General features: G+C 39.7%; 55 protein-coding genes and 7 pseudogenes (1 of these 62 running past the window's edge). 53 read left to right on the top strand and 9 right to left on the bottom strand.

Annotated features, from left to right (window positions below):
- Positions 1-190, bottom strand: the 5' portion of a protein-coding gene (locus tag KW850_RS22200; RefSeq protein ID WP_218349934.1) for an SDR family oxidoreductase. 674 nt of this gene lie to the left of the window's left edge; 190 of the gene's 864 nt are visible here — the first part of the coding sequence; the start codon lies at positions 188-190; its stop codon lies off the left edge, out of view.
- A 233-nt stretch (positions 191-423) separates the two neighbouring features.
- Here KW850_RS22200 and KW850_RS22195 point away from each other — a divergent pair, with 233 nt between their 5' ends.
- The 13 genes from KW850_RS22195 to KW850_RS22140 all read left to right on the top strand — a co-directional run bounded on the left by KW850_RS22195 (position 424) and on the right by KW850_RS22140 (position 17,017).
- Positions 424-864: an Rrf2 family transcriptional regulator gene (locus tag KW850_RS22195; RefSeq protein WP_218349933.1), complete on the top strand. Its 441-nt coding sequence runs from the start codon at positions 424-426 to the stop codon at positions 862-864.
- Positions 865-1,035: 171 nt separating this feature from the next.
- Positions 1,036-1,488, top strand: coding sequence for a C40 family peptidase (locus KW850_RS22190; RefSeq protein ID WP_218349932.1), 453 nt, complete (start codon positions 1,036-1,038; stop codon positions 1,486-1,488).
- A 427-nt stretch (positions 1,489-1,915) separates the two neighbouring features.
- The gene (locus KW850_RS22185; protein WP_218349931.1) at positions 1,916-2,767 is read left to right on the top strand and encodes a MurR/RpiR family transcriptional regulator; all 852 of its coding nucleotides are present in this window, start codon (positions 1,916-1,918) and stop codon (positions 2,765-2,767) included.
- 21 nt (positions 2,768-2,788) lie between these two features.
- Positions 2,789-3,937: an amidohydrolase gene (locus KW850_RS22180; protein ID WP_218349930.1), complete on the top strand. Its 1,149-nt coding sequence runs from the start codon at positions 2,789-2,791 to the stop codon at positions 3,935-3,937.
- A 28-nt stretch (positions 3,938-3,965) separates the two neighbouring features.
- Positions 3,966-4,787 (top strand): GNAT family N-acetyltransferase, encoded by an 822-nt coding sequence (locus tag KW850_RS22175; RefSeq protein ID WP_218349929.1) that lies wholly within the window; start codon positions 3,966-3,968, stop codon positions 4,785-4,787.
- A gap of 20 nt (positions 4,788-4,807) precedes the next feature.
- Complete coding sequence (gene menC, locus KW850_RS22170; RefSeq protein WP_218349928.1) at positions 4,808-5,917, top strand: o-succinylbenzoate synthase; 1,110 nt, start codon at positions 4,808-4,810, stop codon at positions 5,915-5,917.
- A gap of 211 nt (positions 5,918-6,128) precedes the next feature.
- Entirely contained in the window at positions 6,129-8,867 is a 2,739-nt protein-coding gene (locus KW850_RS22165; protein ID WP_218349927.1) for a hybrid sensor histidine kinase/response regulator, read from the top strand.
- 5 nt (positions 8,868-8,872) lie between these two features.
- The gene (locus tag KW850_RS22160; protein WP_256358382.1) at positions 8,873-9,718 is read left to right on the top strand and encodes a CheR family methyltransferase; all 846 of its coding nucleotides are present in this window, start codon (positions 8,873-8,875) and stop codon (positions 9,716-9,718) included.
- Positions 9,660-11,729 carry a PAS domain S-box protein gene (locus KW850_RS22155; RefSeq protein ID WP_218349926.1) on the top strand — a complete coding sequence of 690 codons (2,070 nt, stop codon included), beginning with the start codon at positions 9,660-9,662 and terminating at the stop codon, positions 11,727-11,729. The genes KW850_RS22160 and KW850_RS22155 overlap by 59 nt, the downstream gene beginning before the upstream one ends.
- Before the next feature lie 23 nt (positions 11,730-11,752).
- Complete coding sequence (locus tag KW850_RS22150) at positions 11,753-12,703, top strand: sugar ABC transporter substrate-binding protein (RefSeq protein WP_218349925.1); 951 nt, start codon at positions 11,753-11,755, stop codon at positions 12,701-12,703.
- A 274-nt stretch (positions 12,704-12,977) separates the two neighbouring features.
- Positions 12,978-13,061, top strand: coding sequence for a putative holin-like toxin (locus KW850_RS34315; RefSeq protein ID WP_374226380.1), 84 nt, complete (start codon positions 12,978-12,980; stop codon positions 13,059-13,061).
- A gap of 791 nt (positions 13,062-13,852) precedes the next feature.
- Positions 13,853-16,162: an RNA polymerase recycling motor HelD gene (gene helD, locus KW850_RS22145; RefSeq protein WP_218349924.1), complete on the top strand. Its 2,310-nt coding sequence runs from the start codon at positions 13,853-13,855 to the stop codon at positions 16,160-16,162.
- Between the two features lie 78 nt (positions 16,163-16,240).
- On the top strand, positions 16,241-17,017 hold the full coding sequence (locus KW850_RS22140; RefSeq protein WP_218349923.1) for an arylamine N-acetyltransferase family protein: 777 nt from the start codon (positions 16,241-16,243) through the stop codon (positions 17,015-17,017).
- 93 nt (positions 17,018-17,110) lie between these two features.
- On the opposite strand, the gene KW850_RS22135 is transcribed toward KW850_RS22140, so the two are convergent.
- Entirely contained in the window at positions 17,111-17,353 is a 243-nt protein-coding gene (locus KW850_RS22135) for a glutaredoxin family protein (protein ID WP_218349922.1), read from the bottom strand.
- Between the two features lie 691 nt (positions 17,354-18,044).
- Between KW850_RS22135 and KW850_RS22130 the strand changes: the two genes are divergently transcribed.
- From KW850_RS22130 to KW850_RS22060, 15 genes and pseudogenes are all read left to right on the top strand, one after another.
- On the top strand, positions 18,045-19,040 hold the full coding sequence (locus KW850_RS22130; RefSeq protein WP_256358381.1) for a DnaD domain protein: 996 nt from the start codon (positions 18,045-18,047) through the stop codon (positions 19,038-19,040).
- On the top strand, positions 19,040-19,183 hold the full coding sequence (locus tag KW850_RS22125; protein WP_218349921.1) for a hypothetical protein: 144 nt from the start codon (positions 19,040-19,042) through the stop codon (positions 19,181-19,183). Before KW850_RS22130 ends, KW850_RS22125 begins: the two co-directional genes overlap by 1 nt.
- Positions 19,184-19,190: 7 nt before the next feature.
- Positions 19,191-19,421: pseudogene (locus tag KW850_RS22120) on the top strand (adenine nucleotide alpha hydrolase family protein); the annotation flags it as partial.
- 545 nt (positions 19,422-19,966) lie between these two features.
- Positions 19,967-21,226, top strand: coding sequence for an Nramp family divalent metal transporter (locus tag KW850_RS22115; protein ID WP_256358380.1), 1,260 nt, complete (start codon positions 19,967-19,969; stop codon positions 21,224-21,226).
- Positions 21,227-22,206: 980 nt separating this feature from the next.
- Positions 22,207-22,791, top strand: coding sequence for a TetR/AcrR family transcriptional regulator (locus tag KW850_RS22110; RefSeq protein WP_218349919.1), 585 nt, complete (start codon positions 22,207-22,209; stop codon positions 22,789-22,791).
- Positions 22,792-23,117: 326 nt separating this feature from the next.
- Positions 23,118-23,930 carry an SDR family NAD(P)-dependent oxidoreductase gene (locus tag KW850_RS22105; protein WP_218349918.1) on the top strand — a complete coding sequence of 271 codons (813 nt, stop codon included), beginning with the start codon at positions 23,118-23,120 and terminating at the stop codon, positions 23,928-23,930.
- A 138-nt stretch (positions 23,931-24,068) separates the two neighbouring features.
- On the top strand, positions 24,069-24,878 hold the full coding sequence (locus KW850_RS22100) for an SDR family NAD(P)-dependent oxidoreductase (RefSeq protein ID WP_218349917.1): 810 nt from the start codon (positions 24,069-24,071) through the stop codon (positions 24,876-24,878).
- Positions 24,879-25,059: 181 nt separating this feature from the next.
- Positions 25,060-26,019, top strand: a complete 960-nt coding sequence (locus KW850_RS22095) for a sugar kinase (RefSeq protein ID WP_218349916.1) — start codon at positions 25,060-25,062, stop codon at positions 26,017-26,019.
- A 1-nt stretch (position 26,020) separates the two neighbouring features.
- Complete coding sequence (locus KW850_RS22090) at positions 26,021-27,301, top strand: MFS transporter (protein WP_218349915.1); 1,281 nt, start codon at positions 26,021-26,023, stop codon at positions 27,299-27,301.
- Between the two features lie 59 nt (positions 27,302-27,360).
- On the top strand, positions 27,361-28,014 hold the full coding sequence (locus KW850_RS22085; RefSeq protein WP_218349914.1) for a bifunctional 4-hydroxy-2-oxoglutarate aldolase/2-dehydro-3-deoxy-phosphogluconate aldolase: 654 nt from the start codon (positions 27,361-27,363) through the stop codon (positions 28,012-28,014).
- A 65-nt stretch (positions 28,015-28,079) separates the two neighbouring features.
- Positions 28,080-29,057, top strand: a complete 978-nt coding sequence (locus KW850_RS22080) for a LacI family DNA-binding transcriptional regulator (protein ID WP_218349913.1) — start codon at positions 28,080-28,082, stop codon at positions 29,055-29,057.
- A 135-nt stretch (positions 29,058-29,192) separates the two neighbouring features.
- Positions 29,193-29,828, top strand: coding sequence for a 3-hexulose-6-phosphate synthase (hxlA, locus tag KW850_RS22075; protein ID WP_218349912.1), 636 nt, complete (start codon positions 29,193-29,195; stop codon positions 29,826-29,828).
- A 3-nt stretch (positions 29,829-29,831) separates the two neighbouring features.
- The gene (gene hxlB, locus KW850_RS22070; RefSeq protein WP_218349911.1) at positions 29,832-30,380 is read left to right on the top strand and encodes a 6-phospho-3-hexuloisomerase; all 549 of its coding nucleotides are present in this window, start codon (positions 29,832-29,834) and stop codon (positions 30,378-30,380) included.
- 293 nt (positions 30,381-30,673) lie between these two features.
- Positions 30,674-30,921: pseudogene (locus tag KW850_RS22065) on the top strand (alpha/beta-type small acid-soluble spore protein).
- Positions 30,922-31,083: 162 nt separating this feature from the next.
- Complete coding sequence (locus tag KW850_RS22060; protein ID WP_218349910.1) at positions 31,084-31,803, top strand: hypothetical protein; 720 nt, start codon at positions 31,084-31,086, stop codon at positions 31,801-31,803.
- A 364-nt stretch (positions 31,804-32,167) separates the two neighbouring features.
- Here KW850_RS22060 and KW850_RS22055 read toward each other — a convergent pair whose 3' ends face one another.
- On the bottom strand, positions 32,168-32,479 hold the full coding sequence (locus KW850_RS22055; RefSeq protein ID WP_374226379.1) for a thioredoxin family protein: 312 nt from the start codon (positions 32,477-32,479) through the stop codon (positions 32,168-32,170).
- 578 nt (positions 32,480-33,057) lie between these two features.
- Between KW850_RS22055 and KW850_RS34310 the strand changes: the two are divergent.
- From KW850_RS34310 to wrbA, 5 genes and pseudogenes are all read left to right on the top strand, one after another.
- Positions 33,058-33,444, top strand: a pseudogene (locus KW850_RS34310) (DUF3231 family protein); the annotation flags it as partial.
- Positions 33,395-33,670, top strand: coding sequence for a hypothetical protein (locus tag KW850_RS22045; RefSeq protein ID WP_218349907.1), 276 nt, complete (start codon positions 33,395-33,397; stop codon positions 33,668-33,670). The pseudogene KW850_RS34310 and the gene KW850_RS22045, both read left to right, overlap by 50 nt.
- A 33-nt stretch (positions 33,671-33,703) precedes the next feature.
- Positions 33,704-33,838: a BA3454 family stress response protein gene (locus KW850_RS22040; RefSeq protein WP_218349906.1), complete on the top strand. Its 135-nt coding sequence runs from the start codon at positions 33,704-33,706 to the stop codon at positions 33,836-33,838.
- 50 nt (positions 33,839-33,888) lie between these two features.
- Positions 33,889-34,596, top strand: a complete 708-nt coding sequence (locus KW850_RS22035; protein WP_218349905.1) for a pirin family protein — start codon at positions 33,889-33,891, stop codon at positions 34,594-34,596.
- Positions 34,597-34,642: 46 nt separating this feature from the next.
- Positions 34,643-35,308 carry an NAD(P)H:quinone oxidoreductase gene (gene wrbA, locus KW850_RS22030; protein WP_218349904.1) on the top strand — a complete coding sequence of 222 codons (666 nt, stop codon included), beginning with the start codon at positions 34,643-34,645 and terminating at the stop codon, positions 35,306-35,308.
- A 1,145-nt stretch (positions 35,309-36,453) separates the two neighbouring features.
- On the opposite strand, the gene KW850_RS22025 is transcribed toward wrbA, so the two are convergent.
- Positions 36,454-37,353, bottom strand: coding sequence for a VanW family protein (locus KW850_RS22025; RefSeq protein ID WP_218349903.1), 900 nt, complete (start codon positions 37,351-37,353; stop codon positions 36,454-36,456).
- Positions 37,354-37,445: 92 nt separating this feature from the next.
- On the opposite strand from KW850_RS22025, the pseudogene KW850_RS22020 reads away from it, so the two are divergent.
- The 10 genes and pseudogenes from KW850_RS22020 to KW850_RS21975 all read left to right on the top strand — a co-directional run.
- Positions 37,446-37,787: pseudogene (locus KW850_RS22020) on the top strand (Tn3 family transposase); the annotation flags it as partial.
- A complete protein-coding gene (locus KW850_RS22015) occupies positions 37,753-38,136 on the top strand; it encodes an SIS domain-containing protein (RefSeq protein WP_218349902.1) in 384 nt (127 codons plus the stop codon). The pseudogene KW850_RS22020 and the gene KW850_RS22015, both read left to right, overlap by 35 nt.
- A gap of 657 nt (positions 38,137-38,793) precedes the next feature.
- Positions 38,794-39,633, top strand: a complete 840-nt coding sequence (locus KW850_RS22010) for an MBL fold metallo-hydrolase (RefSeq protein ID WP_218349901.1) — start codon at positions 38,794-38,796, stop codon at positions 39,631-39,633.
- A gap of 541 nt (positions 39,634-40,174) precedes the next feature.
- Complete coding sequence (locus KW850_RS22005; protein WP_218349900.1) at positions 40,175-40,891, top strand: flavin reductase family protein; 717 nt, start codon at positions 40,175-40,177, stop codon at positions 40,889-40,891.
- A gap of 455 nt (positions 40,892-41,346) precedes the next feature.
- Entirely contained in the window at positions 41,347-42,129 is a 783-nt protein-coding gene (locus tag KW850_RS22000; protein WP_218349899.1) for an alpha/beta fold hydrolase, read from the top strand.
- A gap of 5 nt (positions 42,130-42,134) precedes the next feature.
- Positions 42,135-42,554 carry a nuclear transport factor 2-like protein gene (locus KW850_RS21995; protein ID WP_218349898.1) on the top strand — a complete coding sequence of 140 codons (420 nt, stop codon included), beginning with the start codon at positions 42,135-42,137 and terminating at the stop codon, positions 42,552-42,554.
- 4 nt (positions 42,555-42,558) lie between these two features.
- On the top strand, positions 42,559-43,347 hold the full coding sequence (locus KW850_RS21990; RefSeq protein ID WP_218349897.1) for an enoyl-CoA hydratase/isomerase family protein: 789 nt from the start codon (positions 42,559-42,561) through the stop codon (positions 43,345-43,347).
- A 213-nt stretch (positions 43,348-43,560) separates the two neighbouring features.
- A complete protein-coding gene (locus KW850_RS21985; protein ID WP_218349896.1) occupies positions 43,561-44,475 on the top strand; it encodes an alpha/beta hydrolase in 915 nt (304 codons plus the stop codon).
- Positions 44,476-44,561: 86 nt separating this feature from the next.
- The gene (gene ystJ / locus KW850_RS21980) at positions 44,562-45,740 is read left to right on the top strand and encodes an NADP-dependent malic enzyme (RefSeq protein WP_218349895.1); all 1,179 of its coding nucleotides are present in this window, start codon (positions 44,562-44,564) and stop codon (positions 45,738-45,740) included.
- 439 nt (positions 45,741-46,179) lie between these two features.
- On the top strand, positions 46,180-46,899 hold the full coding sequence (locus KW850_RS21975) for a hypothetical protein (RefSeq protein ID WP_218349894.1): 720 nt from the start codon (positions 46,180-46,182) through the stop codon (positions 46,897-46,899).
- Positions 46,900-47,153: 254 nt separating this feature from the next.
- Here KW850_RS21975 and KW850_RS21970 read toward each other — a convergent pair whose 3' ends face one another.
- Together KW850_RS21970 and KW850_RS21965 are read right to left on the bottom strand one after the other, a co-directional pair.
- Positions 47,154-47,450: a spore germination protein gene (locus KW850_RS21970; RefSeq protein ID WP_218349893.1), complete on the bottom strand. Its 297-nt coding sequence runs from the start codon at positions 47,448-47,450 to the stop codon at positions 47,154-47,156.
- 107 nt (positions 47,451-47,557) lie between these two features.
- The gene (locus KW850_RS21965; protein WP_218349892.1) at positions 47,558-47,698 is read right to left on the bottom strand and encodes a hypothetical protein; all 141 of its coding nucleotides are present in this window, start codon (positions 47,696-47,698) and stop codon (positions 47,558-47,560) included.
- Positions 47,699-47,851: 153 nt separating this feature from the next.
- Here KW850_RS21965 and KW850_RS21960 point away from each other — a divergent pair, with 153 nt between their 5' ends.
- From KW850_RS21960 to KW850_RS21950, 3 genes are all read left to right on the top strand, one after another.
- Entirely contained in the window at positions 47,852-48,286 is a 435-nt protein-coding gene (locus tag KW850_RS21960) for a MarR family winged helix-turn-helix transcriptional regulator (protein ID WP_218349891.1), read from the top strand.
- A 261-nt stretch (positions 48,287-48,547) separates the two neighbouring features.
- Positions 48,548-48,769 carry a transposase zinc-binding domain-containing protein gene (locus KW850_RS21955; RefSeq protein ID WP_218349890.1) on the top strand — a complete coding sequence of 74 codons (222 nt, stop codon included), beginning with the start codon at positions 48,548-48,550 and terminating at the stop codon, positions 48,767-48,769.
- Positions 48,770-48,804: 35 nt separating this feature from the next.
- The gene (locus KW850_RS21950; protein WP_218349889.1) at positions 48,805-48,981 is read left to right on the top strand and encodes a hypothetical protein; all 177 of its coding nucleotides are present in this window, start codon (positions 48,805-48,807) and stop codon (positions 48,979-48,981) included.
- Positions 48,982-49,155: 174 nt separating this feature from the next.
- On the opposite strand, the gene KW850_RS21945 is transcribed toward KW850_RS21950, so the two are convergent.
- Positions 49,156-49,578: a Ger(x)C family spore germination C-terminal domain-containing protein gene (locus KW850_RS21945; protein ID WP_218349888.1), complete on the bottom strand. Its 423-nt coding sequence runs from the start codon at positions 49,576-49,578 to the stop codon at positions 49,156-49,158.
- 200 nt (positions 49,579-49,778) lie between these two features.
- On the bottom strand, positions 49,779-50,123 hold the full coding sequence (locus KW850_RS21940) for a Ger(x)C family spore germination protein (RefSeq protein WP_483862188.1): 345 nt from the start codon (positions 50,121-50,123) through the stop codon (positions 49,779-49,781).
- A gap of 420 nt (positions 50,124-50,543) precedes the next feature.
- Between KW850_RS21940 and KW850_RS21935 the strand changes: the two genes are divergently transcribed.
- The gene (locus tag KW850_RS21935) at positions 50,544-51,452 is read left to right on the top strand and encodes a R2-like ligand-binding oxidase (protein ID WP_218349886.1); all 909 of its coding nucleotides are present in this window, start codon (positions 50,544-50,546) and stop codon (positions 51,450-51,452) included.
- A 353-nt stretch (positions 51,453-51,805) separates the two neighbouring features.
- Here the strand turns inward: KW850_RS21935 and KW850_RS21930 are convergent.
- Positions 51,806-52,746: pseudogene (locus tag KW850_RS21930) on the bottom strand (IS3 family transposase); the annotation flags it as partial.
- On the opposite strand from KW850_RS21930, the gene KW850_RS34305 reads away from it, so the two are divergent.
- The 6 genes and pseudogenes from KW850_RS34305 to KW850_RS21900 form a co-directional block, all read left to right on the top strand.
- On the top strand, positions 52,724-52,867 hold the full coding sequence (locus tag KW850_RS34305) for an RNA-binding protein (RefSeq protein WP_218349979.1): 144 nt from the start codon (positions 52,724-52,726) through the stop codon (positions 52,865-52,867). The pseudogene KW850_RS21930 and the gene KW850_RS34305 overlap by 23 nt on opposite strands.
- A gap of 75 nt (positions 52,868-52,942) precedes the next feature.
- On the top strand, positions 52,943-54,574 hold the full coding sequence (pruA, locus tag KW850_RS21920; protein ID WP_218349885.1) for an L-glutamate gamma-semialdehyde dehydrogenase: 1,632 nt from the start codon (positions 52,943-52,945) through the stop codon (positions 54,572-54,574).
- Between the two features lie 502 nt (positions 54,575-55,076).
- Positions 55,077-55,292, top strand: coding sequence for a helix-turn-helix domain-containing protein (locus tag KW850_RS21915; protein WP_218349884.1), 216 nt, complete (start codon positions 55,077-55,079; stop codon positions 55,290-55,292).
- A gap of 75 nt (positions 55,293-55,367) precedes the next feature.
- Positions 55,368-56,141 carry an HNH endonuclease gene (locus KW850_RS34070; protein ID WP_218349883.1) on the top strand — a complete coding sequence of 258 codons (774 nt, stop codon included), beginning with the start codon at positions 55,368-55,370 and terminating at the stop codon, positions 56,139-56,141.
- A 200-nt stretch (positions 56,142-56,341) separates the two neighbouring features.
- Positions 56,342-56,829: pseudogene (locus tag KW850_RS21905) on the top strand (tyrosine-type recombinase/integrase); the annotation flags it as partial.
- Positions 56,830-57,182: 353 nt separating this feature from the next.
- Positions 57,183-57,562 (top strand): annotated as a pseudogene (locus KW850_RS21900) (acetyl-CoA C-acyltransferase); the annotation flags it as partial.
- Between the last annotated feature and the right edge of the window lie 109 nt (positions 57,563-57,671).

Here is a 57,671-nt window from a genome sequence, read left to right as displayed (position 1 = left end):
AAGCAGAATCTAGTGTATCTGGACGGTCAAAATTTCCTTCGCGAACTTCTACACCACGAGCGCGTAATCCTTCAGCTTTCTCTGGATTACGAACACTCACAGCAAGTTGATTTGCTGGAATAGTTTTCAATAATGTTTCTACAACTTTTGTCCCCAATTTTCCTGTTGCTCCAGTTACTAACACTTTCATTTTCTATACCTCCAATTATATTTTTTAATATCATCCTAATAGAACGTTCAAATTTAACTTGTATTCATATTGAATACCTGTATTCATAATAGATACTTCTTGGTTATTTGTCAATTGATATAATAAAGCTTTTTTATTTTTAACGAGTATTAAGGTATAATACGTTGTAATCAAATTAAATACATGTCGGTCCTGTGTTATCATTTTAATAAATATTAAGTAGGTGAATGAATATGTCCATCAGCAGCAGATTTTCCGTTGGTATTCATATATTAGCTCTTATTGAATTAAATAAAGAGGGGATCAGCTCATCGGAGTTCTTAGCAGGCAGCGTAAACACGAACCCAACCTTGATAAGAAAAATTATGGGTATGCTAAAAAAAGCAGGGTTAATCGCAGTACAACCTGGTATTGCAGGAGCAAAATTAGCAAAGGAACCATCTTGTATAACATTTCTTGACGTTTATAAGGCGGTCGATGTTGTGCAGGAAAAAGAATTATTTAGTGTGCATGAAAATACGCACCCTAATTGCCTCGTAGGCAGGAATATTCAAGATTCTATCACACCTGTATTGTCAGCAGCCCAGTTAGCAATGGAAAAGGTACTAGGAAATGTAACCATTGAAGACATTGTTAAGGATATTGTTGAAAAAGATAAATTTAAAATACAATAAAAAATTACGTACTGTTTATGAATGCTGTTGATTTTCTTATTGAACCACAGTGGACAAGTCTGAAATTATTTTAAAATAATTTTTGTAATGGAATTGTAATTTTGCTGAGATGTCACTGTTACACCTTTCTAGTATATTTAAACAATCAAATCACACTAGGAGGTAACAATCATGCTAAAGAAATTCATCGTAGCATTTGTTCTTATCGTTTCTTCTGGCTCTTTGTTTGCTAACATGGGTGATAAAGCGGAAGCAGCTTATTATAATACAAAAGCAGTTACGGTTGCTAAGTCTAATTTAGGCGTACCTTATCGTTGGGGCGGAATGTCAACAAGTGGCTTTGACTGTTCAGGGCTTGTTAAATACTCATATGCAAAAGCTGGAAGAACGCTTAACCGCACAGCCGCTCAAATGTTCTATGGAAATGGATATCGTATCTATTCTTATATACAACCAGGTGATTTAATGTTCTTTGCTCCAACAAAGGCAAGTAGACCGACACACGTTGCGATGTATATCGGGAATGGTAAAATGATTATGGCTTCTTCATCAAAAGGAGTTATGATTACAACTACAAATAACCCATACTGGCATCCAAGATACGTTGGAACAAAACGCGTTTAAAGACCATCTTTTCAAGATGGTCTTTTTCTTATCCATATAAACAGTTTCTTCCTGAAAAATAAAAAATAACTGAAACAATAGGCTATTTCAGTAGAAAAAATGGAGAACTTATTGGGGCGATTAGCAGGCCAAACGTTGTGATTGTCGTTTCTTTAAATAGATGAATGGAAGTATGAAAGCTTTGGTAAATATAAGAAGAGATTATCACCCTTTGATTATAGAGGGGTTAATATGAAAAAATGGTGAAAGTTATTTTGATCGTGTCAGGTACCACCCAATTACTGGAGGATGCCTGAGACTTTTTTGAGTTTTTTAATAAAAAAAGATTTCTAAATATTCAACAAATAAAGTATAATAAAAAACAATAAAGAAGTTACTGCAACAAATTTAAAATATGAAGCATTTCCTGCATAAATAGGAGGAACGTATGAAAAGCTTTGAAACGATGATTAAGGAAAAATATGAAACTTTGTCTCCAGGGCAAAAAAAAGTAGCAAAACATCTAATTGAGAAACTGGATGAAGCGGCTTTTAACACAGCTACGATGATAGGACGAAAGGTAGAAGTCAGTGAAACCACCGTCATCCGTCTTTCATATGCGTTGGGATTTAATGGTTTTAGCGATATGCAGCATTACATTCAACAGCAAATTGTAAACAAAAGTTTGCATCCATTTAGTTCAGATCCGAAAATCGAAAATCGAGTAGAAGAGCACAACTCTCTATTCACAGAAATCTTGGAAAAGGATATCCTCTCCCAACGACAAACAAATCATCAACTCAATGAAACAGAACTATGGAAAGTCGTTGATGAATTAATCAAAGCAGATCGAATCTTCATTTTGGGTATGGGTGCATCCTATGCACCAGCCCACTGGTTTTCTTTTCAACTTCATTCTCTACGCGATCAAGTCACGCTTTGCCCCTCAACGGGAGAGATTTATGAGCGGTTAGGCGATTTAAGTGATCACTCTGTTCTATTTGTAATCTCGTTCCCTCGTTATTCGAAGGAAACCCTTCATATTGCAGAATGTGCAAAAAAACAGGGGGTTCCATTAATTTGCGTTACAGATCGTTTATTGTCTCCAATCGGTCGAATCGCTGATTATACATTGACAACGGAGGAAGATTCCGAATCGGCCGCCCATTCGATCACACCAGCAATCATTTTGTTGGATTTTATCATTGCCGGGATGAAAGTGAAAGATTCGGATCAGATCCAAGCGCGACAGCAGAAATTAGAAGAGCTTTACTCGAAATATGGTGTTTTTGTTGAATGACCAAAGGAGAGGAGCTATTTTATGAGCCAGCTTATTGATTTTATTAACGGCCAGGAACAAGCGATTCTAAAAACATATGTTGACCTACACCAATTGGCTGAGCCAAGTTGGCAGGAACATAAGACCTCACACTTTATTAAGGCAGTATTAACCGAAGCGGAGATACCTTTTAAAACATACGAAGGGCATTTTGGTATTGTTGCCGATATTCCAGGAGAAGGCAACGAGATAGTCGCTTTACGTGCCGATATGGATGCCCTATTACAAGAAGTGAAAGGAAAGGTTCAACCCAATCATTCCTGTGGGCATGATGCCCACAGCACCATGGTACTACATACTGCCTTGGCTTTTGCGGCTTGTAAACCTTATCGATCGAAGCCAGTTCGTTTCATTTTTCAACCAGCAGAGGAGAAAGGTGAGGGTGCACTACAAATGATGCAAGAAGGAGCTTTGGATGGTGTCCATTACTTATTTGGTGTTCATCTTCGTCCATGGGATGAAGTTCCAATGGGAAAAGTAGCTCCTGCGATTGTTCATAGCTCCTGTGCCACCATTTACGGGGTAATTAAGGGGAAGCAAGCACATGCATCCCGTCCACAAGATGGCAACAATCCGATCGAAGCTGCATCTTACTTAATCCAAGCCTTGCAAAACATTCGCTTAAAAAACCAGGATTCTTTTTCTATTAAAATGACAGGCTTACATGCTGGCGGAGGTTCCTCCAATGTCATTCCCGAAACCGCAAATTATATTTTGGACTTACGGGCAACAACAAATGAAGCAATGGATGAACTGCAGTCCCGAGCATTGGACTTGCTAGAGAAGGTAGGTGCTTTGACTGGGACAAGTATAAGCGGAACGGTGAAAGAATTTGTACCAGCCGCAAGATTAAATAAAGAAGCTATTAAGTTAGCAATGGATGCAGTTGCCGTTGTCATGGGTGAAGAAAATGTAGACGACAACTGTATCTCACAAGGGGGCGAAGATTTTCACTTCTATACCCTTCAAAATCCGAAGCTAAAGGCGACCATGCTTGGATTAGGCTGTGACTTGCGTCCTGGACTTCACCACCCAGACATGCAGTTTAATCAGAAGGCGCTCCTTTATGGAACGAAAATATTAACTAGTCTACTTTATAATGCTGCTTCAATAAATAAAAGTGTCATCTAATTAAGTAACAGGAGGAAGGTTACTCAAAATGGATTTACAAGAACCGATTATATTACGCATGTTACATACGGCAGAAGAATTGACTGCCGTTAGAGACTTAGAAAGTTTGGTATGGGCTGACGAGGATCCGGTCCCAGTTAACCATAGTATCGCTGTTGTTAAAAATGGCGGAATGGTGATTGGAGCTTTTTCGGGAGCTCGTTTAATTGGATTCCAGTATAGCTTTCCTGGATTTGATGGTAAAACTGTTTATCTATGTTCGCATAGCATGGGGATTCACCCAGATTTTCGGAAAATAGGGATTGGAGAAAAATTAAAGCTAAGGCAGCGTGAAGAAGCACTTAACATGGGCTATCAACTAATCACATGGACGTATGATCCACTGGAAACAGTCAATGGCTATCTTAATTTAAGCAAATTAGGTGGAGTATGTACGCAATATATTGAGAATTGCTACGGTAAAATGCCTGATATCCTTAATGCAGGCTTGCCTTCTGATCGCTTTTTAGTGGAATGGAACGTAGCTGGTGAAACGTCGAAGCGGAGAGAAGATTCTGCTGATCTCCATGAAGTGCCGCTTTTAATTGATGTGGAAATGGATGCCCAGGGCTTCCCGGTTCCGAAGTCTGTCTTTCTTGATTACGAGGAGGATGCCGAGGTCCTGTATGTACCCGTCCCAAATCAATTCCAATCCATTAAATCGAATAATTTGAAGGCTGCATTGGAATGGCGAATGAAAACCCGCGAGGTTTTTACCCAATATCTGAGTAAAGGGTGGATGGTTACTGCATTACGGAAGAGTGATCATTCTTACCTTCATCACTATGTAATATCTAAGAAACGTACTTAACGGAATGAGGGATATATAGAATGGAAATACAACGAATTGTGTTAAGACATATGAAAATGGATCTTTTACACCCCTTCACGACAGCTGTAGGGACCGAATATGATAAAGATTTTATCTTGGTCGAAGTCAAAACAAAGGATGGTATAACAGGATGGGCTGAATCCGTGGCTGCGATTGATGCCACTTATAAGGAAGAGACTGTCAAAACCAATTGGCATATGATGGAGGATTTTCTGATTCCACTTCTTCTAAAAGAGCCGATATCTCATCCTGATGAGGTCTCCAAACGGTTTCATCATGTTCGTGGGAATTATATGGCAAAGGCTGCCCTTGAAGGTGCGATTTGGGACGCTTATGCTAAACAGCAAGGAGTAAGTCTTGCGAGTGCCCTTGGGGGAACATTAGAAAAGATTGAAGTCGGCGTCAGCATCGGGATTCAGGATACTGTCGAAGAATTATTAGCTTTGATTGAGAGTCATTTACAAGAAGGATATAAACGTATCAAGGTGAAAATTCAACCGGGTTGGGATATAAATATTTTAGCAGAGATTCGAAAACATTACCCTGATATTCCATTAATGGCTGACGCAAATACTGCCTATACCTTAGATGATATCGATACCCTTAAGGCAATGGATCAATTTAATTTAATGATGATCGAGCAGCCATTGGGCTTCGATGATATTGTCGATCATGCACAGCTTCAAGCACAAATAGAGACACCCATTTGTCTGGATGAGAGTATTCATAGTGTGGAAGATGTGAGAAAGGCAATTCATCTAGGAAGTTGTAAAATTATTAATATTAAAATCGGCCGTGTTGGCGGCTTAACAGAATCTAAAAAAATCCATGATTTATGTGCGGCGAATGGGCTTCCGGTTTGGTGTGGAGGTATGCTTGAAGCTGGAGTTGGAAGGGCACATAATATCGCGATAACCAGCCTGTCTAATTTTACACTTCCAGGTGATACCGCTGCTTCTGCATGTTACTGGAAGGAAGATATTATTGATCCAGAGGTAATAGTCGAAGATGGGATGATTACGATTCCAAAACAACCTGGTATTGGATATGAACCGAATCGTGAGCAGATTGAAAAGTATACCTTGTATAGTCGTACATTTCATTCATAATTTAGAGATAGTAACCGGACTAACTAATCGCAGTTAGTCTTTTTTTTGAATAAATATTATATAGACGATAATAATGACTTAAAGTAAAATAAGAAAATATGTAGTTTAAATAGGAAGATTCAGCGTTTTGAATTTTCTATTTTTTCGGATAACGATAATTTGAGTTTAATATATTAAACAGTTTGAAAACGGTAGGAATTAGGGAGGTCTTATGAAATTTAAAACAAAACTTTATACAAGTATTGGGTCCTTGCTGCTGCTATTTTTTATTATCGCTATCATTTTAATGAACATGCTCAAACAAACGACAGTTAATATGAACGTTGTTGTAAATGATTTAAATGAAAGAATCGAAATGGCTTCCGAGATTAAATACGAGACTTCTAGAATCGGTCTAGAGATTACATCGATGTTAACAGTCCATGGGAATGATATCCAATTAGATGCAACGAATTCTTGGGAAGATTCCCATACCAATTTACAATCTGCAATTGATTCACTAGAAAAAATGGACAAGCAAGAAAAATCAAAAGAACTAATCGCAAAATATAAAACATTGCATGACCAGTATTTAACTATGGGTCAACAAGCTATAGCAACAAAAAAACTAAATCCGGCAATGGAAATTCCGGCTGTCTTTTGGACTGATTCAGAACTGATTAGGCAAAGAATGAATCAAATTGCTGATCTTCTCTATGGATTGCAAGAACAAAAGATGAAAGATGAACTATTAAGATCTAAAGATACATACAACTGGGCTGTCACCATCATATACATTTATCTTGCCATTGCCTTATGTATTGGCATTGTTTTCACGATTTGGATTATTAGAGGTATCACAAATAACCTTAACAACATAACAGAAGTGATGAAAAGTGCTATCACAAGTGATTTTAGTTCATTACCCCGAATTCAGATTTCAACTAAGGGTGAATTAGGTGAAATCGCTGTTTCCTTTAATAAAATGGCACATGCACTCGAGGAACAAAGTAAGCTAGAGAAACAATTAAAAGAAGAAGCAGAAGATCAAAGTTGGCTTCATGCAAAAATTGCTGAAATAGCCACCATCTATCCTGAAGTTGAAAATGTTTCTATGTTAGCACAATTGTTAATTACAAAGCTTGTCCCAATGGTAGGAGCAAGTTACGGAGTTTTCTATGTTAAGGAAGTGGAAGAGAGAGAGCAGTATTTAAGAAAGATATCTGCCTATGCTTCACTAGATAATAATAAAGATTATATGCGGTTTCGTTTTGGAGAGGGTCTTATCGGCCAATGTGCACTTGAAAAACGTTCTATCTTACTAACCAATGTTCCAGATCATTACGTTAAAATAGGATCAGGAACGGGAGTTGGTTCACCCAAAAATATTATTATTTTACCGATTCAATTTGAAAATGATGTACTAGCTGTCATTGAAATTGCATCATTTGAGTCCTTTTGTCCCCTCCAGGTTAAGTTATTGGAAGCAGTAACTAATAATATAGGTATCAAGATAAACAGTATTGTTAGTCATATGAAAGCAGAAAGATTATTGCAAGAATCACAAGCATTGACAGAAGAACTCCAATCTCAATCAGAAGAACTGCAGTTACAACAAGAGGAATTAAGGACGACGAATGAAAAACTTGAGGAGCAGTATATAGCCTCTGAACAAAAGAACAAGGAAATTGAAAAGGTGAGAGAGGCACTTGAAGAAAAAGCGCAACAATTAGAACTTAGCTCTCAATATAAATCCGAGTTTCTAGCCAATATGTCACACGAGTTAAGAACTCCACTTAATAGTTTACTAATTTTAGCTCAAATACTTGCTGAAAACGGGGATGGTAATCTTACCGTTGAGCAGGTTGAGTATATTCGTACGATCTACTCATCTGGTAATGATTTACTTCATTTAATCAATGATGTCTTAGATTTGGCGAAAGTGGAGTCAGGAAAATTAGATGTCAATCCTAAAGAGGTAGATCTTCATGATGTCCAAGATTTTATCGAAAGACAATTTTCCCCTCTTGCGATTCAAAAAAATGTACAGTTTTCAATTAAGATGGAAGGAAGTTTAGCAGGGACATTCTATACGGATGAACAACGCTTACAGCAAATTTTAAAAAATCTCCTTTCAAATGCGTTTAAGTTTACTGAACGTGGCAGTGTATCATTAGATATTCGGAAGGAAATAAAAGAAGTCAGTGGGCAGCTTTTTGAGGGAGAAACTCGAGAGCAATCGATGCTTGCTTTCTCCGTGATCGATACAGGAATAGGCATTGATAAGGATAAACAAGAAACAATATTTGATGCCTTTAAACAAGCAGATGGAACGACAAGTCGTCAATATGGAGGCACTGGATTAGGACTGTCCATTAGTCGCGAAATGGCCCAGTTATTAGGTGGATATATAGAGGTCTCTAGTACGAAGGGAAATGGAAGCACCTTCACTTTATATTTGCCATACTTTCAAACAAACAGCAAAATAGTAGAAAATACCGCTTTGGAAGAAGCGGCCATAAGTCTTTATGAAGATGATTCACTCAAAGATTTAGAAGGTCCAATAAAACCAGATGGCATTTCTTCTTTGAAAAACAAGAAAATTCTCATTGTAGATGATGATATACGAAATGTGTATGCCTTAACCATTGCTCTTGAGAAGTTTGAAATGGATATAATTGTAGCAGAAAATGGCCGTGAAGGGATTGAGGTATTAAAGGAAAATCCAGAAACAGACCTCATTTTAATGGACATTATGATGCCTGAGATGGATGGGTTTGAAGCAATGCGGCGCATTCGTCATCTAACTGAATTCCAAACGATCCCAATCATCGCCCTTACAGCTAAGGCAATGAAACGCAGCAGAGAAGAATGTTTAAATGCGGGAGCAACGGATTATATCAGTAAGCCAATTAACTTAGACCAGTTATTTTCCTTAATGCAAGTATGGCTGTATAGTAAGGAGGGGTAGAGAATTTGATAATAAAACCTAATATTCTACAGACAGATGAGATAGAAAGAATAGAAATCGATTTACTGCTAGAGGCCGTTTTTCGATTTTATGGTTATGATTTTCGAAACTATGCCTTTCCTTTCATCCAAAGGAGAATTATCCATCGTGTTCGTAAGGAAAATCTACCAAGTATATCTGCTCTCCAGGAAAAGATACTTCGTGACCCAGCTGTCATGGGGGAATTGCTTTCTGATTTCTCGATTAATGTAACAGAGATGTTTCGGGATCCTTCATTTTTTAAGACATTCCGAACAAAGATCATCCCTTTAGTAAAAGATTATCCTGAAATTCGAATTTGGCATGTTGGCTGTTCATCAGGAGAAGAGGTCTATTCTATGTCTATTCTCTTGCATGAAGAAGGGATTTACGAAAAAACGAGAATATTTGCTACTGATATAAACAAAAATGTTTTAGAAAAGGCGAAGCAAGGGACCTTTCCATTAGACAGGATGCAGCTCTACACTAAAAACTATATCGAGGCAGACGGGAAAAGGGCCTTTTCGGAATATTATAAGGCAGTGGATGATAAAGTATTTTTCCATTCCTTTTTGCAAAAAAATGTGGTGTTTGCCCAGCATAATTTAGTAACAGACCAATCGTTTAACGAGTTTGATATTATTATATGCCGAAATGTCTTAATCTATTTTAATAAGGTTCTTCAAAATCATGTCCACACGTTATTATATAAGAGCCTAAGCCCAGCAGGGTTTCTTGGGTTGGGTATAAGAGAGGGGATAAAATTTACAAGTTATGAACACTGTTACAGAGAATTTGACGCATCAGAAAAACTCTATCGAAAAGTTAACTAGTCCCCATTCTAATAAGGTAAATATATTAATGGTGGATGATCATCCTGAAAATCTATTAGCATTGAAAGCTGTACTTACATCTCCCAATTATCACTTGGTTAGCGCAAATTCAGGTAAAGAAGCGTTAAAATGTATGCTAAAACAAGATTTTGCTGTTATTTTACTGGATGTACAGATGCCTGGGTTAAATGGTTTTGAAACAGCGAAGCTTATTAAGGCTAGAGAAAAAACTAGACATATTCCAATCATTTTTATAACAGCGATTAGTCTAGATATGGAACATGTGTATGAAGGGTATTCAGTTGGGGCCATTGATTATATTATGAAACCCTTTAATCCAAAAACATTGAAGTATAAAATTGAACAATTTGTTAAAATACACCAAAATCATCAAGAAAATATCATTCAAACTGATCGAGAACGTAAAGTTGAACTGAATGAGATGAATAAAAAGTTAGATAGGACCACCTTAAATTTACGTCGTACAGAGGCATTATCTAAAGTTATTGGTGAAACCATCGTTGACACGATCCTTACGTTTGACGATCAGGGATCTATATTATCGGTGAATCCAGCAATAAAAAGCATGTTTGGATACAGAGCTGAGGAATTAATCGGCGGCAATGTTTTGAGGCTTTTTCTAACTTGGATGGGAGATCATGTCCAAGATTCTTCGTTTTCTTTCTTATCCTCTATAAAAGAATCCGCAGGAAAGGTGATAGAATCGGTAGCTGTTCGGAAAGATGAAAGTCACTTTCATGCTGATATTCTAATTGGTGAAACCACCATTGAAAAGCATAACCTCTTTGTATGTAGCATTCGGGATGTCACAGAAAGAAAGCAGATAGAGGAGATTAAGAAACTTCAATACAATAATATGGAACAAATAGTAGAAAAACGAACGCAAGAACTGATAAGGGCTAATGAGAGACTACAAAATGAGATAGAGGAACGAGAAAGGATCGCCAGCCATCTGTACCGTTCCCAAGAAAGATTTCGTAAAATCTTTGAATCTAGTCCCTGTTTAATGGCGATTTTTTCTCAGAAGAATTTAACCTTTATTGAAGTAAATACTAGTTGGTTAAATTTTACTGGTTATAGCATGACAGAGTTGGAAAAACACAAAATAAATGTAAAGAATTTTATCGATGAATCCACAGGAAAACCAATTAATCTGGATCTGAAAATTCGTAATAAGAAAATTAGTTATAAGACGAAAGACGGCGATATTCGCGATGGATTATTATCGACTGAAATGATTGATATCCATCCTGAACCATGTACGCTCATGGTTTTAACAGATATTACGGAAACCGTTCACTTAGAGAAAGAGATGTCTCGCTTAGATCGTTTGAATTTAATCGGTGAGATGGCTGCAGGAATCGCCCATGAAATCAGAAATCCCATGACTACTGTTCAAGGGTTTTTACAATTATCAAGGAATGACAGCGCTAATTTATCAGCAGAGATCATTGATTTGATGTTAGACGAATTAACAAGAGCAAACTCTATTATCACGGAATTTCTTAATCTAGCCAAAAACAAGGTCAGTGTGAAGAAAAAGCAAAACTTAAATACGATACTTGAAGCATTATCTCCATTAATTCAAGCAGAAGCTTTTCGGTCAAGCAAACATGTTAAGCTGGAGTTAAATCAGTGTCCGGATATATTCATAGATCAGAAAGAAATCCGTCAACTTATTTTAAATATTGCTCTAAATGGGCTAGATGCCATGTCGTCTAACGGAAAACTTACCATTAAGACTTATACGGAAAAACAGGCCGTCATTTTAGAAATAAAAGATCAGGGTCATGGCATTAGCCCGGAAGTACTACAAAAATTAGGAACACCTTTCTTTACAACGAAAGAGACGGGAACCGGATTAGGTTTGGCTATCTGCTACAGTGTTGCAAAACGACATCATGCCGAAATTGATATATCAACGGGCGATGAGGGTTCCACTTTCTCCATTCGATTTAATATAAATCCTAGTCCTACCGACTATTCTTAAACTAAAAGAGAGGGGAGGATATAGTGTTCAAAAATGGAAAACTAGTTATTCTTGGTGGAGCAGTTATTTCTGTTATCATTATAAGTTTTATTTCTAAATCATTTGCAGACGAAAGACCGAAAGTGGTTATTGTTTTAAAGAATATGGACACACAATATTGGGAAATTGTTAAAGCAGGTGCTGAAAAAGCGTTCAGTGACTTTGGTATGGAAGGGAAAGTTATCGCACCACTTGATGGTTCTACTAGAGAACAAAGGAGATTATTAGAGAAGACTTATCAAGAAAATCCAGATGTATTAATTGTCGCACCTATTGATTCAACGGTTATACCTTTATTGGATAGGTATACGAAACAAAAAAAAATTCCTGTATTGTTAGTAGATCAAGATGATCCTTGGCAAAATAAAACTTCTTATATCGGTACCGATAACGTTGATCTAGGAAAGAAGGCAGGCTCGCTTTTAGCCTCGCAACTTCAACCTGGAAATAAAGTTGCCATTATCGGTGGACATTTATCAGTCTCAGTATTTAGAGAACGGATAAATGGAGCTAAAATGGCTTTAAAAGATGCAGGAATCATATTAGCGGCAGAAACAGTATGGAATTCGGATGATGCAGAGACAGTAAAAAAAGAAATGACAAAGATATTGCGTGAGCATCCGGATATTAAGGGTGTCTTTGCCACACATGACATCTCCGCATTACTTGTGATAAAGGCATTGAAGGATCAAGGTGTTGCTATCCCTGTCATTGGAGCAGACGGGATTCCTGATATGCTGAATTTAATAAAGAATGGAACGATAAGTAGTACAGTGGCACAAAATCCGTATGATATGGGATATTTAAGCGTTGAAACAGCATTGAAAATTACAAAGGGTAAAAATGTTGAAAAAGTCGTTGATACGGGTGTAGATATAATCATTAAAGAGAATGCAAAGCAGAGATTAGACTTCCTGAATAAATTGTTAAAATGAGTAAATGAGTGTCGGGCACCTTCCAGATTCTTGGAGGGTGCCTGATACTTGAAAAAAAGCCAAAAACTAAGTAGAAGCTGTTCTAAACTTACCTAGGTACTTCTAACCAAACTCAATGTAGAACAAAGAATAATTTCGTACGTATGGACCTATTTTATTTCAAAAACAAAACATATGTTCCTAATTTTAGAATTACATGATAAAATAGAAGAGCAATAGAATAGGTTCTCTCAAGGGTGGTCGGCACATTCCCTCGGAAAGGGGGTGATGCTGATTGACAGTATTTGAAACATTCATGATTATGATTGGATTTGCAAGCCTGATTGTAGCTGTTCTGTCATTTAACCAAAAAAAATAATCCACCCTTGAGTATAGCAGCCCTTGGTGGATTACTTCCGCTTTATGCTGATTCCCTTGCAGGGAACCTGCTATTGCATTGACCGTTTGGTGTTACCTGCACCAGCGGTCTTTGTTATTTTATGCGATTATATAGATATATTATAACCAAAATATCGAAAAAAGAAAATAGAGTAGGAGTATTAATTAGGTTATTGGACCGTGTAATCAAGGAGATCATGGGAACGATTCTTATGGTGCGCTCACTCATTTAATGCCTGAGCACCGCTCTTAGGAATGCATAATTCAAGCTAAAGGAAAATATTTATAAAAAGTATGGTACATTTAGTGTCCTTGTAGAGCTTCTAGAAGGGAGCCAATTCTTTGAATCGAAATCGAAATAAAAATGTACAGTTAACCATTTTATTGCTTTTTTGCTTACTGGTCATTCTTATTGTCCATGCTTTACTTCATATTAGAATTTACTTTGTATACAGTACAGGTCTTGGTCCTATTTTTTTAATAGGCTTGATTATTTTCCTAATTGCTTTACTATATTTCAAAGGGTAAAAACACAGTGAGATAAGGTCTGAAAGAGCTTTAACTCGAAGCAACAATATATGTGACCATGATGTGGGGAAAAATCGACTACTATTTTTACGTATTAACAGAAAGTATATTGTATTAACACTTGTCAAATGGTAAAATATAGCTCAATTGTTAAGGAAAGCATCTACAAAAAAATGTAGATGTTTCTTTTTGTGCCTGTTCCATCGTTCTAAAACTCATAATGAGAGGTGACGGATTAAGAGAATGAGCTCGAAAAAACAAAAATCAGTTCGTGAACACAAAGATTATCAAGCAGAAGTTGAGCGCTTAGAGTTTACAAAGGAATATATTAAAAGCGTATTGGAAATGTCGAAGGGAAATAAAGAACAGTTCGTTGAGAATTTGAAAGAAGCCTTTGCTGAACTGGATACATCAGATAGTAGTTTAAGCTACATGACCCTACTGACGAATGCTCAATTTTTAGAATTGGCCGAGAGTGAATTGGAAAGGTTAGCAAGCGTCATCGGCAAACCGTACTTTTCTAGAATAAATTTTACAAACAGTGGTGACTCCGAAGAAGAGATTTTATATATCGGAAAAGCCTCACTGTTTGACCGTGTGAATCAGATCCCCATTATTGTCGATTGGCGCTCTCCGATTGCAAATGTTTACTATGATGGCCGTCTTGGGAATGTTACATATGACGCCTACGGGGAAACGCAAAGTGGTTATTTATCGCTAAAGCGACAGTATGAAATCGAGAATGGATTATTAAAAGAAATTAGAGATATCGATTTAACCACACATGATGAACTATTGCAGAAATCCTTATCAGGAAAAGCAGATAATCGACTAACCGAGATTGTAGCGACCATCCAAAATGAGCAAAATGAAGTGATTCGAGCTTCTCTTAAACACCCCATAATCGTTCAGGGAGCTGCTGGAAGTGGAAAAACAACCATTGCACTCCATAGAATTTCCTACTTTCTCTACTCTTCTGGATATCGATTTCCTCCAGAAAAATTAATGATTCTTGCACCTAATAAATTATTTATCGATTATATTTCCGCCGTTCTGCCTGATTTAGGTGTAAATAAAATAAACCAAACTACCTTTATTGAATTTATGAGAAGGTGTTTAGGCAAGAAAATAAAATTATTATCTCCGAATTCGAAATTAATGGCCCTTATTAAAGGGAATGAAAAATCAAAATCGATCCAATGGGTTTCTAGTTATAAAGGATCTCTGGAATTTAAGGAGTTAATCGACCACTATTTAAAAGAAATTGAGTTTAATTTGGCACCTTGCGAGGATTTTATCATTGAAAAATCACGGTTAATGAGAGGGGGAAAACTCAAAAAACTATTTATACAAGAATTTCAATACTTACCTATTTATAAGAGATTGGATAAAATTAAAAATCTATTAGCAAATGATTTAAGAATAAAAAAATCGGTGATTCTTTCTAAAATTAATAGCAAATATGACGATGCTTTAGAAAAGCTCCTTTTTAGCAGCAGATTAAATTCAGAAAAGAGAAGGGAAAAAGTAGTCTTTCTCATGGATTCAAAAGAAAAAAGAATCAGTACGGTGGAGCAGGAGTCAAAGGTTGCCATAAAAAATTATATGAATTCTTTTGTTAAAAAAGATATTTTTACATTATACAAAGAACTAATGACGTCACCTGAACTTTTACAAAAGTATTCCCCTACACTTTCAGAGAGTGAATGCAAGAGGTTAAGTAACTATTGTCAAAGGATTTTTAATAAAAAGGCGCTTGAACTTGAGGATTTAGCTCCGTTATTTTATATGAAGGCGAAATTAGAAGGTATAGAAGAACAATATAAAATGAAAAGTATTTTCATTGATGAGGCCCAGGACTATAGTTATTTCCAATTTGCCGCACTTAAAGAAGGTTTTGAAACAGAGTTGTTTACGATCGTGGGAGATTTAGCCCAAGGGATTCATTCCTATCGAGGATTAAATAGTTGGGAACCACTAGTAAATGATATTTTCCCAAATGCTAATTATCAATCATTGCAGAAGAGTTATCGAACGACGGTCGAGATTATGCACTTAGCAAACGACATTCTTTCTATCATGGATAAAGACTTGCCAAAAGTAGAACCAGTCATTCGACATGGGGACAAACCACTTTATACGAAAATCGACCCTGCCAATCCGGAACAGGTAAAAGAGATACTTGAACATGATATTCATGTACTCAAAGAGGAAGAGCTTAACTCGATTGCGATAATTGGAAGAACCGACAAAGAGTGCTTACGAATACATAATATGTTGGAAAATAGCAATCTTCCAACTCAGCTATTGAAAGAAAAAGAAGATATGAAAAAGGGATGCGTAGTGATTCTCCCTTCGTATCTTTCAAAAGGATTGGAATTTGATGCCGTACTGATTCTTACCTTGGAAGAATCGTACAGTGAAGAAGAGTTAGACATCAAATTGTTATATGTAGCCATGACTAGGCCGATGCATAGGTTGTATTTATACGGGAGTGCGCCATCGGAATTATTATTAAATAGAGTTAACTCTGCAAATTTGAATACGAAGTGAAATAAGTCAAGTGCAAGGCACTATCCAAATATACGGGAGGTGCCTTGCACTTAATATTAGGGCTTGGAGGAGAGAAAAATGCAAAACCTGACGTCTTTATTTCACAAAAGAATAGACATGCCGAACAACCAAACAATTACCTTTGAAAAGTTAGCTGAGGTTCTTGAAAAAACAGCACAAAACATCCCGTTTGAAAATTTAAGCATCATTGAAAACAAAATACGTAAGATTACAAAGGAAAACTTAATGTACAAAATAGTGGATAGAAATGAAGGCGGACTTTGTTATGAATTAAATTCGCTCTTCTATTTCTACCTAATTGAAAATGGGTTTAATGCAGTCATAACAGACGGTGTTGTCTATAATCAAGCTGCGGAAGAGTATCTTCAAATTGGAAGGACGCATGTAACAGTGCTTTTAAATCATGAGGAACAAACGTATCTAATTGACACGGGTTTTGGAGGGAATTTACCATTAAAACCTGTTCCGTTATCCGGAGAGACCATTTCTTCTTATAATGGGGAGTTTCGAATAAAAAAAGTAAATCATGAATATGGGGACTATTGTTTAGAGATGAAATTAAAGCATAAAGATACAGATTGGAAAATTGGTTATGTATTTGATTCCCAGAAACCAATTGATGATGAAGCGAATTTGAATGCGATCCAAACAATTATTACCGAACACCCGAAATCACCATTTAACAAACATCCATTGGTAACTCGACTTACCCATAATGGAAACATCACCTTAACAGATACCACATTTACCCAATGGGCTGATGGAGTTGTATCTAAAGAGAACATTGATAATGTGAAATTCAAAGAGCTGGCGAAACAACATTTTGGGCTGTAAAAAACAGGCGAACAGTGATAGTCACTGTTCGCCTGTTTTTTTTAGCTCCTTTATTGATAGCTTATTCTCGAACATCAAGTTTTTTAACATACATTAAATCCCTAATATTCCAGCCAATTTCGATTGATCAAATCCTAGGATAACTTCTTCACTATCATCGTCTTTGATAATGGTTGCTGGTGTAGCTGCAGCACCTAGTTGAATAAGTTCTTGAAGATATTGATCATCTTTACGGATGTCTCTTTCTTCAAATTCAATCCCATTTTCTTTTAACCATTGTTTTTCTGCATGGCAAGGCGGGCATGTCTCTTGAGAATATATAATCACTTTTTTCATTTTATTACCTCCACTTCTTTAAAGTTATTGTACAATGAATTCTGCTTCCATGGGTACCATTATATACTTTAGGATCTATATTCAACCTCGTGACCTCATTGCGAGTAAATGCCACTGGGGCAGGACTAATTGTAAAAAGTGCCTGATAATGAGTCGATTATAAGGAAGGAACCTTGTGTGATTACGGGAACCAAATAATTCTTGAAGTTGTCAAGAAGTATTCCAACCTACGGGCATGCTTTTGATTAAACTAAAGACAAATCATGGTGGAGGGAGCAAAAATTTAATGGAAGAAACGGAAGCGGTCAAAGAGAGAAACCAATGAGGAAATAATCATTTAATACTTAACTCAAAACAATTCAATCATTTTATGTACCCGTGAAAACAATAGAAAATTTTTCCCAAATTGCAAAAAACGCCTTCAAAAATCATTTTTGAAGGCGTTTTTTGACGTTTATGCTCTAAAAATGCCCTCAAATATGAAAAATGGAGATTCGCTTTACCCCGCCAAACTCGATATCGTAGAAGTGCAGAGGATGCGGGCTTTCACCTAAATCCCGCGCAAAGGACAAGGTGATGAAAAGGTGTCATAAAATATTCACATTCTATTGATAAACCTATGACCTTTTTCTTTATTTATTTCTATATCAAGTATGAAGGAATTTTATTAGAAGAAAGGCAGTGGTTGAAGATGGCAAAATATCGAATGGTACGTACTGATTTTTGGAAGAATCCGGTGGTTTTAGAAGAGATGAGCCCCGAGGACAAATACTTTTATCTGTATCTTCTTACCAATCCACATACAACCCAAATTGGCATCTATAAAATTACCCAAAAACAAATGGCATTTGATTTGGGGTATTCGATTGAGAGTGTTCATTCGTTAATGGAACGATTCACCCTGCACCACAAGGTCATTCGATACAATCCTGAAACAAGAGAACTCGCGATTAAAAACTGGGGGAAATATAACCTGCATAAAGGCGGGAAACCGGTCATGGATTGTATTTATTCCGAATTAAAAGATGTCGAGGATCTCTCGCTGATCCTTTATGTTTCGGAATCCATTGTTAAACAGGAAATTCTCAGCTTATTTGAATCCTTTTGTGGACAAGAAGAAAGGTTTAACAGCAATAATATGAGTGAAGAAGATGAAAAAGATACATATATCGATACTGAAAGCGAAGAGTTAGATGATCCGTTCATGCAACGTTATACGATACGGGGACAAAAAGAAAAAGGAAATAATAATTTTAATATAAATATAAAACAACAAAAAGAAGCTTTTCATCCAAATATAGAGGAAAATCCAAACATCGAGAATCCTTTACAGAATGATGTGAAAGAAATTGTTGAGTTTTGGGACAACAATGGATTTGGTTTTTCGAACGTGAATGCCAAACAACAGTTACTATCTTGGTTAGATGATTCTATCTTTTTACAGCCGAAAGATGTGATTTTAAAAGCGATGAATATTGCTAGTGCCAATAACAAGCGAAAGCTTAGTTATGTGGTTGGGATTCTGAAAAACTGGGTAAATGACTCCTTACAGACCGTAGAAGAAATTGATTCTTTTTATGAGAGTGAAAATTGCGCACCAAAGCATAGGAAATCAACCGTATCGTTTCCTGCCGGAAGAGCGATTCCAGGTGGATTTAAACTTGACCTTACGGCAGGTGAAGAGTAATGAGCATCGCCGAAAAAGCGTTTTTAGGGAGCTTGATGAAAGCGGAGTATTTGCTCAAGGATACCGTCATCCAACCTGAACAGCTGGAAAGTACACGGCATAAAGAAATCATGCGCAGAATGGTGGAGTTAAACATTAACTAGAATTCGCCAACTGACAGAACGACTTGGGGGAGTATTTGAAATGTACGAAACCAAAGACCGCCGTAATGTCTTTAGAAAGCAGGTAAGTGAAATGAATGAAAAAAAAGCAACACAAGTTATTATCGGCCAATCTGCTCGTTCCAGATGGGAGGAGATAACAAAAGGTTCTGTTACTCAAAAATTGTTAAGAGAGGTACGTCATTTAGACGTTTTAGTAGTAGCAGATCAGAAAAAATAATAATTAACTGATAACTTCAACTAAACTAAAACGGGTGCTTGAGTTCAAGAAGGTATGGCTGTTGCGACAATCTTTTTCTTATTAAACTAAAGGTATGGATTTATGGGTAAAATAAGCACAAAGGTGACTATATAAATAAAATTTTTCATTCCCTTTTCTTTCCTTTAATTTTGTTACACACCAATCCTGCATTTGCTGAAACAGAAGCTAATCAAATAGTAAGCCCAATAACTTCATTTATGTCGGGTTTGCAACCTGAGACCCTTTAAAATGTTGTAGAAATATGGATATTAGGTTTGAAAAAATCGAAGTTTGCTGTTCAATATGCATTGCTTTTGCCATCTCTTCAAAAACAAACAAGGAGGAAATTCGAACAAAGGAGTTAGGGTACTGGGCAATCAGGTCTGTGGGTAGATAATGTTCTTATTATTAAAGTAAATAAGAATAGCGATAAAAAGCTACAATATTACAGTTGCATTAACTCATATGCAAATTACTGAAATAAACTATAAGTTCGGATAAACGAAGGAGGTTGGACCGAAAAATTGTCTTACTCTTTGAATAAATATTCTAATTCTTCTATAAAAAGTGATTCTAATGGAATTAAAAGATTGCTGCCTTTTTTAGGTCCTGCCTTTATTGCTGCTGTGGCATATATCGACCCAGGAAATTATGCAACAAACATTTCGGCAGGGTCTAAGTATGGATACACATTATTATGGGTCATTTTAGTTTCTAATTTAATGGCAGTTTTGATTCAGACGATGTCTGCCAAGTTAGGGATTGCAACAGGTAAAAACCTACCTGAAGTTTGCCGAGAGAAATTTTCAAAGAAGACTTCCATACTTTTATGGATACAAGCTGAACTTGTCGTTATGGCAACAGATCTGGCAGAATTTATTGGTGCATCGCTTGGACTCTATTTGCTTTTTGATATCCCACTTGTTTTCGCTGCTATTATTGCAGCCATTGGTTCATTCGTCATTTTGGAGATTCAAAGGCGAGGAATGCGTCCTTTAGAAGCTGTTATTACAGCAATGATTTTTATTGTAGTAATTGTCTTTGGGGTTCAAGTTTTCTATGCAGCACCAGATGCAGCGGCAATTCTCTCTGGTCTTTTCACACTCAAATTTCAGGATGTAGATAGCGTTTTATTAGGAGCTGGTATGCTGGGAGCAACAGTGATGCCGCATGCCATTTATCTGCATTCTGCCTTAACACAAAATAGAATTGTCGGAGAAACCGAAGAAGAACGGAAAAAGATTTTTCATTATGAGTTTGTAGATGTCATTATTGCGATGATTATTGCAGGTGGGATAAACGCAAGTATGTTAATCGTATCAGCGGCTTTATTTAATAAAAACGGACTTAACGTAAGTGATTTAGAAGTTGCCTTTAATGAATTTGGAAAAATACTTGGACCCTTTGTTGCTATATGTTTTGGCATTGGATTGTTATCTGCTGGATTATCAAGTTCTTCAGTTGGTACCATGTCAGGTGACATCATTATGCAAGGCTTTATTAAACGACGCATACCTATTTATTTGAGACGATTTATTACAATGATACCGCCGTTAGGAATAATTTTAATGGGAATTAATCCTTCTAAAGCTCTTGTAATAAGTCAGGTTGTCCTCTCTTTTGGAATTGCTTTTGCTTTAATACCTTTAATAATGTTTACAAGTAACAAAAAACTAATGGGAAAACTTGTAAATCATTCAGTAACGTCGATCTGTGCGTGGATAATTGCTGTACTTATTATAACTCTTAATTTATTTTTGTTATATCATACTTTTATTAACTAAAGAAACAAAAGCACGTTTTTTACCTCCTATTTATTCTAAGTTTCTTTTTAAGCTTACGGGTCAAGAATTGAAGATCCAGCTGCCAAAAATTCTTGGTGGCTTTTTCTTATTCAGCTAACGGGCAGGTGTGCGGCCGAGCCTAGGTCGTATCATATAACGGGTGGGATTCCCGTCGAGTAAGAACTAGTCATTCGCTCGTAGCGAGTCTTGGAGGGCTAAAGGTAACTTTAGTCTTTAAGCGTAGACAGTTAGGTGGCGGGCCGAAAGCCTATTGGTTGAAGGGATTGAGCTCCATAAAGTTAGTAAAACGAGAGGGCTGATGCTTTACCTGCAGCAGAAAGCTACATTTTATCCTTCGTTTAAGGCAAGATGGATAAAACCTCTCTGGAGTCAGAGACCTTGGCACGTTACACATTGATATGATACGGCAACTCGGGAGACCCTACCGGTCTTTTCTTGTAAGAAGAGTATGGTGTACAAGCGATAAAAAGTAAGGAAGTCAAACGCCGGTGTAGGGGGTCGGATAGCAGCGTAGTACCAATGAAGTTGGTTAATGCCGATGGAGGAAAGGCTAGCTATCAGTTATCACCCTTACTAAGGAAACATTTACTACACTCAGAGGTAGGGATAAATGGAAACAAAACTACTAGGGATAGCAGAATTAGCACTGAATCTAAGAGATTAGCTACATTTTGTGAATGGTAACTAGGAGGAGCCGTGTGCGTGAATAGCGCAAGCACGGTTCTGTGAGGGGGGAGGAACATAATCTACCGCAAAGTAGAAAGGTTCCCTTCTACTCGACTAGTTGAATAAATATGGAGGTTAGGGAACAATACATATAATTGTATTAACATTAGTATTTCTTTTTATGATACACCCTATCTTTGCAGGAGAAGAGATTGAATAGCCCTGGCATTATGAAAATTAATTCTTTACTGATCGTTCTCAATATGTTATATTGTTAACAGGAGGGAAATGAAATGGCAAGAAGCAAAGAGTACGAAGAGTCCGAGGTTTTAGATAAAGCGATGAGGCTCTTTTGGGAACAGGGTTACGAAAAGACATCCATGTCCGATCTGGTCGAGCATATGGGAATCCATCGCAGAAGCATGTATGACACATTTGGCGACAAACATACGTTGTTTCTGAACGTTATGGATCGCTATAGCGATAAACTCAGCGCCGATCTTGCTAACGGAGTTAAACTCTCCAAGACTGCAACGGAAGCTCTTCAGTTTATTTTTGAATTCATGATTCGTTTAAATATAGATGAGGACTTGCCTTCCGGCTGCTTACTGGTGAATTCGGCAGTGGAATTAGCAGCTCGTGATGTCGATGTCGATACAAAGTCTACTCAATCATTTATATCAGCAGAGCAGGCACTCAAGGAAATTATTCTTTGGGGACAGAGGGACGGTGAATTCACCTCTGATTACGATGCCGAGGAATTGGCGGAATATCTGCATAATGCATTGGTTGGAATAAGGGTACTGGCAAGAACCTCGGTTAATATAGAAAAACTTCAACGCATAACCAACTTGTCAATTAAGTTTTTAGAAAAATGATGGGTTTATTATTTTTTTTAACATTATTAGAACGTTCATTCTCAAATGATTGAGTCTCTTTGTATCTAAAGCTATTTCTCACTAACCTCTTGTGCATTATTTAGAATGATCGTTCTTGTTTGGACGTCAAAGAACGCAACTTCTAATCTGTTGCGGATATTTTTTACAAAACATCATTTAGATATAATGGATAAATTTGGGTGATTATATTAAAGATTCAAATTATTAACTTTAAAAAGCTATAAGTTATTGATCGATCGCCGTCAAGTTTTGCCATCAAAACGGTGGTTCAGGTCTGAATAAATAAAAAGGGAGAAATGAAAACAATGAGTAAAGTATGGTTTATTACAGGAACTTCGTCAGGATTCGGACGGCAATTTGTGCAGCAGCTACTTCAAGCAGGAGACAAAGTGGTCGCTACGGCACGCAAACTTGAAGCTATTCAGGATTTTAAAGAACTGGCACCGGATCGTGTTCACCTTGTTGCTTTGGACGTGACAAACAAGGCGACAATTCAATCCGCCGTTCAAGAAGCCGTTAACGTTTTCGGGAAAATCGATATTGTCGTGAATAATGCCGGATACGGTCTGTTCGGTATGCTGGAGGAGTATACGGATGAACAAATCCGGAAGCAGTTCGACGTCAACGTGTTCGGTGTACTAGATGTCATCCGAGCAACACTCCCCGTCTTTAAACGTCAAGGATCGGGCCATTACGTTAATTTTTCATCCTTCTTCGGAACTTGGTCCATGCCTCCGTACAGCATATACACTGCATCCAAGTTTGCAGTTGAAGGTTTCTCCGAAGCGTTCGCGCAAGAGTTCGCAAGCTTCGGGATCAAGACGACGATCGTGGAGCCTTCCGTGTTCGCAACAGAGTTTTTCGGCGAATCGATGCAGCATACCGAGAAGACACAAGAATATGCTCCGATGTATGAAGCATACGAGAAAGGTATGTCGAACATCAAGATCGGCGACCCGGCAAAAGCAGTGGAACTGATCATTTCCGTTATAAAAAGCGACAATTCGCCGCTTCGTTTGGCAGTTGGATCTCAAGCTGCATATACGATTCGAGAAGCTTATACCAAACGGCTTGAAGAGGTCAACACATGGTTTGAGCGTTCGGCTGAAGCTGATTAATTGAATATTGGTGATTATATTAAAGAGCTTCAAATTATTAACTTCAAAAAGCAAAAAGATATTGATCGATCGCCGTCAAGTTTTGTCATCAAAGCGGAGGATCAGGTCTGAATAATTAAAAAGGGAGAAATGAAAACAATGAGTAAAGTATGGTTTATTACAGGAACTTCGTCAGGATTCGGACGGCAATTTGTGCAGCAGCTACTTCAAGCAGGAGACAAAGTGGTCGCAACGGCACGCAAACTTGAAGCTATTCAGGATTTTAAAGAACTGGCACCGGATCGTGTTCACCTCGCTACTTTGGACGTGACAAACAAGGCAACAATTCAATCCGCCGTTCAAGAAGCCGTTGATGTTTTCGGGAAAATCGATATTGTCGTGAATAATGCCGGATACGGTCTGTTCGGTATGCTGGAGGAGTATACGGATGAACAAATCCGGAAGCAGTTCGACGTCAACGTGTTCGGTGTACTAGATGTCATCCGAGCAACACTCCCCGTCTTTAAACGTCAGGGATCGGGACATTACGTTAATTTTTCATCCTTCTTCGGAACTTGGTCCATGCCTCCGTACAGCATATACGCTGCATCCAAGTTTGCCGTTGAAGGCTTCTCCGAAGCGTTCGCGCAAGAGTTCGCAAGCTTCGGGATCAAGACGACGATCGTGGAGCCTTCCGTGTTCGCAACAGAGTTTTTCGGCGAATCTATGCAGCTTACCGAGAAGACACAAGAATATGCTCCGCAGTATGAAGCATACGAGAAAGGTATGTCGAACATCAAGATCGGCGACCCGGCAAAAGCAGTGGAACTGATCATTTCCGTTATAAAAAGCGACAATTCGCCGCTTCGTTTGGCAGTTGGATCTCAAGCTGCATATACGATTCGAGAAGCTTATACCAAACGGCTTGAAGAAGTCAACACATGGTGGGAGCGTTCGGCTGAAGCCTAAAAGGTGATGAGCTTATTACTGTGCCGCTCGAAAAAGAAGGGAATCACAGCTGGAAAACAGTAATAAATCATTTTCCAGCAGAGATGGTAAAAGCGCTCGAATTTCCAATTGTTCCAAAAGAAAAAACAAATGAATATATCCGTTTGATTTCGGACATAGCCAGAGAAAGGGAGGTTTTATTATGGAGAAACTAGATGTAATAACATTTGGTGAAGCAATGGCGATGTTTATTGCGGACAAACCAGGTTTTTTGCATGAAATGGATCAATTTACGAGAGAACTGGCCGGTGCAGAAACCAATGTTGCTATCGGACTTGCAAGACTTGGCCTTCGTTCTGGCTGGGCCAGTAAAGTAGGCAATGATGCATTTGGTAAATTTATAATCAACCGGCTTAAGTATGAAAACGTTGACATCGAACATGTTTTGATTGATGATCGTCATCCGACAGGATTTCAATTAAAATCAAAGGTAGTTGAAGGCGACCCGGAGGTCCAATATTTTCGAAAAGGTTCTGCCGCAAGCCATTTATCTGTCGATGATTTCAACGAAAAGTATTTTCAATTAGCAAATTTCCTTCATATGACGGGGATTCCGTTAGCCATCTCGGAACAGGCAAGAGCTTTTGCGAACCATGCGTTATCATTTATGAAAAAGAATGGCCGCAAGGTTTCTTTTGACCCGAATTTGCGTCCATCTCTTTGGGCATCGCAGGAGGAAATGGTGGAACAAATCAATAAAGCTGCGTTTCAAGCTGATTATGTCTTTCCAGGGATAGCTGAGGGTGAACTGTTAACAGGTTTTAAGAAACCTCGTGATATCGCTTCCTTCTATATAGAAAAGGGCGTAGAGCTGGTTGTCATTAAACTCGGGGCTGAGGGTGCTTTTTATAAAACAGCAACAAAAGAAGGTACCGTTCCTGGTTTCAATGTGGAAAAAGTAGTTGATACCGTGGGTGCTGGTGACGGTTTTGCGGTAGGGGTGATTAGTGGATTACTTGAAGGACTTGAAGTGAACGAGGCAGTTTCAAGGGGAAATGCGATTGGGGCATTAGCAGTTCAATCACTTGGTGATAATGATGGTTATCCAACCAAAGCAGAGTTAGAAAGATATATAGAAAATCAATTAGAGGGAATGAAATAAAATGAAACAAACGATTGCGAAACAACGATGGATGCGTCTTATTCCAATTGCTTTTATCACGTATAGTCTTGCTTACCTAGATCGTGCCAACTATGGATTCGGGGCCGCTTCAGGATTAGCCGAGGATCTACACATTACAGCTGGTACTTCATCCTTACTTGGTTCTCTGTTCTTCTTAGGTTATTTCTTTTTCCAAGTGCCTGGTGCTGCATTTGCCGAGAAAAAGAGTGCCAAGGTATTAATTTTCTGGTCGTTGATTGCATGGGGATTATTAGCTTCTTCTACAGGTATGATTACAAATATTAAATTATTATTTGTAATTCGCTTTGCCCTTGGAGTCGTAGAAAGTGCTGTCATGCCGTCCATGTTAGTCCTTTTAAGTAATTGGTTTACGAAAGCGGAGCGTTCTCGTGCGAATACGTTCTTAATTTTAGGAAACCCAGCAACGGTCTTATGGATGTCTATTGTTTCTGGTTATTTAGTTAACTCTGTTGGCTGGAGATATATGTTTATTGCTGAAGGTATTCCTGCCGTCATTTGGGCATTTATTTGGTGGAAGGTTGTCAATGATAAACCTAGAGAAGCAAAATGGTTAACCGAGCTAGAAAAGAAAGATTTTGAACAACAGTTAGCAAAAGAGCAGGAAGGTATTAAGCCTGTTAAAAATTATGGCGAAGCCTTTAAATCAAAACCGGTTATTTTGTTAAGTGCGCAATACTTCCTTTGGAGCATTGGGGTCTATGGATTTGTCATGTGGCTTCCATCCATTATTAAAGCAGCGCCAAATATGGATATCGTCAAAACAGGCTGGTTGTCTTCGGTTCCTTATATTTTAGCTATTATTCTTATGTTAGTTGCTTCTTATTTCTCTGATAAAACATTGAATCGAAACGCATTTGTTTGGCCGTTCTTATTAATTGGTGCTGTTGCATTCTATGCTTCTTATGCGATCGGAACAGACCATTTCTGGATTTCATTTATCTTATTAGTGATTGCCGGTGGTGCAATGTATGCTCCATATGGCCCATTCTTTGCGATTATTCCAGAAATCCTGCCGCGTAATGTAGCCGGCGGCGCGATGGCATTGATTAATAGTATGGGTGCGTTAGGTTCATTTGTAGGTTCTTATATTGTAGGATATTTAAATGATGCTACAAGTGGATTCGGTGCTTCTTATATCTTTATGGCGGGGTCGCTATTTCTTTCAGCAATCTTAACTGTTTGTGCGGTAAACGCTTCTAAAAAGCAAAGTAAGGACTCTGATGTTAAAGTAATTGCATAAAATCATGAACAGCTTTAGAGGTCACTCTAGGGCTGTTGGCTATTAAAGGGGAGATTTTTATGAGTGTAGAGGAAATCAAAAGTAGAGCAGTGGTGGCTGTGATTCGGCGTGCGTCGCTCGATTCGATTGTTCCGATAGGTGAAGCATTGAAGGCAGGTGGGGTCACAGCGCTTGAAATTACGGTGGAAACTCCAAATGCGCTGGCCATTATTGAAAAAGCTTCTGATGTATTTGGGGATGAAATGTTGGTAGGGGCCGGAACCGTCCTCGATGCAGAGACTGCAAGAGCGGCGATTATGGCGGGATCGCGGTTTATTTTTTCTCCGACGGTCAATATAGAGACTATTCGCATGACAAAGCGATATGGGGTCATCAGTGTTCCAGGCGCCTTTACGGCGACGGAAATTTTAAACGCCTATGAAAATGGTGCTGATGTGATTAAAGTGTTCCCAGCTGGGAGTGTCGGTCCAGGTTATTTTAAAAATATTGCCGGACCGCTGCCGCATATTCCTCTCATGCCAACGGGTGGGATTAACTTAGTAAATGCAAAGGATTATATCCACGCTGGTGCCGTTGCAGTAGGTGTAGGCTCCTCTTTGGTAGATCCAAAGAAGACTTTAACAGATGCCTATTTATCCGAAGTCAAAGTAAATGCACGGGAGCTGATGAAGGGGGTTCAGGCAGCCAGAGGGCTGAGCGCCTCTATCTGTTAACTGGAAAATTAGCAGATTTATCACTATAATGAAGTCATTGATGCATGTTGAAAGAGGAAGAAAGTATGGAAAAAGTGACGATGGCCGATGTTGCGAGAGTAGCAGGCGTATCGAAAAGTACGGTTTCACAGTTTATAAATAAACGGTTTGAATATATGGGCGAAAAAACAAAGCTTAAGATTGAAGAGGCGATTGACAAGCTTGGTTATCAGCCAAATTATATTGCCAAATGTCTAAAGCAAAAGCGAACCTCCCTGATTGGAATCATTGTGGCCAATATTATGCATCATTTTTCAACTGAGGTCAGCCGTTCTATCGAAGATTTCTGTAATGGACATGATTTACACGCCATCGTATGTAATGCAGATGATGATCCTGAGAAGGAAAAGCGATATATTGAAATGCTGCGGGCGAAGCAGGTGGATGGCCTGATTATTTTTCCTACCTGCAAAAATAATGAATTGTATGAAAGCATGATTAAGGAAGGCTATCCTGTTGTGTTTGTCGATCGAAAAGTAGAAAACATGGATGTGTTTTCGGTGATTACGGACAATACAGAGTCGACTTATAAGGCGATCCACCATTTAATTGAGAAGGGACATCAAAATATAGCATTTGCGGTTCAGCTGCTTATGGTTAGCACGCGTAGAGATCGATTAAAAGGATATAAGCAAGCCTTGTTGGCGGCTGGCTTAAACATTAACTCAGATTTTATTTTGGAAGCGGCGATCCCGGATATGAAAAGCAAATTAGAAAAACTATTTTCATTAGAGGAAAAGCCAACTGCCATTTTTGCTGCAAATGATCGTGTTTTTTTAGCTGTAATGGATTTTTTTAAAGAAAACGGAATCAAGCTAGGCAAAAATATAAATCTGATTGTTTTTGATAATATTCCTTATGCTCATCTGTTGGAAACTCCTATTTCTTTCATTGTCCAGCCATCCTCGGAAATGGGAAAAAAGGCCGCCGAATTGTTGTTTGATCAAATTAATAAGGTAGAGAAAAAGCCTAAAGAGTATGTGTTCCCAAGCAAGATGGTGTAGTCGGTGCCTGACACCATCTAAGCTTGGTTCAAACCAGTAGCTTTCTCATTGAAATACAATGTCGGCTGGAGTACTATAACTATAAAACCGATTTAGTAAATCGGTTTATCTAATTTAAAATAAGGAGCTAAAACGATGAAAATACAATTAGCCTTGGATCGGCTGCAAATCGCCGATGCCATTCATTTGACGAGAATCGTCGAGGATTCAATCGATTGGGTGGAAGTCGGAACCTCTTTAATCAAGGAATTCGGGATGGCAAGTGTTAGAGAGTTAAAGCAGGCTTTTCCACACAAAACCATTGTGGCTGACATGAAGACATTGGACAATGCCCGTTATGAATTTGAAATGGCTTTTGAAGCAGGAGCTGATATTGTGACCGTCATGGGTGTTTCTCCGTTAGTAACGATTAATGCCTGCATGGAAGTCGCAGCTCGCTACGAAAAGAAGGTCATGTTTGATTTATTAAATACAACAGAAGCCCAAGTTAGGGAATTATTGAACTATCCTGACGCCATCTTTTGTGCTCATGTAAGCAAGGATGAGCAAGAGGAATCAGGTGCACGGAATAAGGGGATAAAGAACAGTACTCTTATTACTGGTACCTCGATTCAAATCGCTGCAGCGGGAGGGATCACGATTGATTCACTAGCCAATTTAAGAAAATCCCTAAATCCATCAGTAGTGATTGTCGGCTCAGCAATTACTAAAGCAACTAATCCGAAAGAGGCAGCAGCCAAATTGAAACAGGCAATAATGGAGGGAGAATAGAACATGTTAGTGATTCCAACTATTTTAAGTGAGGTAGAAACCGTCTTAAGTCAGGTGAAGGAGGAAGAGCTCCACGAATTGGCTACCCAGTTGCAAAAAGCAAAGCGGATCTTTATCATTGGCGAGGGGCGGTCGGGGTTAATGGCCAAATCATTCGCGATGAGATTAATGCATTTGGGTGCAACTGTATATGTTGTAGGTGAAACCATTACTCCTTCGATAGCCGAAGGTGATATTCTCGTAGCCGTTTCAGGTTCCGGTACCACGAAGAGTGTAGTCTGGACAGCTGAAAAAACACAATCATTGGGCTGTTCGGTTATTGCCGTTACGACTAATCCGGAGTCATCCCTCGCTGCGGGAGCCACCAAGATCCTGCATGTACCAGCAGCCACAAAGTATCGCCGCGAGAATGAACTGAAAACGATACAACCACTTGGCTCCTTATTCGACCAATGTGTCCATATTCTTTTTGATACGATTTGTTTACTTTATAGTAATCTGAATGATGTGGACCACACTGCGGCATTTGGGCGACATAGCAACTTGGAATAGAACCATATAATCAAAAAAGTTAAAGAACTTGGAACCGAATATCTAATATTTCCAGGTTCTTTTATAGGAGTAATAAAAGGCCTTTTCGACAGAAAAATCAGAAAAACAGAACTAAAATAGGAAGTAAAAAGTAACGCTAATCGTGACTGTTATGTTGCAAAATAAAATGGTGTCCAGTTCATCTCTGGATACTTTTTTATTTTGTATATTCCATATAAGATTAATCTTTCCTGCGTGCTTCTCACAGAGAGCAACAATTTGTGGTGCACCTGGTCGTAGTGAATCAGTCTACCATGCGGGCTCAAGGAACAAACTACCATGGAAGCAATATACTTTTTGAGGAGGGTATAATATGGCCCAGCCAGAGAAACAACACGCTTTCCGTTCCGCAAGCAAAAAGTGCAATAGAGCAGTTAAAGTTTGAAGTTGCAAGAGAGATCGGTATTACCATCCCAGCAGACGGTATTACGGCAATATGTTGACTCGGGAAACAGGTCAGATTGGCGGGAATATTACTAAACGGCTTGTAATGATGGCTTAACAGCAATTGGCGGTAAGATGAATAATATTTGCCACGAGTTCATTCGCCTATTTCCCGAGCGTTTAGCTCGGTTCGGCCGCATGTCGGAGGTATTTCAGTTAAAATAAAAGGGAAAATATAATGTCAGAAGTTTTAAAATCAATTCGAAACAAGGAGGAACCTATGAACGAACTGCTGGCAAAAGTCATAGACGCGCATGGCGGATTAGACCGTTGGAAAAGTTATCATTCATTAACAGCCACGATCGTTACCGGTGGTGGGTTATGGCCATTAAAAGGGCTCATTCAAGATCCGTATCCGCGTGAAATGACAGTAGAGCTTCACTCGGAAATCGCTTCTATCACTCCCTTCGGTCAACCGGATTGGAAGACTGCCTTCACGCCCGATCGTATTGCGATTGAAACCTTGTCCGGGGATGTCATTCGCGAGCAAGATAACCCTAGGACCTTGTTTGCGAATCATACGATGAACACGCCATGGGATCCGCTTCATCGGGCCTATTTCAATGGATACGCAATGTGGACATACCTGACCACTCCTTTTTTCATGACGATGACAGGGTTTGAGGTCAGCGAAATCCCATCCTGGAAAGAAGGAAACGAGACGTGGCGTGGATTGCGTGTGACGTTTCCCGATCACATTGCCAGTCACAGTAAGGAGCAGGACTTTTACTTTGACGCTGATTTACTGGTGCGCAGACACGACTACATCAATGAAGTCGCCGGCGGCATCCCGTCGGCGCAATATATCGATGACTACATCGAGGTTCAAGGCTTTCGTTACCCGACAAAACGCCGCATGTATCTGCGTGGACCAAATATGGAACCCGTCCGCGATCTGCTGTTCGTTTCGATAGATCTAAGCAACTTCAGGTTTAGTTGACCGTTGGGCGAACTGATAATGTGCAGGTGCTCTTCATGAACAAATAGGTTCGTGATGAGCACTTTTTTCCAACTAACCCTCGTCCTGTAATCCGGGCATTGGAACTCAAGTCATTATCAAGCGCTGTCTTGTTCAATTAACGGGAGCTTTAGTTGAAGAAGGAATTCTTAAAGGATACTAAAGGGCTGTGCTCAAATTAATTCAAAAGCTCTTTTCGTAAATATTGTTGCTATTGGCACACAATATAAAATTCACCTTAAATAGTGGGTTGAAAAGTTGTCAGAACAACAAAGTAAATACGGTTTTAGATTATGGTGCTTAAAAATGAAATAACGACCAAGATTATCTGGTCGTATACCTTTAATTATTTATTTTGTTCGTTCAAAAACTCTCTTACTTGCTCTGGAGATTTTGCGTTAGCACTATGTAAATGGGCAAGCTTTTCTCCGTTTTTGAAGATTAGCAAGCTTGGGATCCCCATTACAGAATATTTTTCAGCAAGTTCTGGAAAATCATCACGATTGATTTCGTTCCACTCATATTGACTGTAATCCTTAATGACATCATCGATGAACATATTCATTCTAGTACAGTCTGGGCACCAACCTGCAAAAAATTTTATGATAACAGTTTTTTCATTAGAGACCACTTGTTCAAATGTTTCAAGACTTTTAATTTCCTCCAAGAGATTTCCTCCTTATTCAAATAACCAATGGGATTGATTTTTTATTTATTATTATTGTATAAAGTAATTTCTTTTCATTCAAATTTTTTGATTGGTTAGTTCTTGCTCCAATTTAAGACATAGTAGCACTTATTCCAATTGCTATTGAAGTTTTAGCTTTATGGTCATTTTTTAGTGGGTAAAAAGCGTTTTCGTTATAAAGCTAACAGGTGCGATACTTCAATAACGAAGGTCGCTTTTTCTTTTTCAAGTAACGTGGCAGTTTAATTAAATAAAGCTAAAGACAAATTAATACTTTTAATGGATAAAAGTTAAGCGAAGAATATGATTTGAAATGGTGAAAATACTAAGCCAAAAAATAAAAGAAGGTAGTTACTATGCAAACAATTGATTTGCAAACAATTAAACAACATAATTTAAGTTCTAATAAAACAAACAATACCGAAAGTCTAACTTAGGGAGAAATGGGTAAACTTTGGGCAACCTATATGGGCAACAGCATGTCAAAATGTATTTTACGCTATTACCTTCAATACGTTGAGGACCAATATTAGAATTTTTTTAGAGAACGCACTAAGATTAAGCATGGACCTTTGAAAATAACAGAAGAGATATTCAAGAAAGAAAATTTTCCAATTCCGAAAGTTTTTTCAGAAGAAGATCTTAACGCTGGTAGTCCTCGTTTATTTGAAGATGAATACTATGTTCATTATTTTAAATATGATTCGAAAGCTGGTATGTGTATTTATAATTTTGCTGTACCGCTTGTTTTTAGAAAGGATGTAGAAGAGTCTTTGACTTACTGTTTGGAATCTAAAATGGCTTGGGTAAAGCAAATCAAAGTAATATTGAAGCCACTGCAAAGTGGTTTAAAGAACTTTATAAGTAACATGGGGGTAATTTTAAATGCTATTGATTCGTCATTCCATCGGGAGTCGCCTACTATGCCAAACTGAACTTTATACGATTGTGAATAAAGGTGAACATTGGGAGATTAGCCTGCCAGTTGATGAAGAAACGTCTTCAAAGATTTTGAATTTTAAGCATGAGTTAAATGTATTTCAGGTAAATGAAACGGAAAAGACATGGTATTACTCTTCTGATGCACAAGTAAATTACCAATCGAATGAAAAACAATTAGTGATACTGGCTGACCATAAAACGATATATCCAACTAAATAGGTTAACAATTATTGTTGAAAGGAGAAATTAAAAATGTTTGAGGTAATGGTTACAGTTAATTATAAAGGTAAAAATTATCTAACCAATGTCCTAGCTAATAAAGGAATGACTTGTGAAAAAATTATGCACATAGCCGAAAAGCAAGTAGTTAAACAATGGAGTAAATAGTAGATTGCCATCAAATGGGATATTGAAAATGAACGTAGGAGAGGAATTTTATGCTAAAAAAAATCGAAAGTAGCCAAATGGGTTCAAGTGATATTGGATGGTTAAAAAGTAAATTTCATTTTTCGTTTGCAGATTATTATAACCCAGATAATATCCATTTCGGTGTTTTAAGAGTAATCAACGATGATTTGCTTGAAGCAAAAAAAGGATTTGGTGTACATCCTCATAGAGATATGGAGATTATATCGTACATTGTCAATGGGGAATTAACACATGGTGATAGCATGGGAAATAATAACACTGTAACTCGTGGTCAAGTTCAATACATGAGTGCAGGTACTGGTGTACTTCATAGTGAGTATAACTTAGGGGAAGATACACTTCGATTTTTGCAAATATGGATCCTCCCTGTAAAAAATGGACTTGAGCCAAACTACGGTGATTTTAGATTCAACTGGGAAGATAGAAAAAATAATTGGCTGCATATGGTTTCAGATATAAATGGAAATGCCCCAATCAAAATTAATCAAGAAGCCAATATATATTCCTTAGAATTGGAACAAGGAAAAAACATTGAGTTCCCTGTAAAAGAAGGAAGACAATCATATCTGGTTCAAATTGAAGGAACTTCAGTAATAAATAATGTTGAGTTAAACGATCGAGATGGATTGGAAATTGTTGAAGAAAATATTTCAATTAAGGCGGTTGAAACAGCACACATCTTAATTATAGAAATGGAAAAACAGTTCGAAGATTAGGGATAAAAATTGTTCAAAAAGAAATAATAAGGTTGGTGTGAAACAAATGGGTATTTTATCCAAGTTATTTGGAAATTCATCTGACAAGGAGACTAAAACAATGGCAAATGTAAACTTAGCAATGATCTATTACAGCATGGGTGGAACAAATTATCAATTATCACAATGGGCTGCTGAAGGAGCGAAAGAAGCAGGTGCTGAAGTAAAGATTCTAAAAGTTCCTGAACTTGCTCCACAATCAGTTATCGAAGGAAATCCAGGTTGGAAAGCACATGTTGAAGCAACAAAGGATGTGCCAGAGGTAAAATTAGATGACCTTGAATGGGCCGATGCCATTATATTCAGCGTACCTACTCGATTTGGTAACATGCCTGCACAAATGAAACAATTCCTAGATACAACAGGAGGACTTTGGTTTAATGGGAAGCTAGTGAATAAGGTCGTTAGTGCAATGTCTTCTGCTCAAAACCCGCATGGCGGTCAAGAGGCAACTATTTTATCACTATATACAACTATGTATCATTGGGGTGCAATTGTTGCTGTTCCTGGTTACACAGACCCAGTAACATTTGGTGCTGGAGGGAATCCTTACGGAACAAGTGTTACCGTTGGGCAAGACGGAAAAATGATTGAAGATGTCCAAGCAGCTGTAAAACACCAAGCTAAAAGGACTGTAACAGTTGCTGAATGGGTTAAAAAAGCGAACCAATAAGTATAAGAAACTAATCGGAAAAATCCGATTAGTTTTTTTGTAGGTAAAATGTTGATTTCAAGCAAATTGTGAAGAGATGTACTTAAAGTAACGGGTGCAAGAGTTGTGCGAAATGTTCCTGGCTTAAATTGAGATTGGTCATACAATGCTCAGGTAAAGGTCAGGCAGTTCCTGTCGGAACTGAAGGGTTATATCGAAGAATCAAATGATGGGGTAACGCCCTGAAGGGTTCTCTCTTAGTCGAATAGCACTGGATTTAGTAAGAATGTTAGTGTTATAAGCTCGGCAAAAAGGCGTGAGAAATTACCGTAGCAGTTTGGCTGCCGAAAGCCTACTCGATGGAGTGGTGTAATTCATGATGCTTGAGTTGAATGAATATGGTGAGAATGCAAATAAACCTACAAGAAAAGGGTAAGCTGACGAACTTCTGAATGTACGGGTCTACAAGCACAATACATAGAAATGTGTATATCACCACAGCGTGAGGTTAGCAGTGGATGAGTAAAAATAACTCATATGAAAGTCCATGATATGTTACAGGCATATGAACGGCTAACAGGCTTAAAGGAAGCACCTAAGTTCATTCTATAATAGATATAATTCAACATTGTAAGCTGATAACGTGGAGGGCTTACTCCCGACGAAGCGTTGAAAAGAAAAGCGATAATGATAATAGTTGCCGTATAACTTTTCTTTATATCAGTGAAAGTAGTGGCACAGTACCGATGAAATGTCTAATCAACATGGAGGGATAGCCACAAGACTATTGAAGATTCCTTTAATCATGCAAGGCAATTCTTTATCGGTTAATAAGGTTCTCGTATGACTAAAAGAGGTTCACCTCCCGCGGGAGGCACCGACTTATTGAAACGGAAGAAATGAAACACATTAAGTATCACAATACTGAACAGTTATGGTTAAAGTGGATTGGTATAGTTGGAACGCCGTATGCGGTGAAAGCCGCTTGTACGGTGTGGACGGGGGGAAAAGGGGAGCGATAACTTCAAACCCTTACCTATCTGTATCAAGAAGGGTAGGTTGCTGCGGCAAATCCTTTTTTTCTTGTTGTACTTTAGGGGCGGGTTAACGAAAATTGAAAATGCCCATCCTTTCATGATGGAAAAGAAAATCCCCAAAGTATATATTTACTTTTGGGGATGTTTTTCAAAAGGAAGATATGGAACTTTCTTAGGTGTATAGGTAATTACATCAGAAGAATAGATTTCAATCTTTAATTTGTTTTCTATCGATTTTGCAATAATGAGTATAGGTTGATTGTATTCATTTTTAAATATTAAGTCAGGTCCATTCCAACTAACAGTGGCATCCCGCTTTGGCGGAACGTATGAAACCACTTTACTGTGTGAGCTACGCTGAACAACATTTAAACCAGCATTATCAACTGCATTAAAAAGGGTAGATGATACTTGACAAATTCCACCACCATAGTCTTCTGAAAGTTCCCCTTTAACGATTACAGTAGCAGGCATATATCCTTTTCCTGCTGTTCTTTCTCCAACCACTTTATTAAAGGAAAATATTTCACCTGGAAAAAGAACATAATTATTAATGGCTTTTGCAGCAAGATAAATGTTATTGTTTCTTTCTTTGTTATTGGAATTGAAGAATGTTATATATTCCCCAATTTTTTCGCTTTTAATATTACCAAGTAATTCACTGTCGATCCTGGGATAAATAGCTAGTAAGGGGACTTCTAATTCATATGAACCATTATTAAAATAATAAGAAAAAATATTTTCTGCGAAAACTTGGCGGTTTAAACAGTAACCGACTTGTTCTGGTATAATAAGACCGTTTTTATCTATAATTGCATTTTTAGGATTTTGGGTAACATGCTGGTCTATTCGGTCCATAAATTTTTTTAGCTTTTTTTGATCTATAATGGGTAATACAGGCAAGTGCATCGAAAAGTTAGTACGGTTGACAACTGAAATAGTATGACTGTTGTTAGTAATCACTAAACTTCCTGGCATATTCACTTGTTGAGATAAAATTATTAGCCCAAGGATCCAACTTAAATTCATATGCTTAAAACCTCCCTAATCTAATTATTGAGATTAAAGCTCCATTTTATGTAATTGCAGCTGTACTTTTATTACGCTTATTTCTGGAAAGTTTCATCCCCTGCGGGGTATGGGAAGCCGTTTATATCCTTGATGGTTTGCTGAAAAACGAGTCGGAGATGCAACCAGACACTATTCATGCCGACACACAAGGCCAATCTACGCCTGTATTTGGCTTATCTCATCTGCTGGGTATTAAACTGATGCCTAGAATTCGGAATTTCAAACAGCTCACTTTCTTTCGACCTAGCCCTGATATGAAATATAAGCACATCGATTCTCTTTTTAGTGATACGATCGACTGGGATTTAATCGAATTACATTGGAAGGATTTTTTACGAGTGGTTTTGTCTATTAAGCATGGGAAAATCTCTTCTGCTATGTTACTTCGGAGAAACCATTACACCATCGATTGAACAAGGGGACCTTTTGGTGGCGGTTTCCGGTTCTGGAACAACGAAAAGTGTGGTTTGGACAGCTGAAAAAACACATTCACTGGGTTGCCCTGTGATTGCGGTAACCACAAATCCTGAGTCAGCCTTGGCTGCGACCGCCAATCCTATCTTACATGTACCAGCTGCAACCAAGTATCGGCGTGAAAATGAATTGAAAACCATACAGCCGCTTGGCTCGCTGTTTGACCAAAGTGTTCATATTTTATTTGACGTCATCTGCCTGGAGTATGGCAAATTGAATGAAGTAGACCATTCGCAAGCGTTTGGCCGGCATAGTAATCTAGAGTAATCACAAAAACCTTTATAGGCGCGTCCAGAGCGACCAAGCGGTCAAGGACGAGGCGGGCAACGCTAACGCCGAGCTTTAGAGATTAATTGCAATTATCCTCGGAGTTTTTGCACCAGAACCGGAAAACAGCTATTTAATTAATGTTAAGACTTATGTGTTGGATTAGAGCAGCAACCCTGTGATCAAGTCCTTATGTTTCGATGCTTTGGCTATCACCTCCGAGCCATAGGTGCTTACGTGTCCGTGGGAAGCATAGCCAAGCTTCATCGCAATTTGGACAACTTGCTTAAACAGGCACGGCAGTAATTCCAGATGATCTTTACGGAAGTTACTGATCGTACGAAAATCCGGCTTGTGACCCAAGTTTTTCTCCTACTTGAAATTAGTGGCATATGAGACTATAATAAAATTGCATACGCTTTCAGTTTATTAGTCGATGCCCCGTATGCTGCAAAGGAAGAATCACACTAACTAATAAGGGAGGTTTAGATACTATCAAATTAAAGTTAGAAATGCACTAAAAAGAAAGTCATCATATTCTATATGAGATTACTCCTTTTTTCCTTCACTGACTGCTACTATTTATTGGGAGCGGATGGGTGTTCAGACTTTCATGGGGTTGTCGTATAATAAAAATAAAATTTAAGGATGGTTAGAATGTCAAACTTACAATTCGCTGAATTATGCATAAAACGTGCAGGTGTCACAAGAAACCTACCAAAAGGAAAAGAAGAACTTCAATGGGTTTCCAATACAGCCACTCTCATTTATGGAGAAAAAGACGCGGTGCTGGTGGATACTTTTACCACTACTGAACAAAACCAAAAATTGGTTGATTGGATAAAGTCTTATGATCGTAACCTTAAATACATTTATATCACGCACGGACACGGGGATCATTTCTTTGGAATCAAGCAATTAAAAGAGGAATTTCCACATGTTAAAGCAATAGCAACGAAAGGATCTGTTGAGAAAAGTTATGAACAAGGATCTCCACAATATATTGAAAGTTTTTGGGGTAAATTATTCCCTAATCAAATTCCTCAACCCCAAGTTTTTCCCGATGTGATCGATTCAAATTCTTTTGAACTTGAAGAACATGGGTTGGAAATCATTGAAGCTGGATTTACGGATACGGCAAATACAACATCATTATGGATTTCGGATATTGAATTACTAGTGGCTGGTGATGCTGCTTACAACGGAATCCATCAATATCTAACTGAAACAACAGAGAGTTCTCGACTTGAATGGATCCAAGCGATCGATCGCTTGAAAGAACTAAATCCCAAATTTGTTATTGCGGGTCACAAAGTCCCCGAAAATGATAATAACCCCAAAATATTGGATGAAACTAAACAATATCTGTTAGACTTTATTCGTTTGGATAAAGAAACAGACAACGTTTTAGATTTATACAATGCAATGCTTAATCTTTATCCAAATCGAGTAAACCCTGGTTCGCTTTGGGGTTCAGCAAATGCTGCCAAAGCATAATTAAAAGGGATCTTCGTTTGCACAATGGCGGTCATAAAAAGATGAAACTTAGGATGCTTTAGCTTTAGTTTCCGCTGTGGACGATGCACATCCATTTGCTTGCATAGACGGTAGACTTTCTTCTTGTTGATCTTTAATTGATGGCGTCTTTTAAGAAGCACTGTTAGCGCAAGACATCTTGAAATTCAAGGCTTGGGATATTGGAGCTTTGTGCAGGCGCGTCGCGCCGAAGGAAATTGGTTCCTCCCACTTGAAAATAGGGGCATATAAGACTATAATGGTATTATGTCAAACTTGGAAGTGATTTAACGTGAATAGAGGGCGCCGGAGCTATCGCATTTTAGTCGTCCGGAAGCACGGTGTTACCAAGAACACCTTGCGATAACGGTGCGATACGGAGACATGCTATTCACCATTGAGCGAACAAGGGTGGCATTGTTTTTTTGAAGTTTTGCAAACGCTTTCGAAATGCAGTCGATGCATTGCATTTCTGTGCGGCTGAGGATCAGCCCACACCCAAACTTAAATCGGAGGTAGTCTTATGATTCTAAATGCAGACGAGCTTGACGCAGCCCGCAATTACAAACTCTTGAACGCGACGGTTGTCCCGAGGCCGATTGGCTGGATCAGCACGCTTTCCGCGGACGGCATCGCCAATATTGCACCGATCTCCTTCTTCACGGTCGTCGGTCGAAAGCCCCCGATGCTGTCGATTACCATTCAACACCGTTCGGACGGCACGCTGAAGGATACATACGTGAACATCCGCGATACGGGGGAATTCGTCTTCAATCTTGTCACGATGCCCCTCGCTGACAAGATGCACAGATCGGCGTTTGAGCACGCGTCGGAGGTCGACGAGTTCGAAGCCGTTGGGCTTGAAAAAGCACCCAGCGTCGTCGTGAAACCACCGCGAGTCGCGCTCACGCCCGTATCCATGGAATGCAAGCTCGAACGAGTGTTTACGGTTGGCGAATTCGAGGATCATGTCATTTGGGGCCGTGTCGTCCGCTATCATATCCGTGATGACGTTTACGACCATGAGAAAGGCCATGTGGATACGGCAGCTCTTGCGCCAGTAGGTCGCCTCGCCGCTGAATACACCCTCGTTGAAAATGTGTTCATGACGCCATTGGATCCTGAAGTTCTTAAGAGTCGCGAGGGCTCGCGTATGCATCGCCTCGACGGCCGGCCCACCGATTGGGCGGCTATCAATCAGAAGAACTGGTCACCTTCCGGCAGCGTTATGGAGGAGTAGTTCCAGCGTTCTGCATAACCTGTATATGCTCCAAATTGCCCGGCGATAAACCTTGTCGATAAGCAGTAGAAGCTTCTTGTTTGTTCCGTCTGCCTGGATAGCTTTAAGCCCGAAAATCGGCGTACACAACTGATTGCACTCATGACGAGCCTCTCATTCGGGAACATCCGTGCACCAAAGAGCCGAACGAATGAAAAGCAAGGTTTGAAGGACAAAAGGGGCACAAAACAAAGAAACGCAGCGTTCCGATTCAAGAACTGTTAAAAGGCGAAAGCGGCCGGAATTTCCTGCAGGTTTTCGTGCTGATGACGGGAATCTGGACCGCGAATATGGGCATATAAGACTATAAGATGACTATGTTTATTCCTACGCAGTCAGATGGCTATGAACATGAGTCACGTGACGGACATGCTCCCGTTTTGCGATTATTATGCTCACACAGGAGGAAAGAAGACATGAACCGATTGAATTATCAGAAAGCAACCATTCCTTTTACGACGTCCGGCAACGGTTCTCGCGCCATTATTTTTGTGCATGGCTTTATGGACGCCAGCGCGGTTTGGAACGATGTCGTCGCCTTAATTGCGGAAAAAGATTTGCAAAAAGTCTACCTTGATTTACCTGGGATGGGGGCGCTAACGGCTGTAGAAGGAGAAATATCTCTTGATCGCTATGCCGCAGATGTTGCTTCCGTCATCGAAGAGATTGGCAAACCCTTTGTCATTGTGGGGCAAAGCATGGGAGCGCAAATCGCAGAGCTCGTCACTCGATTGCATCCGGAACTTGCTCGAGGATTGGCGCTGCTTACGCCTGTCCCGCTCGGAGGGGTCAAGGCTCCGGCTGAAGTGGTGGCTCCTTTAAAGCAGCTCGGCGAGCACCCCGAGATCGAGATGGCGGTGCGCAGGCAATTTTCTCCCGGGCTTACGGACGACAAATTGGACCTGCTTTGCGGGTTAAGCGTACATGTTAGACCGGACGTTGTCGCCGCTCTCGTCGATGCGTGGAACGAAGGTCATCCCGACGGCCATTCACCAAGTCAATTTACGCGTCCGGCTCTGATTATGCGGGGGATGGATGACCCGTTCGTCACCCAAGAGATGGTTGCAGGCATCGTGTCGCGGTTTAGCCGCGTTACCGAGAAAGATATCGCCGGTGGTGGCCACTGGTCTCATGTGGAACATGCGGAAGCCGTTGCGCAACATTTAAACCAATATCTTCAAAAACTTGATTGGGAGTGATCGCTATGAACAAATCGATTAAGAATGACTGGGAAAACGCATTTGCCCAAAAGTCTGAAGCCGCATTCGGCGAAGCCTTCGCAGAAGATGTTGTGTTCGAGGCCGCAGTCTTGAACGCCTCGATCACCGGTCGGGAAAACGTTGGGAAGGTCTTGGGAGCAGCCAGCAAAATTTACGAAAGCTTGACGTTTACGAGGAGCGCGACTTCAGGTCTGCAGGAGTATAAAGAATGGGAAGCGCAAGCATTTGGCGGCGTTCTGCTCAAGGGCATCACCGTGCTTACCCGCAACGAAAATCAAGCTATCGCTCATATCGCGATTCATCATCGCCCACTGGGAGGCGCATTGAAGTTTTCTGCCGTGCTAAGAGATAGCCTTCACGGTGAGATCGATCCGTCGTACTTTTATTCCGAGAAAGGAGAATAACGGGATGGCACACCTAACTTATAAGATAGAGAATCAGATCGCTGTCATTACGCTGAACAATCCACCGCAGAACCGTCTTTCACCTCGAATGATAGAGGAATTCGACGAAGCTCTCGATACCATAGGAAACAGCGATGCGCGCGCCTTGCTTATACGTGCGGAAGGTCCGGATTTCAGCTTCGGAGGAGACATTGTACCTTGGCCGGACATGACGGCGCACGAGCTGCGCACCTTGCTGGAGCGGTATTTGGTGACCTTCAACCGGTTTGAGTCGCTGTCGATCCCGACTGTCGCTGCGGTACAAGGGCTATGTTTCGGCGGCGGACTCGAGCTCGCCGTTCGGGCGGATGTCATCTTTGCGGGAGAAACCGCACGCTTCGGCCACCCCGAGCAAACTCTTGGTATTATTACGGTACTTGGAGGTGTTTACCGTGTCGCGGAACGCGCGGGGAGACAGAAGGCTATCGAATGGGCGTTTACTTCCGAGCAGGTTCCTGCGAAGGTTATGGAGAATCACGGCGTGATAAACCGGGTTGTGACGGACGACAAATTGTTCGATGAGGCGATGAACTTTGTCGAGAAATTGGCCAAAGGCCCGACACGCGCCCACGGGGTACACAAAGCCTTATTGCGAATCTGGGCGAAAGGCGGCCTTTCCGCCGCGGATCAGGCAGTGCTGGAATTAGGGCTCCCATTGTTTGAAAGTGAGGATGTAAAACTTGCTTTATCAGTCTCGGTCGAAGCGTTTAAAGCAGGCAAACCGCGACCTGCATTTCCGTTTAAAGGCAAGTAAGAAGGAACGAAGTGCCAATTTCTCGATCAACCAATCCCACTAGAGCAAAAATCGCTTCGTCTTATTTTTAACCAAATTCAATTTTTTTATCTGTTTTTATAAGAGATTGCTGCGGGCAATATCCAGGGGACTTGCGAAAGCAAAAAATGCGATGCAGCAAGTTTCCTATTTGCCCGCGCCTCCGAATCAAACGTAAAAAGGAGCGGAAGTGCTATGAATAAACAATCGGCTTTTACAAGAGAAGATGTGGAAATTAATGCGGAAGGAACCGTCCTTAGAGGTTGGCTGTATTTGCCGCAAGCCGGCGAGAATAAGCAAAAACCGGCCATTGTGATGGCGCATGGATATGCGGGACTGAAGGAGATGTATTTGGAGCCGTACGCTGAGAAATTTGCCGCGAACGGATTTGCAGTCGTGCTGTTCGATCATCGGAATTTTGGAGACAGCGAAGGCACTCCAAGGCACGAAATCGATCCGTGGCAGCAAACCGAGGACTACCGGCATGTCATAACATACGCCAGCTCGCGTCCGGAAATCGATAGAGATTCCATCGGAATTTGGGGTACGAGCTACAGTGGGGGGCATGTTCTAGTAGTAGGTGCGACCGATAAACGAGTAAAATGCGTCGTATCTCAAGTGCCGACAATCAGCGGCTCGAAAATTGCTCTAAGAAGAGTGAACGGAGAGGCGCTCACAGAGTTGTTGTCCTCGTTTGCCGAAGATAGACTAAACAGGCAACGCGGCGAAAGTCCCGTTTATTATTCGGTCGTTACGGGCGGAGAATTTGAAAATAGCGTCTATAAATCGAAGGATGCGGTTGAATTCTATACGAAAGGCTCAGAGAAATTCATTAACAAAGTTACGTTGCGTTCAATTGAATTATCAAGAGGTTATGAGCCAGGAGCTTTTATTGCCAATATTAGTCCTACGCCGCTGTTAATGTTGGTTGCAAAAAACGATTTTATTACGCCTACCGATTTGTCGCTTGCTGCATATGAACAAGCACTGGAGCCTAAAAAACTGGTGCTGATACCGGGAGGACATTTTGACCCGTACACGCAATATTTCGATCTATCAAGCAGCGCAGCCCTGGAATGGTTCCAGACGCATTTGCTCAATCGGCAGTAAGGCTGCCGATTCCTCGCCTTTGACGTAAGGAAGCTCAAGGGTAAATTGACAAGATAAACATATTTGGATGAGGGTGGGAGGACAGTATGTCTTTACGAGAGGAAGCGTTGGAGCTGCATCGCCACTTCAAGGGCAAGCTTGGTGTTGTCTCCAAAGTCCCGGTTTTAAACGCCAAGGATTTAAGCCTCGCTTATTCCCCCGGCGTAGCCGAGCCGTGCAGAGAGATTTATAAAATGGAAGATAAGGTATACGAATATACCAATAAAGGTAATACGGTGGCGGTTGTTACCGACGGTACGGCAGTCCTGGGACTCGGAGCCATCGGTCCGCACGCTTCACTGCCGGTTATGGAAGGAAAAGCGGTTTTGTTCAAGCAGTTTGCCGGGATCGACGCATTTCCCATATGCTTAAATACTTCGGATGTCGACAAGATTGTGGAAACGGTCAAGTTGCTAGAGCCGTCCTTCGGCGGCATCAACCTCGAGGATATTGCGGCACCCTCCTGCTTTTTAATTGAAGAACGGCTTAAAAAGGAACTGAATATCCCTGTTTTTCACGACGACCAGCATGGTACTGCAATCGTCACACTAGCCGGCTTGATCAATGCAGCCAAAGTCGTAAATAAGAAACTGGAGGGGCTGCGGATAGTGATAAACGGCTCCGGTGCTGCTGGAATAGCCATTGCCAAGCTTCTTCTTCATGTAGGTGTGGATCAACTGATTGTTTGCGATACGAAAGGAACCATCTACGAGGGGCGGACGGAAGGCATGAACGCCATCAAAAGCGAGATCGCCTGCATGACGAACCGGGAATTGATGAGAGGCCCACTGGAGCAAGTTATAGTAGGTGCGGACGTGTTCATCGGCGTTTCGGTGGCGGGGGCGTTAACTGCGGACATGATACGCTCGATGGCAACGGATCCGATCATTTTTGCCATGGCTAATCCCGAACCGGAAATTTTACCGGAGACGGCGTACGAAGCGGGAGCCAAAGTCGTGGGTACCGGCCGCTCCGATTATCCGAATCAAATTAATAATGTGCTTGCTTTCCCCGGCATATTCCGCGGTGCATTGGACGCCAAAGCATCCGAGATCAACGAGGCGATGAAGATTGCCGCAGCGAGGGTGATTGCTGAATTAGTCGACCCCGTTGAATTGAACGCAAACTATGTGGTTCCGGTTCCGTTCGACCAGCGGGTCGCAGCCTGCGTGGCGGCGGCAGTTGCTGAAGCTGCCCAGAACACAGGCGCTGCTCGTGTGCCATAAACCGAGAACACTTATACCTTCTATAACCTCAATAATTGTAATAAAATAGACGTCCCTCGTTGGTCTTAACACTTTTAGAGTAGATAACCGAACATGTCATTAGATTAAAAATAAAGAATGCGAGTCCGGCGTCGATATTAGGGGGATTACGATTTTAACGCGCAATAAAGACAATGCTAATGTTCAAATCACAATTCATAAACGGCCGCTGGGAGGTGCGTTGCACTTTTCCAGTCTCCTTAAAGTAAGGCTTCAAGGCAAGATCGATTCGTCCTATTTTTATCCAAACTCGGATTATTAAAAGGAGCTAATTGAATCGAAACAATACAAAGCTGCTCCCGCGGGCATGAATATGCCCGCATCTCCTTCTCATAATAGGGAACGATACAACCTTATTTCTACCTGTGTTGATAAATTACGATCACTTAAGGAGGGGCATATGAACAACCTATTAGCAAAAGTCATAGACGCGAACGGCGGAATTGACCGTTGGAAAAAATTTAGTTCACTGACTGCCACGATCGTCACCGGTGGCGGATTATGGGCAATGAAAGGACTCGTACAAGATCCCAATCCTCGTGAGATGACAGTCGCGCTCCATTCGGTATTCGCTTCTGTTACTCCTTATGGTCAACCGGATTGGCGTACTGACTTTACGCCCGATCGTATTGCGATTGAGACCCTCTCTGGGGAAACCGTACGTGAGCGAGACGATCCCAGGACATCGTTTGCTAACCACACGATGAACACACCATGGGACCCGCTTCATCGAGCATATTTCAACGGGTACGCATTGTGGATGTACCTGACAACACCTTTTTTCATGGTCATGCCAGGATTCGAGGTCAGCGAAATCCCGCCCTGGCAAGAGGGCAACGAGCTCTGGCTCGGTTTGCGTGTGCGCTTTCCCGAATACGTCGCCAGTCATAGCAAGGAGGAAGACTTCTACTTTGGCGATGACTTGCTGCTGCGCAGGCACGATTACCATGTCGATGTCTCAGGTGGCTTTCCAGCGGCTCACTATGTCTACGACTTCGTTGAGATCGAAGGGCTTCGTTTCCCGACAAAACGCCGCGCATATGTGCGTGGACCCAATCTCGAGCCAGTCAAGGATCTGCTGCTAGTCTCGATTGATTTCAGCAACTTCAGGTTCAGTTGAACTCCAAATTCAGGGTTCGATCCCCCTTGGTTCCACCAAATAACCTCAAATAAAGGCAGGTTGCTTTTTGGGGAGCCGACTAAGGGGGCAAACCCCAGCTTTTCGAAATTCGGGAATATCGGGGAGTCGTTACACCGGTTACACTCTTATGTATTCTAGGTTCGGCTTGGGGTTATACGAAATTCTGCAGAACTTCTCAATAAGCTTACTTATGTTTTTCCAATGATAGGTCTTACCACAATCTTCTTCCGCTATCACTTCTCGTGATTGACATTTTGTTTCGAACCTTTGGCTATCAGCGGTTGAAGTACATGGTCATCAAGTAGCTTCTCGTCAACTAAGCTTTCCAGGTAAACTACAAGCCATTGAATGTTTCCGGCCCGAGCAATTTTACGGTATACAATATCCGAACAGTTTTGGAATATGTTTTTTAATAATGCCTCATTATGTTCTAAGTCGGAGGATAGGTTGCCGTACCCGTTATCATCAAACTCATGTGTCGGATCTAGAATTACCGGTTTCTTGAACAGCCATTTCTTTAACCATTTCACAGTTAGGCCCTCCTGACAAAACTTACTCTACATGTATTTTACCAATTTTCGTAAAAGGTATTCGTTTTGCACACACTGCGCAGCACATACTGGTTCTATTTGGAAAGTTACCTTAAAGCCCATTTGAAAATTCCGGGGAAACCAGCTACAATCGTATTAATGATCATTAATTCAATTTTGATCATTACATGTATACTTGGCGGCATGATCAGCCAGAAAACTGGCAGAAGACCTTCTCTCATTGACATGGGAATAATCACAGCCGTTTTTGGAACAGGCCTCTATTTTTATTTGATCAGTGTGTTTAATAGTAATGAAAAAATAAATGATGCAGCGTAAAGCTTACGGGCAAAAATAAGTGTCCGGTAACCATCTGGCAGCGTTAGGGAGGATTAGATGTAATGGCCACAATCGATGATATCCCAGGACTTTGTAACTGTACGAAGTTAAGGCGCGCGGCGCGCCATATCACGCGCTTCTACGACGCCTGCTTGTCTGAGTCGGGGTTGCGCGTTACGCAGTACTCCATCTTGGGCCATCTCAACCACCGGGGTCCGAAGACGATGATGGAGCTCGCCGAACTTATGACTATGGACCGTGCCACAATCGGGCACAATCTTCGGCCGCTGGAGCGTGACGGCCTGATCACGATTCAAGTGAGTGAAGCCGATCGGCGAGCCAGAATCGTGTCGATCACCGACGAAGGGCTCAAGCGTATCGAGCTGGGAAGAGCGGGATGGGATCGCGCCCAGGTTGAATTCGAACGCCAATTCGGCACGGAGTATGCAGCTTCCTTGCGGCAAATGATGGATGAGGTGGCGAGCCTTCAGCTATGACCTCGAATGAACCACCGATGGGTGTCAGGGAATCCTGATGGTAGTATGGGAAATGTAGAGAGGTTAAGGGCGCTTGATAACTTATCAACTAGTAAGTTCAATGTGAAATTGGAAAACAGAAAAACACAAATTCTTGTCTGGATTTATTTTTCCGATTGTTGGCGTCGGCGTACTCACGCAATTTTTTAATTGTATAGGAATTTATGCGCGATGACGAACTGTGGATAAGCGGTGTAAAATGGAAAATGGAGGGAGAGCGGTATGGGAAGCCAGAAATCGGTTAAAAAGAAAGGGACAATTAAACAAATACTAAAGGATCACTTTCACGGTTTCTGGGAGATGCATGCCGAAGCCTTAAATGAATCAGTTCGGAAGAGCATTGAAGAAACAGTGCTGAAAGCAATAAAGTGCGGAAGCCGGGATCTGGGTTATGCACTATATGAATGCAAGGGATGTACGGAGGGTGTTCCAGAGCCTGTGTAAGTCTGTTTCACCTGCAAGAGCAGATTTTGTCACGGATGTGGAAAGAAGTATACGGAAAGGCGGCTAGTGGACCACCATCCTCAAAGGAATTATCTGTAGAAGAAAAGCTTAAAAAGGCTGAAGCCAGAATCAAATTTTTAGAGGCTGAGAATGACTTCTTAAAAAAGCTAGAGGAACTAGAGAGGCAGGCGTTGAAGAAAAAACGATTTTAACACCATTTATAAATTATTGATATTTTCGTGATTGGTTACCCATACACTAGGCACCTAAGTTAGACAATAACTTCCTTTATAAAGTTAACTTTTATTTCCCTGAATCTCTAATCTCAACCTCCACTTGGATGTTTCCAAGAGACTTGTTCGTAAGTGGAAATGCATTTTTCCGTGTCACTGCTTCCAGTCACCATAGAGACTACGAAACATTTTCTCTTCTAAGTGATACACGTCAACATTATTTTTCAGCCCTGTCGCAAACGTTGAGCGAATCTCATCCTCGATTTTTGCCGTAGCTTCTGCTTTAAGTTGTTTTGTTGTCATCTGAACATTCAACTGCGTCACAGTAGCATGAACTTTTATGTGAAGATTATATACAGGGTCTCCCTTTTCTCGTAACTCAGGTGTCACCTTGACATTTGGATTCTCATAGGGAAGAAGCGCTGTGATTTTTTGGGGGTTATCATACAAAGCCAGTGGAGTACGAACTGTATGCTCCTCCATCCATCTTATTCTGTGTAAATCATCCATAGAAATCCTGCGCGACTGTTGCTTCCGATGTAAAAAAGTCGCTCCGCTAACCTTCAGCTCAGGCATTTTCTTCAGGTCTTTTTCCAGTTGTTCTTATCAATTGAAAGCGTCGGTAGAATAATTGTGGTACTCGGTTCTGAATATAGTGCCGCTAACTCGACCAACTTCACCGGACGGATAAAGGAATGCTGCCTGTAATTACTTTGTGGAAAGTTCAGTTTCGTCATAAGGGGTGACATAGGAAACATCGGCGTGATAGAGAAAAGTTAATCCATCGGTTCAGTTGTTGTATATATCCAAGGAGTAAGCCGAGCTTCAGAAAAACGTTCAAAAGTATCCATTATTTGATTTAAATTCTTTTGTAGTGCTTTCTGCGAGAACACCACTGCCGATATTTGCCCGAAATGCGTCTTTTGCTGCGTGCTATTGTACAAATTATTCCACGCTAAAGCAAATGTAGAGCCTTTTGCTTTACCCACCCATATGTTGGGGGAATCTGTTGCTTTACTTCCACCTTCCGTTTTACCCACAGTTGAAAAATCCACCATCTGTACGTAAATGACATACTGATTTTTTATGTAATCAATGCCGATTGTCGAGACGTACGACATCTACTCGTTAATTTCAATTGTTATATGCTATAAAAAGATTTATAGTGGAATAATTGTTTTTTAACTTTAAATTCTAGAATGATTACTTATTTCATTATCAGTTCAGCAAGCTCTTGGAACACCGTATAAGGTGAAAGTCACACTTACGATGTGAACAGGGTGGGAGCGATAACTTCAAATCCTTACGAATCTGTATGGAAAAAGAAGTAGGATTTTTACGAAAATTTTTAAAAATATAATTGTTGAAAATGTTATAAAGATATATTAAAATTATTTTAGAATGAATGGTAATTCATTTTATCTAATTAGTTATTCATTCATTGTTTTAGTGTAATAGACACTTGAAATATGAATGATGAAGTTAATTAAAGGTAAAAATGAATGATTGTTCATTCATTTAATTCATTGGGGGAATCTATTATGCGTAATAAAGTACAATCAGTTAGTAAAAGTCGTCTTAATACTGAGCTATTTCCATATAAGCTCTATGTAAAAGCAAAAAAATTTGGTATTTGGAATCCAGAAGATATTGATTTCAGTCAAGATAGGCTTGATTGGGAAACTTTGACAGAAGCTGAGAAAAAGAATATTATAATACAAATTGCACAATTTGCCGGTGGAGAAGAAGCCGTTACGATTGACCTACTCCCGTTAGTTATGACGATTGCAAAAGAAGGACGCTTAGAAGAGGAGATGTATTTAACTACATTTTTATTTGAAGAAGCTAAGCATTTAGAATTTTTCACACGCTTCCTGGAAGAAGTTGTTGGTTCGAAAGAAGATTTATCACGGTATCATAATGAGGCTTATAAGAAAATATTTTATGAAGAACTACCAGCAGCAATGGAAAGGCTAGTACATGATCAGTCACCTGAAGCACAAGCAATAGCATCAACAACCTACAATATGGTTGTGGAAGGTATAATGGCTGAAACAGGATACCATGCTTTTTATTCGGGTGTCGGGAAATTGGGAAAATTACCTGGGTTGTTAGAAGGTATCAGTCTTTTAAAAATGGATGAATCACGTCACATTAGTTATGGTACATATTTACTGCAGCGATTAATTAAAGAACAAGGTGACCACATTTATAATGTAATAACTAACAGAATAAATGAACTGATGCCATTGTGCATAGGGTCAATTACAAATGGTAAAAACCCAGACGAACACATTCAAAGTGGTGTTAAAACTTTTGGAATTGATAATAATGACATGTTGGAGTTTGCGAAAAAACAGATGAATGTACGCCTTGATATTCTTAAACGTGCTCGTGAAAACAATTTAGAAGAAGTATTGAATATAGAAGAAGAGCCTGTTTTACAATAAATGAAAAAATAGATTGTTAAAAGAAACTATTTCGAGAATTAATAAAGATTTTGTCTTTTTGGTAAGAAGTCGAAAAATGTTGTTTTAAACTAACTCAAACAGAAGAAGCAGAATAGGGGACCATCCCACAACAGCCGTTGCCTGGGCAGTCAACAACCTGGTTTAAAACGGCCAAGGCCTCAAAAAAGGTGATATCGTCCTAAACGGACCTATCACCTAATCCATTATTTTCAATCCGGCGACGCTATTATGGACCAATTTGCTGAACAATAAAGCTGTATCAAAAAAACAAGGAGAGCCGATATGTTTTACAAAAGTAAAGTGACCCCGAAAAGTTAGACACGGTTATTTCATTAGGCAGCTAGTTGGGCATGAGTTCGGTATTGTACTGGGCTCATGCCTTTTAATTTTGCCTTTATTCGTTTTTGATTATAGTAGTCAATATATTCCGCTAGTTCATTCTTAAAGTGTTCTACACTTTCAAATTCCTTTAGATAAAGAAGTTCAGATTTCAAGATCCCAAAGAAATTTTCCATAACGGCGTTATCGTAACAGTTCCCTTTACGTGACATGCTTTGCGTTATTTTACGTTCACTAAGGGCATTTCGGTATTGTTTCATTTGGTAATGCCAACCTTGATCTGAATGAATAAGGAGTTTGTCCTCATCTGTCAAACGTTCAAAAGCTTGATTTAACATCCTAGAAACGAGTGAGAAGGTTGGCCTAGAACCGATTGTATATGTAATGATTTCCCCATTAAATAAGTCTAAAATCGGCGATAAATATAGCTTTTCCCCAAATAAATTAAACTCTGTAATATCTGTAACCCATTTCTCATTTGGTTTATCAGCTTTGAAATTTCGATCTAAAATATTGGGTGCAATTTTACCAACTGTACCCTTGTAAGAGCGATATTTTTTCATACGGACAAGACATTTTAGCCCTAATTCTTTCATGATACGCTGTACTTTTTTGTGGTTTACCTTACGTCCACGATTTCTAAGTTCATCGCGAATACGACGGTAGCCAAAACGACCTTCATGTTCGTCATAAATGGTTTGGATCAATTCTTTTAACTCTGCGTCTGGATCAGGACGGCCTAAATTTCTCACCCAATAGTAATACGTACTACGTGGAATCTCTGCGAGCTGTATAAGTGCTATCACCGGAAATTTATGCCTTAATTCATAGATTACTTGCGCTTTGTCTTGTTTGGTGATTTTTCCTTGTTTTGAACAAAGGCATTCAACTTTTTTAAATAAGCATTTTCCATTCGTAAACGTTCATTTTCTGCCTATAATGCCTCTATTGATAAGCCCGGTGTTGGGGAGACAACCAGGGTATTACTGCGAAGGGTTCCTTATTGGCATAAGCCGAGCGATGTTTTTTTCGATGAATGGACGAGAGATATGTAAATACCTAGTATTCTATGTCGAAATACGTTATAATAGCTGATGCAAATAGATTTAAAACAGGGAGGAACATCAAGGATGAGTAACGGAATTTTCAAAATCCCGACACCTAAGAATGAGCCAGGCAATACGTATGCTCCAGGCACAAAAGAACGGGAAACATTAAAAGTAGAATTAAAACGCCAATCTGATATCGTTGTCGATATCCCTGTAATTATAAATGGAGAAAATATTAAGACAGATACAGTAAAGCAAGTGGTTATGCCGCATGATCATCAGCATGTGCTAGCAAACTATTCGCAAGCTGGGGAAAAAGAGTTGCGTGATGCTGTAGAAGCGGCAATGGCTGCGAAAGTATCATGGGAAAATACGCCATGGGAACATCGTGCAGCTATTTTCTTAAAAGCTGCTGATTTAATCTCTGGTCCATACCGTGCCGTAATAAATGCTGCTACGATGTTAGGACAGTCCAAAACAGCTATTCAAGCTGAAATTGATTCTGCACAAGAATTAGCAGATTTCTTACGTTTTGGCGTTGATTTTGCGAATCAAATCTATCAAATTCAGCCGGAAAGTATGAAGAATGTTTGGAATCGTTTAGATTACCGTGCATTAGATGGTTTTGTATTGGCCATTTCTCCATTTAACTTCACAGCAATTGGTGGGAACCTACCATCAGCTCCTGCTATGATGGGGAACGTAGTCGTTTGGAAACCAGCGACAACTTCTATTCTAGCAAACTACTACTTTATGCGTATTTTAGAAGAAGCAGGATTACCAAAAGGCGTAATCAACTTTGTTCCTTCTCGTGGTTCACAAGTATCTGAAGTAGTATTAACAGACTCTCGTATGGCTGGATTCCACTTTACTGGATCTACAAGCACGTTCCATACAATTTGGAAAACAGTAGGAGAAAACATTGCAAACTATAAATCTTATCCTCGTTTAGTTGGGGAAACAGGTGGTAAAGACTTTGTATTTGCTCACGAAAGTGCTCAAGCAGACAAAGTAGTAGCAAACCTTGTTCGTGGTGGATTTGAATACCAAGGTCAAAAATGTTCAGCAGCTTCTCGCGCTTACATTCCAGCTAGCATGTGGGAAGAAGTAAAAGCTGGTTTATTGGAAGAGACTGCGAAGCTTAAAGTAGGGGATGTCCGCGACTTTACAAACTTCATGGGTGCGGTAATTGATAAACCTGCTTTTGATTCGATTACAAGCTATATCGATTATGCTGCAGCTTCTGAAGAAGCAGAAATTATTGCTGGTGGTACTTATGATGATTCTGTTGGATATTTCGTTCAACCGACAATCATTGTAACATCAAATCCAAACTTCAAAACAATGGTAGAAGAAATTTTTGGACCAGTATTAACAATCTATGTATATGAAAATGATAAATTAGAAGAAACATTGGATGCTGCTGATACAGCTTCTATGTATGCTTTAACAGGTGCTATCTTTGCACAAGATCGTCAAGCAATTGTTCACATGGAACGCCGCTTATCTGGCGCTGCCGGAAACTTGTATATCAATGATAAACCAACTGCCGCGATGATTAATCAGCAACCATTTGGCGGTTCTCGTGGTTCTGGTACAAACGATAAAGCAGGTTCTGTATTTAACATGATTCGTTGGACAAGTCCTCGTGTTATCAAAGAAAATTTTGCTCCAACTACAGAAATTGCCTATCCATTTATGGATGCAGAATGAGTTGAAAATTAAAAGATGGTAGAAAAGCGCCTATATGGCGCTTTTTTGTCGTTGTTTTTATTTTTATCATGCTGCACCTCAGCACAGATAGACTTCTTATAGTCTCATTGTGCTGAGCTTAATCTTGAATCAAAATCGTTTGCAGTGCAGGCTCTCCGTGTAACATGCCGACAAAGCTCATCATGGACATTAAAGGAAATGAAAAAGCTGACGACCTATGCCAAATGTAACCTATTCTATTTTCTCCATTTCATCATAAAGCGAAAGAAAATGGCGTTATTTATATTGAGGAAATTTCACGAAAAGGAAACGATCAAACAATTGCAGGTGCAGCCATTTAGGTTGCGTTTTTTTTTTATTTTTTTTCCTAAAAACCGAAACGGTTGCTCATTGGGGTCGGATAAAAAGGGTGTAGTGATAATCAAAGAAATATTCCATCAGAGAGATACTTTTCAGGTTTTTGGTCGGATTATTTCTTTAGAAAGGAAGGGGGTGAAGATTATTGGTAACAGCAACAACAATTATGGTTGTACGAGCCTATCTTTGCCTATCACAGGGAGAATTAGCAAAAAGAATGGGTGTTAGCGTTAGCTTAGTCTCTTCGGTAGAAAGGGGGGCTAAGAGGATTACTCCCGAATTTGCAAAGAGGTTTAAACGAGCTGCAGAAATTACTGATGCCTTTTTGATTGATATCCAATATTTGCAGAGCAAGTTATAGGAATAACGTATAAAACTATTCTTCTTTTTTGGAAATCAAGTGTAAATAATCTACTAAATTATCGGAGGAATATGGGTGAACAAACTAGATAGTGTACAGCAACAGCTTGAGAGCATTCAAAAAATATTAGAAATAACCGAACTGGACAAAAGAGTATCGATGATGCGTTTGAAGCTTGGTTGGTTAGTAAGATTAAAAACAAACTACAAAATAAGGGATGGATTAAAGATGGAAAATGCATTTAAGCATAATAAAGATGGTACAACATCAATTTTTATGACCTATTTGGATGAGGAAATCGAAGTCGCTATTAGCAGTACCAAGTTCGATAAGGTAAGTTCGATCGATGGAAAGTGGAGAACATGGTGGGACTTTGATAGTCGTACTTATTATGTTGCTTATACAGATTCTGACGGAAACACAGTATATTTACATCGGTATATAACAGATTGTCCTAAAGGGATGCAGGTACATCATGTAGACGGTAATGGTTTGAATAATACGGACGAAAATTTGAGCGTTATAAATCGAAAAGAACATTCACTTGAGACTAAAAAGAAGCAGAGGAAGCCATTTATAGGTGACCCGAGTCTTGGAGTTGAACTGCATTTTTTAAGTGAAGCAGTTAATACTCCGAATGGGAAAAAACACTTTCGATTAAAAATTAATGGTATTCCGTTTAAAGCAATGTCTGATGACATGGAAGGGCATCTTCGAAAGTGGATTGCCGACGAGATTATGAACCGTAATGCATCCGATGAACAGATTTTTGCTTATTTGTTAAGTGCTGGATACCGTGACAGAGATTTTTGTAACGGATATTATAGGCGATATTCGGAAATACGTTAGAGTTCCTGATCCATCAGTTATTAAAAGAAAGAAATCAAAAAGCAAGAAAGTAAAGCAACATAAGAAAGAAAAAGTGGAGATGTATATACCTCTACAGCTAATAATTGACAGAGTAATCGAGTGAGTTTACGAGATTAATAGGGCGTTTATTTGTTTCATTTTTGAAATGAGCGGATGACCGCCCTTTTAATATGTCTATAAAGAGAGATCGAGCGATTATTTATTTGTTGACGTATGCTGGTTTGAGGGTGGATGAACTCTCCAATTTACTCTAGACATGGAGTTAAAGCGAATTCGAATTTTAGGGAAAGGGCGAAAACTGCGGACGGTGCCTAAGTCCAATACCTTGTGGCAGGAACTGTACGACTGGTTACTTTTTAGAGCAGAAATGTCAAACAAGAAAGAGCATGTAGAAGAGTCGCAATATGTGTTCTATAGCCAGCGGTCCCCACATTTTACTGTTCGAGGCATCCAGAATATGATTAAAAGTTACAGTTTGCCCCAGAAAAAGCTTACTCCACATATGTTCAGGCATACCTTTTGCAAATGGATGTTAAAATCAACCAATAATAACATTGAAAAAGTGAGAAGACTTGCCGGTCATAGTAACATTTCAACCACAGCACGATATATAAAAGATTCCTATAGTGACTTGGCTAATGCTGTTGAGGCAATGCCGAAATTTTAATTCTGTGTAGATGTTCTAAGTTAGTTAGGGAGTACGAAATTGTAACAATATATAATAGAAGAAATTCGTCAAAAAAAGCCTTTACTCATCTGGAGCAAAGGCTAATTATATTCCCTTATATGCAATAATTAACCTAATTAATACAAATGTACGTTTCAAAGAATACGAAGCAAATTGTATTTATTTATTGGGTATTGGGTGTGGGTCGGCGGAGCGTCGATCCTACAACTGGATAATCGAAAGGGCTTGTGTATAACACAGGACCTTATTTATGTGCCTCACCCCACCGTAAGAAAAAACATATTCCAAATCCAGAGACCTGCATGACCTTTGCACACACACATGTCACCTAATTGGGTCTTCAGCTATTAGTTACGATTAAAGAACTGCAAATGCCGTGGTAGACCCAAGCATTATGGGCGTTGGCCCAGTACCAGCAGTGAAAAAGGCATTGGAAAAAGCAGCAATTTCAATCGAAGATATTGATTTAATCGAAGCGAATGAAGCATTTGCTTCCCAAGCCCTTGCAGTAGGAAAAGAATTAGGCTTTAAAGATGAAATTTTAAATGTTAACGGAGGTGCAATTGCCCTTGGACACCCAATTGGTGCCAGCGGAGCCCGTATTCTTGTTACCTTGATCCATGAAATGAAACGCAGAAATGCCAAAACTGGTTTAGCCACACTTTGCATTGGCGGCGGTCAAGCTGTTGCTACAATAGTTGAATTAGCGTAATTTGCTCCTTTTAAAATTAAATGTGCGTATTTATTGAAACTTTATGGAATGAGCTATAATGATTTGAGTGGAATATATGGAGCATTTGGTTACATGGGTGCATATCAAC

This window comes from Bacillus sp. sid0103 (assembly GCF_019219025.1).
The sequence above is the reverse complement of the archived record's forward strand: the minus strand, read 5'-3'. Positions and strand labels throughout refer to the sequence as shown.

Bases quoted from the DNA above. Each gene is read 5' to 3' on its own strand.
- KW850_RS22095 (WP_218349916.1), top strand. From the start codon at position 25,060: ATGGAGAAACTAGATGTAATAACATTTGGTGAAGCAATGGCGATGTTT.
- KW850_RS22090 (WP_218349915.1), top strand. From the start codon at position 26,021: ATGAAACAAACGATTGCGAAACAACGATGGATGCGTCTTATTCCAATT.
- KW850_RS22000 (WP_218349899.1), top strand. From the start codon at position 41,347: ATGAACCGATTGAATTATCAGAAAGCAACCATTCCTTTTACGACGTCC.
- KW850_RS22130 (WP_256358381.1), top strand. From the start codon at position 18,045: ATGGCAAAATATCGAATGGTACGTACTGATTTTTGGAAGAATCCGGTG.
- KW850_RS22025 (WP_218349903.1), bottom strand. From the start codon at position 37,353: ATGAATTTAAGTTGGATCCTTGGGCTAATAATTTTATCTCAACAAGTG.
- KW850_RS21945 (WP_218349888.1), bottom strand. From the start codon at position 49,578: ATGCCTGAGCTGAAGGTTAGCGGAGCGACTTTTTTACATCGGAAGCAA.
- KW850_RS22015 (WP_218349902.1), top strand. From the start codon at position 37,753: ATGGGAAAATCTCTTCTGCTATGTTACTTCGGAGAAACCATTACACCA.
- pruA (WP_218349885.1), top strand. From the start codon at position 52,943: ATGAGTAACGGAATTTTCAAAATCCCGACACCTAAGAATGAGCCAGGC.
- KW850_RS21985 (WP_218349896.1), top strand. From the start codon at position 43,561: ATGAATAAACAATCGGCTTTTACAAGAGAAGATGTGGAAATTAATGCG.
- KW850_RS22155 (WP_218349926.1), top strand. From the start codon at position 9,660: ATGAACACTGTTACAGAGAATTTGACGCATCAGAAAAACTCTATCGAA.
- KW850_RS21955 (WP_218349890.1), top strand. From the start codon at position 48,548: ATGGGAAGCCAGAAATCGGTTAAAAAGAAAGGGACAATTAAACAAATA.
- KW850_RS22175 (WP_218349929.1), top strand. From the start codon at position 3,966: ATGGATTTACAAGAACCGATTATATTACGCATGTTACATACGGCAGAA.
- hxlA (WP_218349912.1), top strand. From the start codon at position 29,193: ATGAAAATACAATTAGCCTTGGATCGGCTGCAAATCGCCGATGCCATT.
- KW850_RS21960 (WP_218349891.1), top strand. From the start codon at position 47,852: ATGGCCACAATCGATGATATCCCAGGACTTTGTAACTGTACGAAGTTA.
- hxlB (WP_218349911.1), top strand. From the start codon at position 29,832: ATGTTAGTGATTCCAACTATTTTAAGTGAGGTAGAAACCGTCTTAAGT.
- KW850_RS22085 (WP_218349914.1), top strand. From the start codon at position 27,361: ATGAGTGTAGAGGAAATCAAAAGTAGAGCAGTGGTGGCTGTGATTCGG.
- KW850_RS22100 (WP_218349917.1), top strand. From the start codon at position 24,069: ATGAGTAAAGTATGGTTTATTACAGGAACTTCGTCAGGATTCGGACGG.
- KW850_RS22105 (WP_218349918.1), top strand. From the start codon at position 23,118: ATGAGTAAAGTATGGTTTATTACAGGAACTTCGTCAGGATTCGGACGG.
- KW850_RS22080 (WP_218349913.1), top strand. From the start codon at position 28,080: ATGGAAAAAGTGACGATGGCCGATGTTGCGAGAGTAGCAGGCGTATCG.
- KW850_RS22125 (WP_218349921.1), top strand. From the start codon at position 19,040: ATGAGCATCGCCGAAAAAGCGTTTTTAGGGAGCTTGATGAAAGCGGAG.
- KW850_RS22185 (WP_218349931.1), top strand. From the start codon at position 1,916: ATGAAAAGCTTTGAAACGATGATTAAGGAAAAATATGAAACTTTGTCT.
- helD (WP_218349924.1), top strand. From the start codon at position 13,853: ATGAGCTCGAAAAAACAAAAATCAGTTCGTGAACACAAAGATTATCAA.
- KW850_RS22040 (WP_218349906.1), top strand. From the start codon at position 33,704: ATGTTTGAGGTAATGGTTACAGTTAATTATAAAGGTAAAAATTATCTA.
- KW850_RS21995 (WP_218349898.1), top strand. From the start codon at position 42,135: ATGAACAAATCGATTAAGAATGACTGGGAAAACGCATTTGCCCAAAAG.
- ystJ (WP_218349895.1), top strand. From the start codon at position 44,562: ATGTCTTTACGAGAGGAAGCGTTGGAGCTGCATCGCCACTTCAAGGGC.
- KW850_RS22005 (WP_218349900.1), top strand. From the start codon at position 40,175: ATGATTCTAAATGCAGACGAGCTTGACGCAGCCCGCAATTACAAACTC.
- KW850_RS21935 (WP_218349886.1), top strand. From the start codon at position 50,544: ATGCGTAATAAAGTACAATCAGTTAGTAAAAGTCGTCTTAATACTGAG.
- KW850_RS22165 (WP_218349927.1), top strand. From the start codon at position 6,129: ATGAAATTTAAAACAAAACTTTATACAAGTATTGGGTCCTTGCTGCTG.
- KW850_RS21965 (WP_218349892.1), bottom strand. From the start codon at position 47,698: ATGTCAATGAGAGAAGGTCTTCTGCCAGTTTTCTGGCTGATCATGCCG.
- KW850_RS22135 (WP_218349922.1), bottom strand. From the start codon at position 17,353: ATGAAAAAAGTGATTATATATTCTCAAGAGACATGCCCGCCTTGCCAT.
- KW850_RS21940 (WP_483862188.1), bottom strand. From the start codon at position 50,123: ATGTCGTACGTCTCGACAATCGGCATTGATTACATAAAAAATCAGTAT.
- KW850_RS22140 (WP_218349923.1), top strand. From the start codon at position 16,241: ATGCAAAACCTGACGTCTTTATTTCACAAAAGAATAGACATGCCGAAC.
- KW850_RS21975 (WP_218349894.1), top strand. From the start codon at position 46,180: ATGAACAACCTATTAGCAAAAGTCATAGACGCGAACGGCGGAATTGAC.
- menC (WP_218349928.1), top strand. From the start codon at position 4,808: ATGGAAATACAACGAATTGTGTTAAGACATATGAAAATGGATCTTTTA.
- KW850_RS22195 (WP_218349933.1), top strand. From the start codon at position 424: ATGTCCATCAGCAGCAGATTTTCCGTTGGTATTCATATATTAGCTCTT.
- KW850_RS21990 (WP_218349897.1), top strand. From the start codon at position 42,559: ATGGCACACCTAACTTATAAGATAGAGAATCAGATCGCTGTCATTACG.
- KW850_RS21950 (WP_218349889.1), top strand. From the start codon at position 48,805: ATGTGGAAAGAAGTATACGGAAAGGCGGCTAGTGGACCACCATCCTCA.
- KW850_RS22110 (WP_218349919.1), top strand. From the start codon at position 22,207: ATGGCAAGAAGCAAAGAGTACGAAGAGTCCGAGGTTTTAGATAAAGCG.
- KW850_RS22010 (WP_218349901.1), top strand. From the start codon at position 38,794: ATGTCAAACTTACAATTCGCTGAATTATGCATAAAACGTGCAGGTGTC.
- KW850_RS22180 (WP_218349930.1), top strand. From the start codon at position 2,789: ATGAGCCAGCTTATTGATTTTATTAACGGCCAGGAACAAGCGATTCTA.
- KW850_RS22060 (WP_218349910.1), top strand. From the start codon at position 31,084: ATGAACGAACTGCTGGCAAAAGTCATAGACGCGCATGGCGGATTAGAC.
- KW850_RS22190 (WP_218349932.1), top strand. From the start codon at position 1,036: ATGCTAAAGAAATTCATCGTAGCATTTGTTCTTATCGTTTCTTCTGGC.
- KW850_RS22035 (WP_218349905.1), top strand. From the start codon at position 33,889: ATGCTAAAAAAAATCGAAAGTAGCCAAATGGGTTCAAGTGATATTGGA.
- KW850_RS22045 (WP_218349907.1), top strand. From the start codon at position 33,395: ATGCTATTGATTCGTCATTCCATCGGGAGTCGCCTACTATGCCAAACT.
- wrbA (WP_218349904.1), top strand. From the start codon at position 34,643: ATGGGTATTTTATCCAAGTTATTTGGAAATTCATCTGACAAGGAGACT.